Origin of the sequence: Bosea sp. ANAM02, from assembly GCF_011764485.1 — a bacterium.
In the GTDB taxonomy this organism is placed as follows: domain Bacteria; phylum Pseudomonadota; class Alphaproteobacteria; order Rhizobiales; family Beijerinckiaceae; genus Allobosea.
In genome coordinates this window covers 4,790,001-4,847,032 of the sequence record NZ_AP022848.1, presented here as the reverse complement: position 1 = coordinate 4,847,032, position 57,032 = coordinate 4,790,001, and the positions used below count along the sequence as shown (strand labels likewise).

Below are 57,032 nucleotides of genomic sequence, written 5' to 3'. Positions count from 1 at the left end.
CTTGGCGATGAAGTCGCGCAGAAGATTGGCGTATTCCGACGGATGCCGCGGCAGGAAGGGCGAGCCGAAGCAGGTCGAGAACTCGGGCTCGACCCCGGTGAGGCCACGCTCCGTGCCGGCGACCTTGGCGGTGTAGCCGGACAGGAAGTGGTACATCGCCTCGGCCGGGGTCAGCTTGGCGATCGGTGGCATCACGCCGAAGGCGTCGGCGGTCAGCATCACGATGTTCTTCGGGATGCCGGCGCGGCCGGTGCGCGAGGCGTTCGGGATGAAGTCGAGCGGATAGGCCGAGCGGGTGTTCTCGGTCTTGGTCTGATCGTCGAAATCGACCTCGCGGGTGATCGGGTCCATGACGATATTCTCGAGCACCGTGCCGAAGCGCAGCGAGGCCGCGTGGATCATCGGCTCGGCCTCGGCCGAGAGGCGGATCGTCTTGGCGTAGCAGCCGCCCTCGAAATTGAAGATGCCGTCCTTCGACCAGCCATGCTCGTCGTCGCCGATCAGCGTGCGCTCGGGATCGGCCGAGAGCGTGGTCTTGCCGGTGCCCGACAGCCCGAAGAAGATCGCGGAATCGTCCTTGGAGCCGACATTGGCCGAGCAGTGCATCGGCACCACGCCCTTGGTCGGCAGGACGTAGTTCAGATAGGTGAAGACCGATTTCTTCATCTCGCCGGCATAGGCCGAGCCGCCGATCAGCACGATCTTGCGGGTGAAGTCGATGGCGACGACGGTCTCGCTGCGGCAGCCATGGCGCTTCGGATCGGCCTTGAAGCTCGGCAGGTCGACGATCGTCATCTCCGGCACATAGGCGTTGATCTCGTCGCGGGGCGGGCGGATCAGCAGGTTGCGGATGAAGAGCGAGTGCCAGGCCATTTCGGTGAAGACGCGGGCCCTGACGCGATGGACGGGGTCGGCGCCGCCATAGAGGTCCTGCGCGAACAGTTCCTTGCCCTCGGCATGAGCCAGGAAATCGCCGAGCAGGGTCTCGAAATGCTCGGGGCTCATCGCCTGGTTGTTCTCCCACCAGACGGTGTTCTCGGTCAGCGCATCGCGCACCGTGAACTTGTCCTTGGGCGAGCGGCCGGTATGGGTGCCGGTATCGGCGCAGAGCGCGCCGCCCCGCGCGAGCCGGGACTCGCCCCGGTCCAGCGACTGTTCATAGAGCTGCGGCGCTTCCAGGTTCCAGTGCACGGCCTTCAGCTTGCGGAAGCCGAAGCCCTCGGCGCCTTGGGCGGCATTGAACTGACCGATATTGTCCACTGAATTCCTCCGGAGGCCGGCCATGCTGTCGGCGGCCCGTTGTCTTCACGAATGCGCCGGGGCCGGTGGCAGGGCCCTAGCGTCGAAGGCGAGGCCTGAAGGCTGCAGGGGCCGATCGTCCCCGGCAGCCTCTGGAGGCCACGAAGGTCTTTAAGGCGATGCGACCCTTCGCTCAAGTCATTGAAAAGCCCGGACGTACCGGCTCAGACTCCTAAATCGATTGAATTTCATCCTGTGGTAAATGGCCGCGCGCCCGGTTCACGGCTCTGTTCTCAAACGGTTGCGGGGTTGTCACGCCGCTTGCGCGCGAGCCTTGCTGGCAAGCTCCGCCAGGGCGCGTCGGAGGCCGCCGGGGCCGTCGACCGAGGCGGTGAAGGGCAGGCGCAGCGCCACGCTGCCGAGCGCCATGTCGAGCCCGTCCGGGTCGAGCCCGACGACGCGCCAGTCGCCCGGCTTCGCTCCGAGCAGCTGCGTTGCATAGAGGCCGATCGCGTCGGCATGGTCCTCGTTCATATGCGCGACGGCGCCGGCTTCCACCTCGGCGAGCGCGGCGGCATGGACGGGGTCGCTCAACAGGTCGTCCGACGTCGGCGCGAAGGCGCGGGCGAAGCCCCCATTGAGGCTCGCGCCTTCGATATCGAGGGCGAAGAAGGAGAAGTCCGGGAAATCGGCATAGAGCGCCGATTTCGGCTGGCGCGCGAGATAGCGCCGGCGGATGCGGATGCCGTCCTCGCTCTCGCGCTCGATCCGGCGGGCGCGGACCTTCAGGGTGATCCGCGCATGGGCGAGCGGATCACCCTTGCCGCCGGGCGAGATCAGGAGCGAGGCGCGCGGATCGCCCGCGATGTTCGCGGTATGGGCGGCGAGCGCCGAGATCAGGATGATCGGCGTGCCGTCAATGTCGGTGGCGAGGCCGACCAGGCTCGCCGAGGGGTGGCCGTCGGGGCCGAGGGTGGCGAGCGCGGCGGAGCGCGCCTCGCGCAGCAGGGCCTTCGCTTCCGCGCGGACCGCCTCGTCCATCGGCTGGATCACGTCCTTGGTGGCCTTCGCCATGGAACCTCACCCTGATTTCCGGCTTGTGCTACGGGGTCATAGGCAAATCGCCACGCCCCGGCTAGATTGCCGCCATGCTTTGGCCCCTCTCCCGCGGGAGGGGAACCCTGTATTGCAACGAGAACAAGAGACGAAAGCCTTATGCCAACGATTGCGCTGGTCGACGACGACCGCAACATCCTGACATCGGTTTCGATCGCCCTCGAGGCCGAGGGCTATCGCATCATGACCTATACGGACGGTGCCTCGGCCCTCGACGGCCTGAAGCAGAATCCGCCCGACCTCGCGATCTTCGACATCAAGATGCCGCGCATGGACGGCATGGAGCTGCTGCGCCGCCTGCGCCAGAAATCGGATTTGCCCGTGATCTTCCTCACCTCGAAGGACGAGGAGATCGACGAGCTCTTCGGCCTGAAGATGGGCGCCGACGACTTCATCCGGAAGCCGTTCTCGCAGCGCCTGCTGGTCGAGCGCGTCAAGGCGATCCTGCGCCGTGCCGGCGCCAAGGATGCGACCGCGGTCGCCCGCACCGAGGATGCCAAGGCGCTGGAGCGCGGCCTGCTGCGCATGGATCCGGAGCGTCATACCTGCACCTGGAAGGGCGAGCCGGTGACGCTCACCGTCACCGAGTTCCTGATCCTGCAGTCGCTGGCGCAGCGTCCGGGCGTGGTGAAGAGCCGCAACGCCCTGATGGACGCCGCCTATGACGACGAGGTCTATGTCGACGACCGCACCATCGACAGCCACATCAAGCGTCTGCGCAAGAAGTTCAATCAGGTCGATGCCGATTTCGACATGATCGAGACGCTCTACGGCGTGGGCTATCGCTTCAAGGAAACCTGAGGCAAGGAGGGCGGAGGCGCGCCGGATTCGCCGCCACCACCCTCCCCAGCGGAAGTAAGCCGCAGCCATGGCAACCATCGATAACGAGGCCAGAACGCCCGCGCCGCCCGCCGGCTGGCGGGTGGTGCTGCGCCGCCGCATCGGCATCGGCTGGAAGCGCATGGCGCGCGCGATTTCGCTGCGCGCCGCCTCCAGCCTGACCCGGCGCATCCTCGTCCTCAATCTCGGCGGGCTCGTCGCGCTGCTGATCGGCTTCCTCTACCTCAACCAGTTCCGCGAGGGGCTGATCGAGGCGCGCGTCCAGAGCCTTCTGACGCAGGGCGAGATCATCGCCGGTGCGATCGCCTCCTCGGCCACGGTCGAGATCGACACGATCACCATCGATCCCGACAAGCTGCTCCAGCTTCAGGCCGGCGAGAGCGCCGGCATCGCCGAGGACCCGCTCGATTTCTCGATCAATCCCGAGAAGGTGGCGCCGCTGCTGCGCCGCCTGGTGACGCCGACCAAGACCCGCGCACGGGTCTACGACAAGGACGGCATGCTCACCCTCGATTCGCGCAGCCTCTATTCGCGCGGCGACGTCTTGCGGCTCGATCTGCCGCGCGTCGGCGAGCCCGACGAGCCGCCGCTGCTGGAGCGCACCTGGAACATGCTGCGCAACCGCCTGGGCAAGGCGGATGTCCCGACCTATGACGATTTCGAGAATGCCAACGGCAAGTCCTATCCGGAGGTCGCCCGCGCCCTGAACGGTGCACCGGCGAGCGTCGTGCGCGTCAATACCCGCGGCCAGACCATCGTCTCGGTCGCCGTGCCGGTGCAGCGCTTCCGGACAGTCAAGGGCGCGCTGCTGCTCTCGACGCAGGGCGGCGACATCGATGCGGTGATCGCGGCCGAGCGCTTCGCGATCTTCCAGGTCTTCGCGGTCGCCGCCGGCGTCATGATCGTGCTCTCGATCCTGCTGGCCGGCACCATCGCCGAGCCGATCCGCAAGCTGGCGGACGCCGCCCAGCGCGTGCGGCGCGGTGTGAAATCGCGCGAGCAGATCCCGGATTTCAGCAGCCGCCATGACGAGATCGGCCATTTGTCCGGCACTTTGCGCGACATGACCAAGGCGCTCTACAGCCGCATCGAGGCGATCGAGAGCTTCGCGGCCGATGTCGCGCATGAACTGAAGAACCCGCTGACCTCGTTGCGCAGCGCCGTCGAGACCCTGCCGCGGGCCAGGACGGACGATGCCCGCGGCCGCCTGATGGCGGTGATCCAGCACGATGTCCGCCGGCTCGACCGGCTGATTTCGGATATCTCCGACGCCTCGCGCCTCGATGCCGAGCTCGCGCGCAACGATTCCGCCCCGGTGGACGTGGCGCAGGTGCTCGCTGCCGTCGTGACGATCCAGAACGAGACGCGGCGCGAGGGCCAGGCCAGGATCGAGTTGAGCAGCGACCGGCGCAGCGAGCGCCTTGGCGACGACGCCTTCCTCGTGCTCGGCCACGATTCCCGCATCGGCCAGGTGCTGGTCAACCTGATCGACAATGCCCGCTCCTTCTCGCCGGCCGACAAGCCGGTGAAGGTCATGCTCTCGCGTGTCGCCAACGACGTGCTCGTCACCGTCGAGGACGAAGGGCCGGGTATCGAGCCGCATGCGCTGGAACGCATCTTCGAGCGCTTCTATACCGACCGCCCGAACGAGGGCTTCGGCCAGAATTCCGGCCTCGGCCTCTCGATCTCGCGCCAGATCGTCGAGGCCCATCGCGGCTCGATCCGGGCCGAGAACCGCCTGGGGCCGATCGGTCCGGATGGCGAGGCGCAGCGTCTCGGCGCCCGCTTCATCGTCTGCCTGCCCGCGGCCTACTCCCATGCGGCCTGAGATCGGGGCGGCTGCGATGCCCGTGCGCGACCGAATCCGCATCCACGCGACCACCATTGCCATCGGCGAAGCCGGAATCCTGATCCGCGGCGCTTCCGGCAGCGGCAAGTCGACGCTCGCGCTCGCGCTGATCGCCCTGGCCGGGCAGGGCGGCCGCTTCGCCCGGCTCGTCGCCGACGACCGGGTGGAGCTCGCGGCGAGGGGCGGGCGACTGGTCGCGCGCCCGGTCGCGCCGCTGGAGGGCATTGTCGAGCGTCGCGGGCTCGGCCTCACGCCCGAGCCGCATACGGGTGCGGTCGTGGTCCGGCTCATCGTCGATCTGGCGGTCGAGGAGCCCGCGCGGATGCCCGAGCCGGAGGATCTCGTCGACAGCCTTGCCGGTATCGATCTCCCGCGCCTGCGCATGACGGGGCGCCCCGGTGACGAAAGACTTGCGTTGAACGCCTTGGACTTATTCACAGAGGCGGGGCGATAACCACGAATTCGACAAGTTTGGCGGCTGACGGCTTGCGCATATCGCGCTCCTGCCGCATAAACCGCGACCTTGTCCGGGCGCTTGTGGCGCTCTCCGGTGCTGGATTGAATGATCGGACTGGTCCTCGTGACGCATGGGCATCTGGCGACGGAGTTCCGCGCTGCGCTCGAACACGTCGTCGGCCCTCAGAAGAACCTCGCGACCATCGCCATCGCCCCCGATGACGATATGGAAAGCCGACGCCGCGACATCCTCGCCGCCGTCGAGCAGGTCGAGGCCGACCGCGGCGTCATCATCCTCACCGACATGTTCGGCGGCACGCCCTCGAACCTCGCGATCTCGGTGATGGAGCCGGGCCGCGTCGACGTCGTCGCCGGCGTCAACCTGCCGATGCTGATCAAGCTCGCCAGCGTGCGCGAGGAGAAGACCCTCGACGAAGCCGTCACCAGCGCGCAGGATGCGGGTCGCAAATACATCACGGTCGCCAGCCGCGTGCTGGCCGGCAAGTAACCGCGCCGCGAGAGGGGCAGGATGGACGAAGACTGCGACTGCCCCGATCTCGACATTCCCACCGGGGCTCTCTACGGCGAATTCCAGATCGTCAACAAGAAGGGTCTGCACGCCCGCGCCACCGCGAAATTCGTGCAATGCGCCGCCCGCTACGAGGCCGACATCACCGTGAGCCGCTGCGGCGAGACGGTCGGCGCCACCTCGATCATGGGCGTGCTGACGCTGGGGGCCGGCATCGGCTCGACCATCACCATCGTCGCCAAGGGCGCCGAGGCGAAACCGGCGCTCGATGCGCTCGCGGCCCTGATCGCCGACAAGTTCGGCGAGGGGGAATAGGGCTTTTAGCCGCTCCTTTCGCGAAAGATTTTCCAACACGCCGTCATCCCGGACAAGCGGCGAAGCCGCGCCGATCCGGGATCCATGCCTGAACCGCTCCGGCATGGATCCCGGGTCTTCGCTTCGCTGCGCCCGGGATGACGCCCGCGAGTCGAGAGTATGATATAAAGACATCTTTATATCTTTGATTGCCATTCGCTCCGCGCGCTGCTAGAGAGCGCGCCATCATTCAGGCTGAGCGATTGGAGCCACCCGTGTCGGATTACATCGTCAAGGACATCTCGCTTGCGGATTACGGCCGCAAGGAAATCAACATGGCCCAGGACGAGATGCCGGGCCTGATGGCGGTGCGCGCCGAGAACAAGGGCAAGGCCCCTCTCAAGGGCGCCCGCATCGCCGGCTGCCTGCACATGACCATCCAGACCGCCGTGCTGATCGAGACGCTGAAGGAACTCGGCGCCGACGTGCGCTGGTCGTCCTGCAACATTTTCTCGACCCAGGACCATGCCGCCGCCGCGATCGCAGCGTCCGGCACGCCCGTCTTCGCCATCAAGGGCGAGACGCTGGAGGAGTACTGGGAGTACGTGCTGAAGACCGCGACCTGGGGCGACGGCGGCACGCCGAACATGATCCTCGACGACGGCGGCGACCTGACCATGCTGATCATCCTCGGCGCCGAGGCCGAGGCCGGCAAGGCCGAGTTCCTCGACAAGCCGGGCAATGAGGAAGAGACGATCTTCTTCGCGCTGATCAAGCGCCAGCTCAAGGCCAATCCGGGCTGGTTCACCAAGACCCGCGCCGCGATCAAGGGCGTCTCCGAGGAGACCACCACCGGCGTGCACCGCCTCTACGAGCTGGCCAAGGCGAACCGCCTGCCGTTCCCGGCGATCAACGTCAACGACAGCGTCACCAAGTCGAAATTCGACAACCTCTATGGCTGCCGCGAGTCGCTGGTCGACGCCATCCGCCGCGGCACCGACGTCATGATGTCGGGCAAGGTCGCGGTCGTCGCCGGCTATGGCGACGTCGGCAAGGGCTCGGCCGCCTCGCTCCGCCAGGCCGGCTGCCGCGTGCTCGTCACCGAGATCGACCCGATCTGCGCCCTGCAGGCGGCGATGGAAGGCTATGAGGTCGTGACCATGGAAGACGCTGCCCCGCGCGGCGACATCTTCTGCACGGCGACCGGCAATCTCGACGTCATCACCGTCGACCACATGCGCGCGATGAAGCACCGCGCCATCGTCTGCAATATCGGCCATTTCGACTCGGAGATTCAGGTCGCCGGCCTGAAGAACTTCAAGTGGGACAACGTCAAGCCGCAGGTCGACGAGATCGAGTTCCCCGACGGCAAGCGCATCATCCTGCTCTCGGAAGGCCGCCTTGTGAACCTCGGCAACGCCACGGGCCATCCGTCCTTCGTGATGTCCTGCTCGTTCTCGAATCAGACGCTCGCCCAGATCGAGCTCTGGAACCACCACGCGAACTACCAGAACAACGTCTACACCCTGCCGAAGCATCTCGACGAGAAGGTCGCGGCGCTCCACCTCGCCAAGGTCGGCGCCAAGCTGACCAAGCTCAACGACGCCCAGGCCAAGTATATCGGCGTGCCGCAGGCCGGCCCGTTCAAGCCCGAGCACTACCGCTACTGACAGGGCGCCCAGTCGCCAGCGACCCCGAGGCCCGGCATCCGCCGGGCCTTTTTTCATGGCTGTGCCTTCCGGGAATCACCGTGGCGGCTACTACAAATTGTGCCCGCCAACTGTGCAGCATCTAGGGCTTGATATCTTTCTCTCGGCGATGCGCCCGTCCGGAAAAACGGACGATTTACCGGCCATTAAGCACTTCCTGACGGAGTCCAGCGATGATTAGAGTGGGGCTGATTCGGCCGCCGCGTTGCGCGGGCCGGAGCGCAGCTCTGATGTGATTGGCGTGGTGGCGAGCGTGGATCGGCCCCTCCGGAGATGGCAGCCCTGCCAGCTCCCCCGGCCGATTCCGACGGGCCCGATGGACAAGGCGGCTCCTGCCGCCGGAGAGACGACGGAAGCGGAATGGCACGGGCGAGGCGACAGGGGCGAGATGGCGGCTGGCATCCGCGCGCATTGCTGCCCGGGCTGGCGGCAGCCTCGGCCACCGTCCCGACCATGGCCCGCAGCGAATGGCTGGCGCCCGTTTCCTTCGACACGATGAGCTCCGGCGGGCTCTCGCTGATCCTTGCTGGCCTGACCGTCTTCGCCACGACGACATCGCTGATCTATGTGCGCGAGCGGACGCGCTGGCAGAAGCGCGAGGCCAAGCTCGCGGCCGATCTCGAAGCCGCGCGCAGCCATCAGGAGCGGCTCTCGATCCTGCTTGCGGCCGATCCGCAGGTGGTCGTGAGCTGGAAGGGGCGAGACGCCGCGCCCGTCTTCGAGGGCGATAGCGGCTTCCTCGGCGCGCCAGGCGCGACGCTGGCCCTCGCCTATGGCAGCTGGGCGCCGCCCGCCGACGCCAAGCGCCTGGAGCTTGCGACCGATGCGCTCAAGCAGCGCGGTGAGGCGTTCAATATCACGTTGCGCAGCAAGGCCGGCCCGTTCATCGATGTCGAAGGACGCCCCGTCGCCGGGCGCGCGGTCATCCGCTTCCGCGAGGTGACGGGCGAGCGGGCCGAGGTCATGACGCTCCGGGGCGAGCTCGAGCGCGTGACGGCGGGCCATGCGGCGCTCTCCAGTCTGCTTGCCGGGCTGCCGCATCCGGCCTGGATGCGCAACGCCGATGGCCGCCTGACCTGGGTCAACGCCGCCTATGGCCGCGCCGTCGAGGCGGCCGATCCGGCGACGGTCGTGAAAAGCGGGCTCGAACTGCTCGACCGGACCGAGCGCGATGCGGCCGCGCGGGCGCGGCGCGAAGGCGCGACCTTCGCCTTGCGGGCGCCGGCCGTGGTCTCCGGGCAGCGGCGCACGCTCGACATCATGGAACTGCCGACCGCGACCGGCTATGCCGGCTTCGCCATCGACATGAGCGAGCTCGAAGCGATCCGCGCCGATCTCCAGCGCCAGATGGATGCCCATGTCGGCACGCTCGACCGGCTCAAGACGGCGGTCGCGGTCTTCGACGGCGCCCAGCGGCTGGTCTATCGCAATTCCGGCTTCGAGGTGCTCTGGTCGCTGGAGGCGGGCTTCCTCGACGGCCAGCCCAGCGACGGCGAGATCCTCGACAGGCTGCGCGCCGAAAGGCGCCTGCCGGAACTCGGCGATTACCGGAGCTGGAAGGCGGCGGCGCAGGCCGCCTATACCGCCACCCGCGCCAGCGAGGACTGGTGGTATCTCCCGGACGGGCGCACGATCCATGTCGTCGCCAGCCCCAATCCGCAGGGCGGTGTCACCTATCTCTATGACGACGTCACCGAGCGCTTCACGCTGGAGTCGCGCTTCAATGCGCTCTCCCGCACCCAGCGCGAGACGCTGGATTCGCTGCGCGAGGGCGTCGCGGTGTTCGGCTCGGACGGGCGGCTCAAGCTCTCCAACCCGGCCTTCGCCCAGTCCTGGCGCATCCATGGCGGCGATCTAGCGGCCAGCGCCCCGCATATCGACGAGGTCATCCGGCTCTGCCGGCCGCTCTTCCCGCAGGACGAGGTCTGGAGCGAGTTGCACAGCGTCGTCACCGGCGTGCGCGATGCGCGCGAGGATTACAGCAGCCGCATGGAGCGGCGCGACGGCACGGTGCTCGACATGGCCGCCGCTCCCCTGCCGGACGGCGCGACGCTGATCTCCTTTGCCGACGTCACCGCCAGCGTGAATGTCGAGCGGGCGCTGACCGAGAAGAACGAGGCGCTGGAGACGATCTCGCGTCTGCGCGAGGATTTCGTCCATCACGTCTCCTACGAACTGCGCTCGCCGCTCACCAACATCATCGGCTTCGCGCAACTGCTGGGCACCGAAACGGTCGGCGCGCTCAACGAGAAGCAGCGCGACTACACCTCCCATATCGTCCGCTCGTCGGGCGCGCTGCTGGCCATCATCAACGACATCCTCGACCTCGCCACCATCGATAACGGCGCGCTGACGCTCGAGATCCAGGATGTCGACGTCGCCGATGCCATCACGCAGGCCGCGTCCGGGCTGCAGGACCGGCTGACCGACAGCAAGCTCGACCTCGATGTCGAGATCGACCCCCGCACCGGCCCGCTGCGGGCCGACGGCAAGCGCCTGCGGCAGGTGCTGTTCAACCTGCTCTCCAACGCCATCGGCTTCTCCTCACCCGGCCAGACCGTGACGGTGAACGCGACGCGCACGGGCGGGGACATCCGCATCACCGTCGCCGACCAGGGCCGCGGTATTCCAGCCGAGGTCGTGGAAAAGGTGTTCGAGCGCTTCGAGAGCCATTCGCTCGGCTCCAGCCATCGCGGCGTCGGTCTTGGCCTCTCCATCGTCCGCTCGATCGTCGAACTCCATGGCGGCCATGTCGAGCTCGATTCCGCGCCGGGGCGCGGCACGCGGGTGACGGCCGTCTTCCCGGCGCAGGGCGTGCCGCTCTCGGATGCCGCCGAATGACGGAAGAAGCCCGCAAGGCCGGCACGCACCGGCTTCTGCTGGCGGACGAGGCGGCGACGCTGCGCCTCGCCGCCGATATCGCAGCCATCCTCAAGCCCGGCGACATCGTCGCGCTCTCCGGCCATCTCGGCTCCGGCAAGTCGCTGCTGGCCCGCGCCATCCTGCGCGAGCTCGCCCGCGATCCCGCGCTGGAGGCGCCGAGCCCGACCTTCACGCTGGTCCAGAGCTACGAGACCGGTCAGGGCACGGTGCTGCATGCCGATCTCTACCGCGTGCGCTCGCCGGACGAACTCGACGATATCGGGCTGGTCGAGGATATCGACCGCCTGATCCTGCTGGTCGAATGGCCGGACCGGGCCGGCTCGCGCCTGCCCGCCGCCCGGCGCCTCGACATCGTGCTCGACGTCGATCCCGACAATCCCGAGACCGGCCGCATCGCCGATCTCTCGGGCGGCGTGCTCTGGAAGCAGCGCGTGGCCATCGCGGTGGCGTCGCGCCGGCTCGTCGACGCCGCCGGCTGGGGCGAGGCCCGCCGCGACTTCATGCTCGGCGACGCCTCGACGCGCGCCTATGAGCGCCTGACCCGGCCGACCGGCGAGACTGCGGTGCTGATGATCTCGCCGCCGCGCCCGGACGGCCCGCCGATCCGCCTCGGCAAGCCCTATAGCGCGCTCGCCCATCTCGCCGAGAATGTCGAGGCCTTCGTCGCGATGGACCGCGGCCTGCGCTCGCTCGGCTACTCGGCGCCGGAGATCCTCGCCGAGGACCTGAACACCGGTCTGCTCGTGATCGAGAATCTCGGCAACGAGGGCGTGATCGACGCCGAGCGCCGGCCGATCGCCGAGCGCTACGAGGCTGCGGCGAGGCTGCTGGCCGATCTCCATCGCCATACCTTGCCGGCGATCCTGCCGGTGGCCGAGGGGCGCGATCACGCCATCCCCGAATACGACCGCCAGGCCATGGCGATCGAGGCCGAGCTGATCCTGGAATGGTATGCGCCGCATATCGCCGGGGTGACGCTGCCGGCCGTGACGCAGGCCGAGTTCGCGCGGATCTGGAACAGGCTCTTCGACGAGATTCTCGCCCAACCGGCGACCTGGACCTTGCGGGACTACCATTCGCCGAACCTGATCTGGCTGGAAGGCCGCGAGGGCAACGCCAAGCTCGGCCTGATCGATTTCCAGGACGCGGTGCTCGGCCACCCCGCCTATGATCTCGCCTCGCTCGGCCAGGATGCGCGCGTCGACGTGCCGGCCTCGCTGGAGCTCAGGCTGCTCGCCGCCTATGGCGCCGCGCGTCGGGCCGATACTCCGGATTTCGATCTCGCCGATTTCGCCCGCGCCTACGCGATCCTCGGTGCCCAGCGCAACACCAAGATCGCCGGCATCTTCGCGAGGCTCGACAAGCGCGACGGCAAGCCGGACTACCTGAAGCATCTGCCGCGTATCGAGGGCTATCTGCGCCGCAATCTCGATCACCCCGCCCTCGAAGAGCTGAAGGCCTGGTACCAGGCGCATATGCCGAAGCTGTTCGAGACGCCGTGAAGACACTCCGTCATGCTCGCCCTTGCGGCGAGCATCCACGTCTTGAATATTACGCTCGTCCAGCGAAGACGTGGATGGTCGGGACAAGCCCGACCACGACGCGCTATGGAAGGCCATTCGCCTGTTTCGGGAGATTCGCGTGACCACAACCGCTTCGCCGCCGATCCGCCGGGCGATCGTGCTGGCGGCCGGTCTCGGGCAGCGCATGCGCCCGATCACCGACACGCTGCCCAAGCCGCTGGTCAAGATCGGCGGCAAGGCGATGCTTGACCATGCGCTCGATCGGTTGGCCGAGGCCGGCGTCGAGGAGGCCGTCGTCAACGTCCATCACCTCGCCGGGCAGGTCGAGGCGCATCTGGCGGACCGGACGCGCCCGCGCATCGTGATCTCGGACGAGCGCGGCGAATTGCTCGAAACTGGCGGCGGCGCCAAGAAAGCCTTGCCGCTGCTCGGCGACGGGCCGTTCTTCAGCGTCAATTCGGATTCGCTCTGGAGCGAGCGCGGCATCTCCAATTTCGGCGCGATGGCCGCCGCCTGGGACGGCGAGACCATGGACATGCTGTTGCTGCTGGCGGAGCGCGAGAGCAGCGTCGGCTTCAACGGCCCCGGCGATTTCTTCCGTGACGAGGCCGGCCGCCTGACGCGGCGCGGCCCGGCCGCGAGCGCCCCTTACGTCTATGCCGGGATCGGGATCGTGACGCCTGAGTTCTTCGCGGATACGCCGGCATCCTTCTCGTTCAACCTGCTTTTCGACCGGGCCATCGCGCGTGGGCGACTCTCCGGCCATGTCCTCGAAGGCCGCTGGCTGCATGTCGACCGGCCGGAGGCGATCGCGCCGGCCGAGGCCGCCTTCGCCGCCGACCAGCCGGTCGATGCCTGAGCTCAACCTGTTCAGCATCCCGGCCGGCGCGCCCTTCCTGGAGGTGCTGGCGCAGGCGATGCTGGATGGTCGGCTCGGCCCGGTCCATGACCCCGCCGATCCCGCCGCGATGGCGCGCGCCACGCTCTACCTGCCGACGCGCCGCGCCGCGCGTGCCTTCGCCGCGATCCTCGCCGGAAAGCTCGGCGGCAAGCCGCTGCTGCTGCCGCGCATCGTCCCGCTCGGCGATGTCGACGAGGTTGAGACGGCGCTGATCGGCGCCGGCGCCTGGGCCGAAGAACGCCTCGCCCCGATCGCGCCGCTCGAACGCCGCATGCTGCTGACGCGGCTGGTCGATGCCTGGGGCCGCACCGCCAATCGCAACCATCTCCGGCTCGATCCGGGCGAGCCCGCGCTTGTACCGGCGACGCTGGCCGAGGCCTATGGGCTCGCCGGCGATCTCGCCGCCCTGCTCGACCAGATGCAGACCGAAGGCGTCCCGGTCGAACGCCTGGCCTCGCTCGATGCCGCCCGCTTCGACCGGGTCTGGCAACTCAATGCCGGCTTCCTCGCCATTCTCGGCGAGGCCTGGCCGGAGATTCTGACCGAGCGCGCCGCCTGCGATCCCGCCGCTTTCCGCAATCGCATGCTGGCGGCCGAACGCGACCGGCTCATCGCCGGAGGAGTGACAGGCCCCATCATCGCCGCCGGTTCGACCGGTACTGTCCCGGCGACCGCGCGCCTGCTTGCCGCCATAGCCCGCCTGCCGAACGGCGCGGTGGTCCTGCCCGGCATCGATCTCGGGCTGGATGGGCGCGCCTGGGATGCTATCGCGAGGGAGCCCGCTCCCTCCCATCCGCAAGCGGCCCTGCATCACCTGATGGATACGCTCGAAGCCGTCCGCGACGACGTACGCGAGTTGTCGCAGGCCGACGGCGCGCGGGGGGCGCGGTCCGCTCTGCTGCGCGAGGCGATGTTGCCGGCCTCGGTCACCGAACTCTGGTCCGATGTCGCCACGCGCGTCTCGGACGCTATGGCGGCCGAGGGATTCGAGGGCCTGCGCGTCGTCGAAGCCGCCGACGAGCGCGAGGAGGCGCTGGTCGTCGCCATAGCGCTCCGCGAGACATTGGAACGTCCTGGCGCCCATGCGGCCCTTGTGACGCCGGATCGCGGCCTCGCCGAGCGCGTCGCCGTCGAGCTCAAGCGCTGGGGCGTCGAGGTCGACGATTCCGCCGGCCTGCCGCTCGGGCGTTGGCCGGCGGGCTCGTTGCTGCGTCTGATTCTCGAAGCGGTCTTGGTCGAGATGGCGCCGGTCGCGCTCGTGCCGCTGCTCGCTCATCCGCTCTGTCGGCTGGGACTCGGCCGGAATGCGCTGGCACAGGGCGCCGCTGCGCTCGATATCGGCACCTGGCGCGGCCAGACGGTCGGCCGTGGAATGCCGGGTCTGGAAGCCGCGCTCGGCGGCTGGGAGGCGATCCGCGAGAGCGGGCACGTTCCGCGGCCGCGCAAACGGCTGACCGCCGAGGATCAGGCGGCGGCCACCAAGGTGCTGCATGCGCTGGGCTCAGCCAGCGCCGCCTTGCGCGAGGCCTTCGCCGCCGAAGCGCCGACATTGGCCGCAGTGGTTACGGCGGCTCGCCTGGCCGTCACCGCCTTCAGCACGAGTGAGGCCGGCACGGCGCTCGCCTTCGTCGGGCCGGATGGCGAGGCTCTGGCCGGGCTCTTCGACGAATTGGCGGGCGCCGAGCCCGTCATGCCGCCGGGCGGCACGGCGCGGGATTTCGTCGCCATCCTCGACGGGCTGCTGACGGAGACCGTGGTCAAGCGCGCGGCGCCCGGCTATCCGCGCGTCGCGATCTGGGGCCTGCTCGAAGCGCGCCTGCTGGAGACGGACCATGTCGTGCTCGGGGGCCTGAACGAGACCGTCTGGCCGCCGCAGACCACGACCGATTCCTTCATCAACCGGCCGATGCGCGCCGAGCTCGGCCTCTCACCGCCCGAGCGTCGCGTCGGCCAGACCGCGCATGATTTCGTCATGGCGGCGCTCGCGCCGCAGGTGACCCTGACCCGCCCGCGCAAGGCCGGCGAGTCCGAAACCATCGCCTCGCGCTTCTGGCAGCGCCTGCAGGCGGTGACGCCGCAATCGGTCTGGACGAAGGCGGTGGACGAGGGCGCCAAGCTGCGGGCTCTGGCCGGTGTCCTTAGCGCGCCCGCCGACGTGAAACCGATCGGCCGTCCGGCGCCGCGCCCGCTGCGCGATCTCCAGCCGCTTTCGCTCAGCGTCACCGAGGTCGAGACGCTCTATCGCGACCCCTACCAGATCCATGCCCGCAAGATCCTGAAGCTCGACGCGCTCGACGATCTCGTGGCGGACCCGACCGCGCAGGATCGCGGCAAGCTGCTGCACGGCATTGTCGAGGAATTCAGCACGACCTATCCCGAAGGCTTGCCGGCCGATGCGCTCGGCCAACTCATCGCCATCGGCACCCGGCTCTTCAGCGCCTATGACGGCGTGCCGGAGGTCAAGGCCTTCTGGTGGCCGCGCTTCCTGCTGACGGCCGGCCATTTCATCCGCTGGGAGGAGAACCGGCGCGCCGATATCGGCCGCATCGGCGTCGAGCTCTTCACGGCCGCGAGCTTCCCGCTCGCCGATGGCAGCGAATTCCGCCTCAGCGGCAAGGCCGACCGGATCGAGCTGACGCGCACGCCCTCGCTGCGCATCGTCGATTTCAAGACGGGGGCGCCGCCCTCAAAGAAGCAGGTCGAGAAGGGCTTTGCCCCGCAACTCACGCTGGAAGCCGATCTGGCGGCGCGCGCCGGCTTCAAGGGGCTGTCCGGGCCGCTGCCGGTCGACGACGTGCTCTACGTCAAGCTCCACCACGATCCCAAGGGCTGGGGAGCGAGCGCGCCGCTCAAGTTCGGCGACGAATCCCTGGCCGATGTCGCTGCGCGCCATCTTGAGCGCCTGCTCGAATATCTCGATCGCTTGCGTTCCGGCCGCGAGCCCTTCGTCTCGCGCCGCGCCCCCGATTATATTCGCTATGCCAGCCCCTATGACCACCTCGCCCGCGTCAAGGAATGGTCGGCCGCGCCCGGCGGCGACGAGGGGGGCGAGGCATGAAGCCCGGGTGGATCGTCCCGCCGCTGACCGACCGGCGCCAGGCGCAGGCCGCCGATCCCGGCCTCTCCGCCTGGGTCTCGGCCAATGCCGGCTCAGGCAAGACCCATGTGCTGGTCAACCGTGTGCTCAGGCTGCTGCTCGACGATGTCGCGCCCGGCCGGATGCTCTGCATCACCTATACCAAGGCGGCTGCCGCCAACATGGCGAACCGCATCTTCAAGGCGCTGAGTGCCTGGGCGACGCTCTCCGACGAGGCGCTGGGCCGTGAATTGACGAAGCTCACCGGCCGCCCGCCGACGACGGCCGAGCGGGCCAAGGCGCGCCGCCTCTTCGCCGAGGCGCTGGAGACGCCGGGCGGCCTGCGCATCGAGACGATCCACGCCTTCTGTACCCGCGTGCTGCAGGCCGCGCCCTTCGAGGCCAATGTGCCGCCCCGCTTCGAAGTCGCCGACGATCTCGCGCAAGCCGAGATGCTGCGCGCCGCACGCCGCGAACTGCTCGCCCTCGTCGCGGCCGAGCCGAACGGTCCGGAAGCCCGCGCGCTCGACCTGCTCGCGAGGCTCGCGGCGCAGGACTCGTTCGAGACCATGTTCCAGGAGGCACTGCGCCAGCGTGCCCTGTTCAGCGACGGGACCGGGCGCGCCCGCGATGCTGGCGCGGTCAAGGCCGGCATCGCCGCCTTCCTCGGCATCGCGCCTGACCTCTCGGCCGATGCGGTCAGGGCGCGCTTCCGCGCCGATCTGGCGGCTCTGCCGGGCCTGCATGCCCTGATCGAGGCGCTTCAGGCCGGCAGCGCCACCCGGCAGAACTTCGCGGCGAACCTGCGCACGCTCCTCGCCGGGCAGGATGACGGCGATCCCGTCGGCTTCTGCCGGCGCGGCTTCATCACGGCCGAGGGCACGGTCAACGTCCATATCCGCGGCAAGGGCAAATCCGAATTCGACGGCGCCTTGCTGGCGACATTGGAGGATCTTGCCGCCTGCCTGCTCGCCGCCACCGAGCAACTGAACGCCGTCGCGATCCGCGATCGCAGCGCCGCGCTCGCCCTGCTGGTGACGCGCATGCTGGCTTCCTATCAGCGCCAGAAGAGCCTGCGCTCGCTGCTCGACTATGACGATCTGATCGCGCGCACCCGCTCGTTGCTGGAGCGGGTCGAGGCCGCCTGGGTGCTCTACAAGCTCGATGCCGGCATCGACCACATCCTGCTCGACGAGGCGCAGGACACCGGCGAGGCGCAATGGGCGATCCTGCGCAAGCTGGCCGAGGAATTCACCAGCGGCGGCGATCTTCGGGCGAAGCCGCGCACCATCTTCGTCGTCGGCGACGAGAAGCAGTCGATCTATGGCTTCCAGGGCGCGGCGCCCTCCGCCTTCGGCGAGGAGCGCCGCGCGCTGGGCCAACGCATCCGGGCGGCGGAGCGGGATTTCGAGGCGATCAGCCTCAACACCTCCTTTCGCTCGGCGCCGGATATCATGCAGGCGGTCGATGCCGTCTTCGCCCTGCCGGACCATGCGCGTGGTCTCGTCTTCGACGGCGCAGCCCGGCCGGAAATCCACGACACCGTGCGCCGCAACGCTCCCGGCACCGTCGATATCTGGCCGCTGGCCGCCAACGATACGGCTGAGCCGCCCGATGCCTGGACCACGCCGGTCGATGCGCCCGAGCGGCGCAGCGGCACGGTGAAGCTTGCCGAGCGCATCGCGCGGACCTTGCAGCGCTGGCATCGCGACCGCCGCGACGATCTCGGCCATCCCTTCGCGGCGGGCGACGTCATGATCCTGCTGCGCCAGCGCGGCGCGCTGTTCGAGGCCATCGTCAAGGCGCTGAAGGATGCCGGCGTGCCCGTCGCCGGCCGCGATCGCCTGACGCTGGCCGAGCATCCGGCGGTCGAGGACCTCGTCGTGCTCGGCCGCGCCCTGCTCCTGCCCGATGACGATCTGACGCTCGCGACCGCGCTCAAGACACCCCTGATCGATCTCGACGATGACGATCTCCTGCGCCTCGCGCCCGATCGGAAGGGCTCGCTGCGTGCCGCCTTGCAGGAGGCCGCCGCAACCGAGCCGCGCTATGCCGCCGCCGAGGCGAAGCTCGTCCGCTGGACGCAGCAGGCCGGGCGGCAGGGGCCGTTCCGCTTCTTTGCCGATCTGCTCGGCCCCGGCGGCGGGCGCAATCTCGCGCTCGCCCGGCTCGGCGCCGAAGCGGGCGACGCGCTCGACGCTTTCCTCAACGCAGCACTCGATCATGAGCGCCGCTACGGTCCCTCGCTCGCCGGCTTCCTCCAGCATGTCGCCGGCAGCGCCGCCGACGTGAAGCGCGATCTCTCGGCCAGCGCCGGCGAGGTCCGCGTCATGACCGTGCACGGCTCGAAAGGTCTGGAGGCGAAGATCGTCATCCTGGCCGATCTCGGCGTCCAGCCCGGCGCGCGGCGTCTGCCGAAAATCCTGGCCGTGCCGACGCCATCAGGCGAATTCGTGCCGCTCTGGCCGCCGGCTTCCGCAGAGGATGTATCGGCGACCGAGGCTGCCAAGGTCGTGGTGGTCGCGCAGATGGTCGAGGAGCACCACCGCCTGCTCTATGTCGCGATGACCCGCGCCGAGGACCGCCTGATCGTCTGTGGCGCGCAGCCCAAGGGCGAGGCGCCGCCCGGAAGCTGGTACGCGATGATCGAGCAGGGGCTGATGCAGTCGGAACCCGGCCTGAAGCGGCTCGGCGATGGCGACGACGCGGTGCTGCGCTTCATGGTCTCGGCGTCGGTGCCGCCCGAGGCTGATGGCAACCGCCCCGACGGGGAGGCCGCTTCGGTCTCCGTACCGCTTTGGTTGCGGGAGAAAGTGGTACGCGAGGCCGAGCCCTTGCCGCCGCTGAAGCCGTCGAGCGCGCTCACCGCCGCCGATGGCGAGGAGCGGCCGGGCGATGGCCCCTTCCTGGCCGAAGCGGCGGCGGCCGGCCGCTTGGCCCATCTCCTGCTGCAGATCTTGCCGGGCGTTCCCGAGGTGCGCCGCCCCGCGACGGCGGAAGCCCTGGCGGAAGCGCGTGGCGGAGCCCTGCGTCCCGAGCGGCGGGCGACCATCGTTGCCGACGCCTTGCAATTGCTGGCGGCGCCCGCCTTGGCTGGGCTGTTCGCCGTGGACGCTCTGGCGGAGGTTCCCGTCGCGGGCGCGATCCGCCTGGCGGATGGCGAGGCCCGCGCGGTATCCGGACGGATCGACCGCCTGGCCGTGACCTCCGACAGCGTCGTCGTCGCCGATTTCAAGACCACGGCCCGGCCTCCGCGGACGGTGGATGCGATATCCGTCACGACCATTGCCCAGCTCGCCGCCTATGCCGCGCTGATGCGGGAGATCTATCCCGGCCGGGCCGTGCGGGCTCTGGCGATCTACACGGCGAGCCTCACCTGCTTCGAGCTGGATGCCGCTCGGCTCGACGCGGCGCTTGCCACCGTGGCCAATGGCGAGGGTGTCGGCTCTGCCGAGGGAGCGTTCGCGCCATGAGATTCGTGCCGCATTCCCTGTCCCTGCGTCCGCGCTTGCTGATCGCCCTCGCCGCCGGTGCGGTGCTGACCCTGATGTTGCCCGGCGACTGGCGCTGGGCGACGCGCCTCCTGGTGGCCTGGGATGCTGGAGCTGCCCTCTATCTCGGCCTGCTGGCGACGACGATGTTCACCGAGACGGTCGACGAGATCCGGGCGCGTGCCGAGAAGCAGGACGAGGGCGCGGTCGCCATCCTCGTCATCTCCTGTCTCGCGGCGAGCGCGAGCCTTGCCGCCATCGTCGTCCAGCTCACCGGCATCGGCGCGCTGCCGGCGGATCAGCGCGGTATCCATCTCGCGCTCGGCGGCGTCACGATCCTGTGTTCCTGGACGCTGCTGCACGCCTTCTTCACGCTGCACTATGCCGGCATCTACTATCGCGGCGGCAGGGCCGAGCCCTGCCTCGACTTTCCCGGCAAGACCGAACCGGACTATGTCGATTTCCTGTATTTCTCCTACACGATCGGCTGCACCTCGCAGACCTCCGACATCGGCGTGACCACGCGCCACGCGCGCGGCATCGTGCTGGTACACTCGATCCTGACCTTCGTCTTCAACGCCTCGATCCTGGCGATGGCGATCAATGTCGGGGCGAGCCTGGTCTCGGGCGGCTCGTGACGCACCGGCTTCACCTCGGCCCCGCGATGCACGCGCCTTGACCCGGGGGGCCGGCGTTCATAGCTTCGCTGGCGAAGGGCGGCATTGCCTCCCATTGAAACCGAAAGGCGGCCAGTCATGGCAACGAGCAAGGTAACCGATCAGAGCTTTGAGGCCGACGTTTTGAAGTCGTCCGAGCCGGTCGTGGTGGATTTCTGGGCGGAATGGTGCGGTCCCTGCCGCATGATCGGCCCGGCGCTCGAGGAAATCGCGACCGAGCTCGACGGCAAGGTCAAGATCGTCAAGATGAATGTCGACGAGAATCAGCAGATCCCGGCCCAGTTCGGCATCCGCTCGATCCCGACGCTGATGCTGTTCAAGGACGGCAAGCTCGCCTCGCAGAAGGTCGGCGCCGCCCCCAAGAGCGATCTCTCGCGCTGGATCTCCGCCGCGGTCTGATTCGTCCACCTCGGATACGAAAAAGGCCCGCTTCCGATGAGGAGGCGGGCCTTTCCTGTTCCTGCAGTCGAGTATCAGGTCTTGCGGGATTCGATGGCGAAGGCGCCGGGGCCGGCGGTCGCGATGTAGAGGAAGATGAAGCAGAACAGCATCGCGGCCTCGCCGCCGTTCAGCAGCGGGTAGAAGCCCTTGGAGCCATGGGCCATCCAGTAGGCCACGGCCATCAGGCCCGACAGGACGAAGGCGGCCGGGCGGGTGAAAAAGCCGACGAGGACGAGCGCGCCGCCGACGATCTCCAGCACGCCAGCGGTCCAGGGCAGGCTCATCGCGGCGGGCATGCCCCAGGACGGAGCCGCCGGGAAGGCGAACAGCTTCTGCGTGCCGTGCGAGATGAAGCTCAGCGCGGCGAAGATGCGGAGCAGGCCCAGGGCATAGGGCTGGTAGCGCGACAGAAACTGCATGGATCGTCCTTGATTGCGGGTCGCTCGGAGGGTTTGGGTGTTAGAGCTTCGGGTTCTAGGCGAACCGCCCGATTTTGCGCAATATCCCAGTCGTTGACGTTTTCGTTTGCGTGTTTGCAAGTTCGATCAAGTTTACGCGATGGCTGTGATCGCCCTGCCGCATTGCACGCTTTACGAACCCTTAAAAGCGCCATGTTTGAATCCTGTGTGACCTGACCGCATTGCGAGGCGGCTTGGCGGCCGAAAACGGGGCAGGATGAACGACCGGATTGCACGAGGCGAGCGGCGCGAGCCCTCCTTTGGTTATGAGCGTGGCACCAGCCGCGCGGACGGTGACATGCGCCTTTCTCCAGATGATCGCCCCACCCGCTTCCGCAACGCCCCGGCACAGCCGGAGCCCAGCCGGCAGCTCCGCAATCCGCCGAAGCGCGACAAGCGTGGCGGCGGTGGAGGAGGCGGCAAGCGCCGTGGCCGGCGCGGCCGCCGCTCCTTCCTGGGCGGCCTGTTCTACTGGACCATGGTGCTCGGCCTCTGGTGCGCCATCGGCGTCGGCGGGCTCGTCGCCTATCACGCCTCGCAACTGCCGCCGATCGACCAGCTCACAGTGCCGAAGCGGCCGCCGAACATCGCGATCCTCGCCGCCGACGGCTCGCTCCTCGCCAATCGCGGCGAGACCGGCGGGCGCACCGTCACCATCGGCGAGATCCCGCCCTATCTGCCACGCGCCTTCGTCGCGATCGAGGATCGGCGCTTCTACGAGCATTTCGGCATCGATCCGATCGGCATCACGCGCGCGCTCGTCACCAACCTGCGCGGGCGCGGCGTGGCGCAGGGCGGCTCGACCCTGACCCAGCAGCTCGCCAAGAACCTCTTTCTGACGCAGGAGCGCACGGCGGCCCGCAAGATCCAGGAGGCGATCCTGGCGCTCTGGCTGGAGCGCACCTACACGAAGGACCAGATCCTCGAGCTCTATCTCAACCGCGTCTATTTCGGCTCCGGCGCCTATGGCGTCGAGGCGGCCGCGCAGCGCTATTTCAACAAGTCGGCACGCTCGGTGACGATCGCGGAGGCGGCGATGCTCGCCGGCCTCGTCCAGGCTCCGTCGCGCCTGGCGCCCAACCGCAATCCGGAAGCCGCCGAGAAGCGCGCCCAGCTCGTCATCGCCGCGATGGCCGATCAGGGCTTCATCTCGCAGGCGGCGGCCAAGACCGCGCTCACCGCGCCGGCCGAGGTGCCCGAGCGTGTCGGCGCCGGCTCGGTCAACTACGCTGCCGATTATGTCATGGACGTGCTCGACGACTTCATCGGCGCGGTCGATGGCGACGTCACGGTGCTCACCACGATCGATTCGAAGCTGCAGTCCTCGGCCGAGACGACGCTCGTCGATGCCCTCTCGACGCAGGGCGCCAAGCTCAACGTCTCGCAGGGCGCGGTAGTCTCGCTTGCGCCCGACGGAGCGATCCGGGCGCTGATCGGCGGACGTGACTACACCAAGAGCCAGTTCAACCGTGCCACGGCGGCGCGTCGCCAGCCGGGCTCTTCCTTCAAGCCCTTCGTCTACCTGACCGCGCTTGAGAAGGGCATGACGCCGGACACCATCCGCGACGACGCTCCCGTCTCGATCAAGGGCTGGGAGCCGGAAAACTATTCGCGCAACTATCGCGGCCCGGTGACGCTCGCGACCGCGATGCAGCATTCGCTCAATACGGTCGCCGCCCGCCTCATCCAGGAGGTGACCCCCCGTGAGGTCATCCGCACGGCGCAGCGCCTCGGCATCAACTCGGCCCTGCAACCGAACCTGTCGTTGGCGCTCGGCACCTCCGAGGTGACGCCGCTGGAGTTGACGGCCGCCTATGCGACTTTCGCCAATGGCGGCCAGTCGGTGTTGCCCTACGTCATCCGCGAGGTGCGCCAGACCAATGGCAAGGTCGTCTATGCCCGCAAGGCCGCGAACCTCGGCCCGGTCATCCAGCCGCAATATCTTGCCATGATCAACACCATGTTCAACGGCGTGATGAACGGCGGCACCGGCAGCAAGTTCAACATCCCGGGCTGGCAGGTCGGCGGCAAGTCCGGCACGACGCAGGATTACGGCGACGCCTGGTTCGTCGGCTTCACCGCCAAGCTCGTCACGGCCGTCTGGGTCGGCAATGACGACGCCTCGAAGATGAAGCGCGTCACCGGTGCCGGCCTGCCCGGCGAGATCTGGGGCAAGTACATGAAGGCGGCCCATGCCGGCGCCCAGCCGATCCCGCTGCCGGGCGGCCTCTGGCAGGGCGCCCCCAAGACGCTCGGCGACGGCGCGCCGGTGGCGGACGCGCGGATTCCGGCCGTGCCGGCCCAGCCTCAGGGCGACAGCGGCTGGGTCCGCCCGGCGCCGCAGGAGAAGAATTTCTTCGAGCGCCTCTTCGGCGGCTGATATCAAAGGCACTGCCGGCGATGGGTTAGGAGGGGCTTCGTACCGCCTTGTCATTCCGGGGCTTCGCGGAGCGAAGAACCCGGAACCCACGACCGGGCGAGCCACGCATGACCGAGCAATTGATGTCTCACCCGGTCGTGGGTTCCGGGTGCGCGCCTAAGGCCCGCCCCGGAATGACAAAAGGGTTGCTCTGGTCGGAAACGCGATCCAGCCCTCGTTTACATCGCCTGGCTCTTCGCCATCCGAATGCCGCGCGACGCGTGGAACAGGACGAGCGCGGCCACACCGAGCACCGACATCACCAATGGCAGGGGCAGCGCGGCATTCTTGAGCAGGTGACCGACGAGCAGCCCGACACAGGCCGAGAGCAGCATCTGGCAGAGTCCGTTGAAGGAGGAGGCCGCGCCGGCCCGGTCCGGGAAGGGCATCATCGCCGAGGCTTGGGCCTGAGGCATGGTCAGCCCGACGCCGCAGGCATAAAGCGCCATCGGCACGACGACGCCGGCGGCCCCGCCGAGGCCGGTGAGCACGCCGACGAGCATCGCGAGGCCGCCGCCGGCGAGGCAGGCGACGCCGATGGCGATGACCCCGTCCATCCCGCGCCGCCCCACCAGCCGCTGCGCGATGATCGTGCCGGTGATGTAGCCGAGCACGGCGAAACCGAAGGAGAAGCCGTAGGCGATCGGCGAAAGCCCGTAGACGCCGATCAGGACGAAGGACGAGCCCGAGATGAAGGCGAAGAGCCCGGCATAGGCGAGAGCCGTCAGCCCGACATAGACGCGGAAGGCACGGTTGTGCAGCAGCGTCCCGAAGCCCCGGAAGATGCTGACGAGCGAGAGCGGCTGCGGCGAGCGCACCCGCAGCGTCTCCGGCATCACCGTGACGATGACGACGGCGAGCGCCAGTCCGAAGGTCAGGGAGGCGAGGAAGGTCGAGCGCCAGCCGAAGGCGACCTGAAGCATGCCGCCGATGACCGGCGCAACCGCCGGCACCAGCCCCATGATCATGCCCATCCGGGCGAGCTCGCGCCCGGCGCGCGGCCCATCATAGAGATCGCGCACCATGGCGCGGCCGAGCACGATCGGCCCGGACGCCCCGAGTGCCTGTAAGGCGCGTGCCAGCGTCAGCGCCTCGATCGACGGCGCAAGCGCGCAGGCCAAAGTCGCGAATCCGAACAGGCCGAGCCCCGCCAGCAGAACCGGCCGGCGCCCCAGTCGGTCCGAGAGCGGGCCCCACAGGATCTGCCCGGCGGCGAAGCCGAACAGGAAGGAGGAGAGCGTCGCCTGTGCGCCGGCGACGTCCGTCTGCATCACCCGCGCGATCTCGGGCAGGGAGGGCAGGTAGAAATCGGTCGAAAGCGGCCCGAGCGCCGTCAGCATGGCGAGCACGGCGGTCATCGCCAGCGTATCGGGACGAAGCTTCATGCACGATCTCCGGCGCGGCCGGAACCGGGCTGCGCTGCGGGTCCTGCTACGACGTCACCCGGTCATCCGGCAAGGGCCTGGGCAGCCGGGCAGTCCTGCGTTTCGCCGTGATAGGCGGTTGCCCGCATCGAGGCGCGCTCCGCGAACGCCTTGTACCAGCGCGTCAGGCGCGGCCGGCCAGAGCGGAAATCCGGCAAGCTGCGGAATTCCAGCCAGGCCAGCGCCGTGGCCAGCCCGATATGGCCGACATGTACGGGCTCGTCGAGGCTTTCGCTGTGCTCCAGCACGTCGAAGGATTCGATGAGCTTGGCCGTCTGGCCTTCCTGGAGAGGCGGGTAACGCAGATGCTCCGGCCGCCGCAGCGTCTCCCAGCGCAGGGCGATGCCGGCATCGCAGAGCCCCTGCGCGATCGCATGCAGGCGCAGCGCCTGCCAGCGTGCCTTGCCCTCGATCGGGATCAATCGACGGCCGGGATGCAGCCCGTCGAGATAGTCGCAGATCACCAGCGAGTCGAAGATCGCGCCGGCCTCCGGCGTGATCAACACCGGCACCTTGCCGAGCGGATTGACGGCGAAGATTTCGGGGTTGCGGTTGGTCGGGCTCGTCTCCTGGTCCATGATCGCGAGCCGGTCGGCGATGCCCGCCTCATGGGCGAAGACGATGGTCTTGCGCGCATAGGGCGAATGGCTCTGCGCATGCAGCGTCAGCCGCTCGCCGGATTGTGTGCTCACGCGACCTCCTCCGGCTTGAGGCCGACGAGTTCGGCATAGCGGGCCGGGTCGGTCGCACCCTCGGTATTGACCAGGAAGACGCGCGCTTGACCGTCGAGCTTCAGCGCCGCACGCACCTCCGGGTCGCGCAGCGCCGCGAGCAGGCCGGCGAGCCCGGCGCCGCCGCTTTCGCCGGCGACGATGGCGGGGTCGCCCGCGATCGGCCGGGCCAGGCGGTTCATCGCCTCGACAGCATCGGAATCCTCGGCCGTCATGAAGGCGTCGGCGGCGCGGTAGAGCACGCGCAGCGCCAAGGGCGAGGGATCGTAGCATTCGAGCATCGCCATCACGGTCGGCGCGCCATGCGGAATCTTGCCCGGCTTGCCGCGCTTCGCGGCCTCGAAGATGCAGGCGGCGCGCGACGGTTCGACCACCGTGAAGAACGGCCGTTCATCGCCGAAGCTGGTCTGCATCTGTGCGGCGAGCGCGGCGGCGATGCCGCCGACGCCGGCCTGCACGAAGACATGGGTCGGCGGTTCCGGCATCTGGGCCAGCCCTTCGCGGGCGATGGCCGTATAGCCCTGCATCACCAGACCGGGGATGCGTTCATAGCCGTCCCACGAGGTGTCGGAGACGATGGTCCAGCCGCGCTCGGTCGCCACGCGCGCCGCCTCGACCACGGAATCGTCATAGGTTCCGTCGACGCGCACCATCTGCGCGCCGAAGCGGGCGATCGCCGCGACGCGCTCGTCGCTGACGCCGCCATGGACGAAGATCACGGCTTTGGCGCCGAGCAGTTGCGCGCCTTGTGCCACCGAGCGGCCATGGTTGCCGTCCGTCGCGCAGGCGAAGGTCATGCCGGCGGCAGCCTCGCGGACGGCGGGATCGTTCATGTCGGTATCGCCGAGCTGTCGTCCGAGTTTTTCGGAAGCCGCTTCCAGCGCGAGCCGGATCACCGCATAGGCCCCGCCGAGCGCCTTGAAGCTACCGAGCCCGAGGCGCTGGCCCTCGTCCTTGATGAAGAGCGAGCCGATGCCGAGCGCGGCGGCGAGCCCCGGCAGGTTGTGCAGCGGCGTCGGCACATGGTTGGGCCGCTCAGCCAGATGCGCCATGATCGCATCGGCCCCGGCGGGCCCGAGCGTCGCGACATCCTCCGGATGCAGGGCGGAGCGGTAATCCGGGTGATGGTTGAGCAGGAACATGGCGTCCTCGTCTGGCTGGATGCTCGAATGGATATTGCATCGCGGGCGAAAAAGGCGCTGGATTTGGCCTTTCGCATTGCAAGTTTCTTTCACGGGATGAGGCATGGCCGAGCCGACCGCTCATGATCTCGATGCTTTCGACCGTGCGATCCTCGCCATCCTCCAGCAGGACAACACCACGCCGCAGCGGGTGATCGGCGAGCGCGTCAATCTCTCCGCCCCGGCCGTGCAGCGCCGCATCCGCCGGATGGAGGCGAGCGGCGTCATCCGCGCCAATGTCGCGGTGGTCGATCCCGCTGCGCTCGGCCATCCGATCACGCTTTTCGTCGAGATCGAGCTGGTCAGCGAGACCGCGCCCGATATCGACGCGGCCAAGAGCGCCTTCCTCGCCGCGCCGGAAGTGCAGCAATGCTACTACGTCACCGGCGAGGTCGATTTCATGCTGGTGGTGCTGGTGCCGAGCATGGCGGCCTATGAGGCGCTGACGCGGCGCCTGTTCTTCGCCAACCCCAATATCCGCAAGTTCCGCTCCTTCGTCGCCATGGACAGGGTCAAGACCGGGCTTGGCGTGCCGGTCTCGTAGCCGCCCTGCGGCAGGGTCGTGACGGCAATCGCTGGGCCGTCTTGTTCCTGCCGCTTCGATATGCGACCGCGGGCCGACGTGACGAAGGAGCCGGGCGGGCCTTGCCGTGATCACCGTGAAAGCCACCGAGACGCCGGCCGCGACAGGCGACGCTCCGCAAGGCTGGCGCGCGCTCTTCCGCTCCAGTGAGATCGGTATCGTGGTGCTGGCCTGTTTGGTCGGGGTGCTCGCAGGGCTCGTCGTCCTGGCGATGTCCCTGACGACCCAGCTTTTGCATGAGCTGATTTTCGGCCTGGCCGATGGCCAGCGGCTTTCGATCACCACGACGATCCCGACCTGGCGGGCCATTGCAGGTCCAGTCATCGGCGGCCTCGCCATCGGCTGCGCCTCCTGGCTGTTCTTCCGCCGCCGCAAGCAGCCGATCGACCCGATCGAGGCCAATGCCCTGCATGGCGGGCGCATGTCCTTCCGCGACAGCGCCTTCGTCGCATTCCAGACCATGGGTTCGAGCGGCGCCGGCGCCTCGGTCGGGCTCGAAGCTGGCTACACGCAGGCGGCGAGCGGGCTTGCCTCGCATATCGGTCGGCGCCTGCGTCTGCGCCGCGCGGATATGCGCCTCATGGTCGGCTGTGCCGCTGGCGGCGCCATCGGTGCCGCCTTCGACGCGCCGTTGACCGGCGCCTTCTACGCTTTCGAACTGATTCTCGGCAGTTACTCGATCGCCGCCTTCGTGCCGGTCATGGCCGCGACCTTCATGGCGACCGTGACCCATGGCGTGCTCGCGCCGGCCCTGCTCGCCGTCGAGGTCCCGCCGATCGGCCTGATCACGATGGCGAACCTGCCTCTGGTCGTGCTGCTCGGCGCCACCTGCGGGCTCGTCGGCATCGTCGTGATGCGCGCCGCCGCCTTCGTCGAGGCGGGTTTCCGCCGCTCGCGGATTCCGACCTGGCTCCGGCCGGCTTTCGGAGGTCTTCTGGTCGGGGCGCTCGCGATCTGGAATCCCTCCGTTCTCTCCGCCGGCCATGGCGCGATCAATCTCTATCTCGGGATCGAGGCGAGCCTCGGATTGTTCGCGCTGGTGCTGGTCGCCAAAGCATTGGCCTCCTCGGTCTCGATCGGCTCCGGCTTCCGCGGCGGCCTGTTCTTCGCTTCGCTGCTGCTCGGCGTGCTGACGGGCCGCCTCTTCATCGGCGTCCTGACGCTGGCCTTCCCCAACCTCGCCGGGCACGAGACGCTGTTCGCGCTGGTCGGCATGAGCTCGCTTGCGGTCTCGATCGTCGGCGGGCCGATGACCATGACACTGCTGGCGCTCGAGATGACCGGCGACCTCAAGTTGACGCTCGCGGTCGTCGGCGCGGCTGGTGCCGCCTCGCTGGTGACGCGCCGCCTCTTCGGCTTCTCCTTCGCGACCTGGCGCTTCCATCTGCGCGGCGAGAGCATCCGCGGCGCCCATGACGTCGGCTGGATGCGCGATCTCACCGCCGGCAACATGATGCGCATCGAGGTGCCGACGATCGCGGCTGACGCCACCATCGCCGAGGCGCGGCTGAAATACCCGCCGGGCTCGACCAGCTATCTCGTCGCCATCGGCCCGGGCGATGCCTATGCCGGCATGGTGCCACCCGGCGCGCTCTACGAGCCGGACCCGGCGCTGGACGAGGAGGCGGCGGCCGAGCCCGCGCCGCGCACCGTGCGCCATCTCCTGCACAATCCGGACCGCATGCTGCTCGCCGACATGACGGTGCGCGACACGCTGAAGCTGTTCGAGGAGGCCGAGAGCGAGGCTTTGCCTGTGGTTGCCGATCGTGACAGCCGCCGGATCGTCGGCATCCTCAGCGAGGCGCATGCGATCAAGCGCTACAGCGACGAGGTCAGCCGCCGCAATCGCGAGCTGACCGGCGAGTAGCTGGACGGTTCAGGCCGAACGCAGCGCGACGCTCGTAACGACACGCCAGTCGGTGATCGGCACGTCCTGGCCGGAGGTCACGATGCCGATCCGGGCGAAGCGGATGGCGCGGCCGGCGAGGCGGGCGTTGATTTCGGCTATGGCCGCGGCCTTGGCGGAGGCCTCGACTGGCCCGTAGAGCAGCGAGACATGCGGCATGAAACTGGCGAAGCCCTCGGGATCGAGCGCCTGCTTCAGCGTCGCCAGGGCCGACGAGACGGCGAAGCGGGCATAGAACGAGCGGAAATAGGCATCGCTTCCCTCGACGAGCGAGACCGGCTCCGCGAAGGCCCCGACCGCTGCGGCAGCCGCGGTGATCGTCTGCTCCAGCAACTCGGGCGTCGTCTCGGTGTCGCCCTGCAATGTCAGATGCGGGGCGAAGAGCGGGGTGTCGAAACGGCCCGACAACTCGCCGACGATGCCGGCCAGCAGCGCTTCGTCGGACGGCGCCGGCATCAGCCAGAGAGAATGAATCCGTGCTGTCATCCGCGTTTCACAAAGCTCTTGCATAGACTGCGCCCCGTGCGTAACGTTTATTTCAACTGAGCCGATTGTGGAAGAAATATTCCATTGTCAGGCGATAAGAGCAGAACCGGGGGAGTAGGCGCCTTGCAGCCGGAAACGCAAGCCAGAGCGGGGAGCGGCGCAGCCATCGGCGTGCGCGGTCTCAAGGTCGCCTATGGCGGCACGCGCGTGCTGCATGGCATCGATCTGGACTTCACCCCCGGCAGCTTCACCGCGCTTCTCGGCTCCTCCGGCTGCGGCAAGACCACGCTGCTGCGCTCGCTTTCCGGTTTCGTTCCGGTCGAGGACGGCTCGATCGTCGTCGGCGGGCGGGACGTTGCCGGCCTGCCGCCGGAAAAGCGCGGCATGGCGATGGTCTTCCAATCCTATGCGCTCTGGCCGCATATGACCGTGCTCCAGAATATCGGCTACGGCCTGAAGCTGCGTGGCAAGTCCAAGGACGAGATCGCGGCCAAGGTCGGCGAGATGCTGAATTTCCTCGGACTGGCCGGTTATGAGGACCGCAAGGTCACGGCGCTCTCCGGCGGGCAGCGCCAGCGCGTCGCGCTCGGCCGGGCGCTCGCTATCGATCCCGGCATCCTGCTGCTCGACGAGCCGCTCTCCAATCTCGACGCCAAGATCCGCATGGTGATGCGCCACGAGATCCGTGCCATCCAGCAGCGGCTCGGCCTCACCGCCGTCCATGTCACCCATGACCGCGAGGAAGCCATGACGATGGCCGACCGGCTGGTGATCATGCAGGCTGGCCGGATCGCGCAGGTGGGCACGCCCGAGGAGGTCTATGACCGCCCGGCCAGCGCTTTCGTCGCCAATTTCATGGGGGCAGAGAACGTGCTGCCGCTCAGCATCGCCAAGGCCGAGGGGCAGGCCCTTGTCGTGGCCGGCGCGGCCCGCACGACGCTCGCCGGCGAAGCCGCTGCGACGCTGCCGGTCGGCGAGGCACTCGCTTATTTCCGCGACGACGTCGCGAGCCTCGATGCGCATGACGCGGCGACTGGCGACGGCGATCTCGTCGTCCCCGGCACCATCGCCGCCCGCGCCTATCCCGGTGGCATCTACCGCTACAAGGTCGAAGCCGCCGGCCGCCAGATCACGGTCGACGATGTCGCCCGTCACGAACTCGGAACGAAGGTCGGGCTGCGCATTCCGCTGCAGCGCCTTCACATCTTCCCGGCGACCGAGGCCGGGATCGCCGCCTGACCAACGCCTGTCCAACTAAGGAGTCAGACACATGCGCATCATCACGCTTGCCTGCTCGCTCGCCGCGCTGATCGTGGCATCGCCGCTATCCGCGCAGACCCTCAACGTCGCCTCCGCCGGCGACCAGAACATGGTCGACTACGTCAAGGACTATCTCGGCCCGATGTTCGAGAAGGCCCATCCCGGCGTGAAGGTCGTCTCGGTCGGCACCGGTCCGGGCGATTCCGGCTCGCAGAAGATCTACGAGAAGCTCGACGCCCAGAAGAGCTCCGCCTCGACCGATTTCGATGTCGTGGTCATCCACCAGAAGGCCGCCGGCCAGATGGTCAAGGAGGGCCTGCTCAACAAGTACACGGGCAATGTCGAGACGGCGAAGCTCGCCACCGGCGATTCCGCCAGGAACTCGCTCGGCACGAACGTGAGCGGCTTCGTCATCCCGATGTTCCAGTCGCAGACCGCGCTCGCCTACAATGCCGACATGGTCAAGACGCCGCCGGCGACCTTCGCCGAGCTCGCCGACTGGGCCAGGAAGAACCCCAAGCAGTTCGGCTATAACGGCATCAAGGGCGGCATGTCCGGCGTCTCCTTCGTCGCCGGCTGGGTCTATGCCTTCGGCGGCGACGCCGAGAAGCTGATGAAGGGGCCTTATGACGCGGCCGAGAAGGGCAAGTGGGACAAGGCCTTCGCCGATCTCAAGGAGTTCAACAAGAACGCCGTGATCACCCCCGGCAATGCCGGCACGCTCGACATGCTGAACCGCGGCGAGATCGCGATCGGCCCGGTCTGGGTCGACATGTTCTATTCCTGGCAGGCCGACGGCAAGCTGCCGCCGAACATGAAGCTGAAGCTCGTCTCGCCCGGCATGCCCGGCCAGCCGATGTATTACGCCGTGCCGGAGAAATCGGCCCAGAAGAAGCTGGCCGAGGCCTTCATCGCGCTCGCGACCTCGCCGCAGGTGCAGGCCGACGGCATCGTCAAGAAGTTCAACTGGTATCCGGGCATCGATGCCAAGAACCTCGAAGGCAAGCTCGACAAGGCTGCCTGGGACAAGCTCTTCACCGATGTCACACCGGCCGAGCTCGCCAAGAACGGCAAGCCCTTCCCGATCGCGCCCTATTTCAACGACATCCTCGAGGGCTACGAGAAGAAGGTCACGAACTGATCCATTCGCGTCCGGGATGACGCGGGGAAACACCGCGTCATCCCGGGCGCAGCGAAGCGAAGACCCGGGATCCATGCCGGAGCGGTTCAGGCATGGATCCCGGATCGGCGCGGCTTCGCCGCTTGTCCGGGATGACCTCGCGGTTCCGGATGCTCCACCACTCATCCGTCGCGGAGAGCGCCGCTCATCATGAGCCTGTCCCAACGCCAGCTCGCCTTGCTGCTGATCGCGCCCGGTCTCGCGCTCGTCGCGGCGCTGTTCCTCTATCCGCTCTGCTTCTCGCTGATCTCGGCCTTCACGGGGCCGGAAGGAGGCTTCTCGCTGCAGGCCTTCGGCAAGGCCTGGGAGCTCTATTCCGGCGATGTCGTCTTCACCGTCGTCATCGTGCTCGCCTCCTGCTTTTTCACCGGGCTTTCCGCCATCATCATCGCCGGCACGCTGACGCTCGGCGAGAACCGCTGGATCGTCGGCACGCTGAAGGCGCTCTATCGCTGGCCGCTCTTCATCCCCTTCATCGTCGCGGCGCAGTGCATGCGCACCTTCCTCGCCAAGAACGGGCTGATGAACAACACCTTCGTCTCCATGGGCCTGATGGAGCCCTTGCAGGCGGTGAGCTTCCTCGACTGGCGCGGCATCATCGCGACCTTCGTCTGGAAGCAGACGCCCTTCGTCGCGCTGCTGCTCGCCGGCGCGCTCGCCGCGCTCGATCGCGCCACGCTGGAGGCCGGCCGCAATCTCGGGGCCTCGCGCATGCGCGTCCTCGTCGAGCTGGCCCTTCCGCAGGTCATGCCGCAGCTCCTCGTCGCGCTCGTCCTCTCCTTCGTGACGATGCTCTCGGTACTCTCGGTGCCGATGATGGTGGCGGGCTCGCAGCCGACCATGCTGACCGTCGACATGGCCTTCCGCATCAACGCCTATGGCGACTACGCCACGGCCAATGCGCTCGGCGTCATCACCTATCTGATCTCGGCTGGCGCGGCGATCATCTATCTCAAGCGCGGCATGGCCAGGGAGGGCACGCCATGACCCGTGCCGTCTCCGGCCTGCGCATGGTCCTGGCGGCCTTCGCGCTCGCAGCTTTCGCCTTCTTCCTGATCGGGCCGCTGGTCAACCTCGCGCTCTGGTCCGTCGCCGAGCGCTGGTACACGCCCTACAAGCTGCCGGTCGTCTACGGCACGCGCTACTGGGAACAGGTCTTCCGCCCGACCGGCGATGCCATGGCCTCGCTCGCGACCTCGGTCTGGATCGCGGTGCTGACGGTGCTCGTCGCGCTCGCGCTTTCGATCCCCGCCGGTTACGCGCTTGCTCGGTTGAAGCTGCCGGCGCGCGCCGTCTTCATGGTGCTCTTCCTGCTGCCGCAGGCCTTCCCCTCCGTCGCAATCTACATCAACGTCGCCCGCGTCTTCTATTCCCTCGGGATCAACGGCACGGTCTTCGCGGTCGTGCTCGTCCATGCCGCGCACGGTCTGGTCTATTCCGTCTGGATCGCGGCCGCGGCCTTCGCTGCCGTCGACAAGGACCTCGAACTCGCCGCGCGCAATATCGGGGCCTCGCCGCTCAAGACCTTCTTCTCGGTGACGCTGCCCCTGGCGGCGCCCGGGATCATCGCCAGCGGCATCTTCGTCTTCCTGGAATCGCTCGACGAGTTCACCGGCACCTTCTTCGTCGGCGTGCCGCAGGTCACGACTTTGCCGCTCTTGCTCTACAGCGCGGCGATGGGCGGCAACTATCAGGTCGCCTCGATCACGGCGCTGATCCTGCTCGTGCCCTCGGTGCTGTTCATGCTGTTCATCGAGCGCTTCCTGCGCGCCGACGTGCTCGCCAAGGTCGGGGCCTGAGGCGAGGGCGGGCTTGCACGCCCTCAGGCGATCCGCAACTCTGCCGCTCCCTCCTGCCTTGCGGATCCGCGATGACGAACGCTGCCGAACTCCCCCGATCCGGGACGAAACCGGGTCCCGTTCCGCGTGGCCGTCCCTTCGCGGGCCTCGCCCCCAGCCTGATCGGCTTCGGCGGCGCGCCGCTCGGCGATCTCTATAGACATCTCGACGAGGTCACGGCGCAGGATACGGTTCGCGCCGCGCTGGCGGCTGGCATCAATCTCGTCGACACCTCGCCGCTCTACGGCCACGGCCTCTCCGAGCATCGCATCGGCGCGGCGCTCCGCAGCGTGCCGCGCGAGAGCGTCATCATCTCCACCAAGGTCGGCCGCTGGATGCAGGCCGGCGCGCCGAAGCGCGACGGTTCGGGCTATGCCGGCGGCCTGCCGCACCCGGCGGTGATCGATTATTCCTATGACGGCGCGATGCGCTCCTTCGAGCAGTCGCTGCTCCGGCTTGGCACCGATCATATCGACATCCTGTTGATCCACGACGTCGATGTCTGGACCCATGGCGACCGGATGGAGCAGCGCTTTGCCGAGGCCATGGACGGGGCCTATCGTGCGCTGGAGACGCTGCGCGCGTCCGGCACGGTCAAGGCGATCGGCGTCGGCGTCAACGAAGCCGAGATGTGCGTGCGCTTCGCCCGCGCTGGCGATTTCGACGTGATGATGCTGGCCGGCCGCTATTCGCTGCTGGAGCAGGGGGCGCTAACGGAATTCCTGCCGCTGGCGCTGGAGAAGAAGATCGCGGTCATGCTGGCCGGCGTCTTCAATTCCGGCATCCTGGCGACCGGGGCGAGGCCCGGCGCCTTCTACAATTACAAGCCGGCGCCACCCGAAGTGCTGGCCCGCGTCGCCCGGATCGAGGCGGTCTGCGCCTGCCATGGCGTCGCCCTGCCACAGGCCGCGCTCGCCTTCTGCGCCGCTCATCCGGCGGTGGCGACGATCGTGCTCGGCGCCGTGACGCCGCAGGAGGTCGCGCGCAATCTCGCCCTCGTCGCGCGGCCCGTTCCCGCCGCGCTCTGGCGTGATCTGAAGGCCGAGGGACTGCTCGCCGAAGCGGCGCCGGTCCCGGAGGCTTGAACGCTGCCGAAGTGGCTTAGGCGCGCCCTATGAGCGCCGTCATTCCGGGCTTGCCCCGGGTCCATCGTAGAGAGCAGAGCCCTCCGATGGATCGCTGATCGGCGCTGCTGCGCAGCTTGTCCGGGATGGCGGCATGGTTCCGTGAACGACGAAACAAGTCCCAACAAGCAGGCTCTGCCCGTCAGAGCCTGACGCCCAGCCCGCGCAATTCGGCGCGCAGGTCGATGGGCTCGACGAAATGGACGGCCCGCATGCCGGCGGCGCGGGCCCCCACCACGTTCTTCTCGCTGTCATCGACGAAGATGCAATCGTCGGCCTTCAGGCCATATCGATCGAGCAGCACCTCGTAGATCGCGCGCTCCGGCTTCAGCATCCGCTCATGGGCGGAGACGACGACGCCGTCGAAGCTCTGCAGGAACGGGAAGCGGATCAGGCATTCAGCCCATTTCTCGCGCGAGAAATTGGTGATGGCATAGACCTTCTCGCCCCGGCCCTTCAGCTCCTCCAGCACCGCGACACTGTCGGCGATGGTATGGGGCACGCTATCATGCCAGCTCTCGTCGAAGGCGCGGATCTCGCGCTCCCATTCCGGATGCTGCTTGACCAGAAGGGCCACGCCCTCCTCCCAGGAGCGGCCGCGATCCTGCTCCAGATTCCAGTCGCCGGTGCAGATGTTCTGCATGAACCAGTCGAGTCGCTCGGGCTCGGGGATCAGCGAGCGGTAGATCAGCCGCGCATCCCAACGCAGCAGGACGTTGCCGACATCGAAAACGACGGTGGGAGAGCTGGAAGCCATGACCGGACCCGGTTGAAAGGACCGGCAGGACAGCCCATTCACGCGCTTGTGTCCAGATGTGCGGGACAGGGTGGACCCCATCGTCTATGCCGGTGTCATGAGCGCCCGCACCACGAATGCAGCTTTACGAACCTGGCTGCCCTGGACCGACCGGCAGGGCCGGTTCTCCGCCTTGCGGGCGGTTGCCTTCGCGTTGCTCCTCGTGCCGGCGCTGATGCTGCTCCACGCCGCCTGGATGCAGCAGCTCGGCTCGAAGCCCTGGACGCAGGCGATCCACCAGACCGGGACCTGGACGGTGCGTATCCTCATCGCCACGTTGGCGGTTTCACCGTTCCGGCGCCTGTTCGACTGGGGCAAGCTGATCGGCATCCGCCGCATGCTCGGCCTCGGCGTGATGGCCTATGCGCTGGGCCATCTCGCGCTCTACTGCATCGACATGGCCTTCGACTGGGGACTGATCGTCTCGGAGATCGTCAAGCGCTTCTACCTGACCATCGGCTTCGTCGCGCTGATCGGCCTCGTCGCGCAGGGCGTGACCTCGACCGACGGCATGATCCGCCGGCTCGGCAAGAACTGGCAGCGCCTGCACAACCTCGTCTACCCGATCGCCATCCTGGCGCTGCTGCATTTCGCGCTGCAATCGAAGATCGACGTCACCGAACCGGTGCTGATGAGCGGACTGTTCCTGCTGCTGATGCTCTATCGCGGCCTGTATCGCTGGAAGCTGCCGGTGTCCTTAGCCGTGCTTGCGGGCGTGGCGCTTCTCGGAGGCCTGCTCACGGCCTGCCTCGAAGCCGGCTGGTATGCGGCAACCTCGGGCGTTTCCGCCTGGCTGGTCTTCCAGGCCAATGCCGACATCCTGACCTATCAGGACTATGCCTCGATCCGGCCGGCGCATTGGGTGGCGCTCGCCGGGTTGGCGGTGGCATTCGGTCATGGCCTGCGCGCCCGCAAGGCTCGCCCGCCGCGGCAGGCGCGCGAGCCGGCGACGGCACGAACTGCGTGACTCCAGCCCTCATCCTCAGGAGTCGCGGAACGCGACGCTCCTCAGGATGAGGGCCAAGCGAACGTCGAAACAGGTCAGGAGAAAACTTTCCAAGTTTCGACATCTTCCAGATGGAAAGGGTTTCCCCCTCCAGCGCTCATGCTCTAACCCTATGACATGCCTGACGACCCGCACGCCCAGCCCACGGCCGATGTCGTAGAAGCCGAGCTCGCCTCGGAGGGCATCAAGCCGACGCAGGCGCGGGTTTCGCCCTTCGTTCCGCTGCAGCAGCCGATCTTCCGCGCCGTCTGGTTCGCCAGCCTGGTCTCGAATTTCGGCGGCCTCGTCCAGGCGGTCGGCGCCTCCTGGATGATGGCCTCGATCTCGCCCTCGGCCGAGATGGTGGCGCTGGTCCAGGCCTCGACGACCCTGCCGGTGATGCTGTTCTCGCTGGCGGCCGGCGCCATCGCCGACAATTACGACCGGCGCAAAATCCTGCTGATCGCACAGGGCTTCATGCTCGCTGTCTCGATCGGGCTCGCGGTCTTCGCCTGGTTCGGCCTGATCACGCCCTGGCTGCTCCTGGCCTTCACCTTCCTGATCGGCTGCGGCACGGCGCTGAACAACCCGGCCTGGCAATCCTCGGTCGGCGACATGGTTCCGCGCCGGGACGTGCCGGCGGCGGTGACGCTGAACAGCGTCGCCTTCAACATCGCCCGCAGCGTCGGGCCGGCGATCGGCGGCGCGATCGTCGCGGCGGCAGGCGCGGTCGCCGCTTTCATCATCAACGCCTTCAGCTACATCCCGCTGCTCGTCGTGCTGGCGCGCTGGCGGCCGCCCAAGGTCGAGCGGCTCCTGCCGCGCGAGACGCTGTTCATCGCGATGAGCGCCGGCATCCGCTATGTCGCGATGTCCCCGAATATCCGCACCGTCACGCTGCGCGCCTTCGTCTACGGCTTCGGCGCGATCGTCGGCCTGGCGCTCTTGCCGCTGATCGCACGCGACCTCGTGCGCGGCGGGCCGCTGACCTATGGCGTGCTGCTCGGCGCCTTCGGGGCGGGCGCGGTGGCGGGCGCCTTCATGAGCGCGCGCCTGCGCCGGGCGATGAGCACCGAGGCGCTCGTGCGCTCGACCTTCGTCGCCTATGCCTGCGGCGTCACGCTGATCGCCTTCAGCAAGACGATCTGGCTGGCCATGGCGGGCCTGTGCGTCTGCGGCGCCTGCTGGGTCCTGGCGCTCTCGACCTTCAACGCCACGGTGCAGCTCTCGGCGCCGCGCTGGGTCGTGGGTCGGGCGCTGGCGATGTATCAGATGGCGACTTTCGGCGGCATGGCGATGGGAAGCTGGGCCTGGGGCCGCTCGGCCCTGCATTTCGGCGTCGAGAAGGCGCTGCTGATGTCGGCCGTGGTCCTGGTCGCCGGGGCCGTGATGGGGCTGCGCTACCGGCTGCCGCCGCTGGAGGCGCTCAATCTCGACCCGCTCAGCCGCTGGCGCGAACCCAAGGTCGCGGTCGATATCGAGCCACGCTCCGGCCCGGTCATCGTCACCATCGAATACATCATCAAGCCGGAGGACGTCGTCGCCTTCCTGACCGTGATGGCGGAGCGCCGGCGCATCCGCCGCCGCGACGGCGCAAGGCACTGGACGCTGCTGCGCGATCTGACCGATCCGACGCTGTGGATCGAGCGCTATGACAGCCCGACCTGGGTCGAATATGTCCGCCAGAACCAGCGCGTCACGCAGGCCGATGCCGAGATCGGCGAGCAGGTCCGCGCGCTGCATAGCGGCCCGAACCCGCCGGTGGTCCACCGCATGATCGAGCGGCAGACCGCCTCGCTGCCGCAACTGAGCCCGAGCCGGACGCCGACGCTCGCCGACTCGCTCAACGACCCGGCGCGGCCGGCCTGAGGCAGTCCGTCATGGTCGGCTTGTCCCGGCCATCCACGTCTCCGTGAATGAAGCGCAGTGTTCAAGACGTGGATGCTCGCCACAAGGGCGAGCATGACGGGGGCGGGATCGCGGCGCGCATCTCTGCCTTGTCTGGCTAGGCATCAGCCGACGATCCAGAGGCCGGCGAGGCCGACCATGCCGACGATGATCCGCCACCAGGCGAAGGGCGCGAAGCCGCGCTTCGAGACGAAATCGAGGAAGCTGCGCACCACGACGAGCGCGGAGATAAAGGCCGCGACGAAGCCGACGCCGATCAGCACGCCGTCGTCGAAGGTCAGGAACTTGTAGCTCTTCAGCAGGTCATAGGCGAAGGCGCCGGCCATGGTCGGCATCGCCAGGAAGAAGGAGAACTCGGCCGCCGCGCGCTTGCTGGCGCCGAGCAGCATGGCGCCCACGATGGTCGAGCCCGAGCGCGAGACGCCGGGGATCATCGCCAGACACTGGATCAGGCCGATCTTGAAATACATCGGCAGCGGGAAGGTGGTGGCATCGGTGTGCTTCTCCTGCAGTTCCAGTTCGTCGACGACGAGCAGGATCAGCCCGCCGGCGATCAGCGTGCAGCAGACGATGAAGGGGTTGAACAACACGCCCTTGATGAAGCCGTGCAGGAGCGCGCCGATCACCGCCGCCGGCAGGAAGGCGATGAGCACGCCGATGACGAAGCGGCGGGCCGAGGGGTCGCTGGGGATGCGGAGCGCGATATCGAGCAGGCGGCGGAAGTAGACCAGCGTGATCGCCAGGATCGCGCCGAGCTGGACCAGCACCTCGAAGGTCTTGCCGTTGGATTCGAAGCCGAGGAAATGGCCGAGCAGGAGCAGATGCCCGGTCGAGGAGACCGGCAGGAACTCGGTCAGTCCCTCGACGATGCCGAGGATGAAGGCTTCGATCAGGTTGTGCATGGAAGGCTGTCCTCGCGCGAATCAGCCGGCCCGGTCGTCCGCCCGCGTCAGCCTGCTGCCGGCTTACGCCCAGCTCTTTGCAAATTGGTTACCACTTCGCGAAGCAGCCTCCGCAAATTGCGGAGATCGCCGTCATCGCGGGTTGTGGCGTTTTTCCGGCATGATTATAGCAGGCCGCCGTCGCCTATCGGATCGCTGCAAGCCCGGCGGCCCTGCTTCCGTCGCATTTTGCCTGCTTCACAGTCCTCATGAGTGCCATGGCGACCCTTTATCATTACCCGCTATGCCCGCATTCGCGTTTCATCCGCCTCGTGCTCAGCGAGTTCGGCATGGAGGCCGAGCTGGTCGAGGAACGCGTCTGGGAGCGCCGGCGGGAATTCATAGAGCTCAACACTGCGGGAACGACGCCGGTCTTCCAGGAGCAGAACGGGCTCGCAGTCCCTGGCGCCGGGCCGATCGCGGAATATCTCGACGAGACGCGGGGCCTGGCGCTCGGCGATCGCCGCCTGCTGCCGGAAGGGCCGGGCGAGCGCGTCGAGGTCCGCCGCCTGCTCGACTGGTTCAACATCAAGTTCCATGACGAGATCACCAGCCCGCTCGTGCTGGAAAAGGTGATGAAGCGCTTCATGAGCCGCGACGAGGGCGGCGGCCCGCCGGAAATGAGCGCGATCCGCGCGGCGCGCGCCAATGTACGCTATCATCTGCGCTATATCTCCTGGCTGCTGGCCAAGCGGAACTGGCTGGCGGGGGCGCAGATGAGCTATGCCGATCTCGCGGCGGCGGCGCATCTGTCCTGCGTCGACTATCTCGGCGACGTGCCCTGGGAAGAGGATGAGGCGGCTCGCGCATGGTATGCGAGGATCAAATCGAGACCGAGCTTCCGGCCGCTGCTGAGCGACCGCGTGCCGGGCATGGCTCCGAGCGCCCATTACGACAATCTGGATTTTTGAAGGCCGAGAAGCTCAAGCGCGCCGTCGCCGAGCGCGCGCTCGCCGAGGGCTTCGCGGTGATGCGCGTCGCCGGGGCCGATGCGATCCCGCAGGCGCCGGAGCGTCTCGAAGCCTGGCTCGCCAACGGCTATCAGGGCGAGATGGGCTGGATGCAGGATCGTCGCGCTGAGCGCGCCGATCCGCGCCAGCTCTGGGGCGAGGTCCGCTCCGTCGTCATGCTCGGCATGAACTATGCCGGCGAGGGCGACCCGCTCGCCATGCTCGCCCAGCCTGAAAAGGCGGCGATCTCGCTCTATGCGAGACGGCGCGACTATCACGACGTCATCAAGGGCAAGCTGAAGAGCGTCGCGGGCCTGCTCGCCGCGCGCGGCGGCGCCGACGTCAAGGTCTTCGTCGATACCGCTCCCGTCATGGAGAAGCCGCTGGCGCAGGCGGCCGGGCTCGGCTGGCAAGGCAAGCACACGGTTCTGGTCTCGCGCGAGCACGGCTCCTGGCTCCTGCTCGGGGCGATCTACACCACCGCGGAGCTACCTGTTGATGCGGCCGAGCGCGACCATTGCGGCTCCTGCCGGCGCTGCCTCGATATCTGCCCGACCGATGCCTTCCCCGCGCCCTATGAGCTCGATGCGCGCCGCTGCATCGCCTATCTCACCATCGAGCATGCCGGCCATATCGATGCCGCCTTGCGGCCCGGCATCGGCAACCGCGTCTTCGGCTGTGACGATTGCCTCGCCGTCTGCCCCTGGAACAAGTTCGCCGCGGCGGCGCAGGAAACGCGGCTGGCGCTCAAGGACGAGCTCGACGGGCTGGACCTCGCCGCGCTCGCCAAGCTCGACGATCCCGCCTTCCGCACGCTCTTCGCGGGCACGCCGGTGAAGCGCACCGGGCGCGACCGCTTCCTGCGCAATGTGCTGATCGCCATCGGCAATAGCGGCCGGTCCGAACTGATCGACAGCGCTCTGCCCCATCTCGCCGATTCCTCGCCGCTGGTCCGCGCCATGGCGATCTGGGCGCTGGGACGGCTCGATGCCGAACAGGCCGGCCAGCTCGCCCTTGAGCGCCTGGCCGATGAACCCGACCCGCAGGTGCGCGCCGAATGGCACGCACTCACGTCGGGAACCCACTGATTTTCATGGATACGCGGGTCATCCCGGACGGAGCGAAGCGGAGATCCGGGATCCATTCCGGAGCCTGTCCGATCAGCGTTCCGGAATGGATCCCGGGTCTCCCTGCGGTCGCCCGGGATGACCCGCGTATCCATGACATGGTGATCTGGTCTCACATGGGCGTCCTCGCATGAATATCCTGATCCTCGGCCTCGGCTATTCGGCCGGGTTTTTCGCGCGTGCCGCGCTGGCGCGGGGCTGGGAGGTGACCGGCACCGTCCGCTCGGCCGAGAAGGCGGCCGAACTCAACCGCGAGGGCATCCGGACGCTGGTCTTCGGCGGCTTCGCGGTCTCGTCCGCGCTCGCCAAGGCGGTGGCGGAAGCCGATGCCGTGCTGGTCTCGGTGCAGCCGGCCGAGGATGGCGATCCGGCGCTCGGCCCCTTGCGCGCGGCACTGATGGCGGCGTCGAACCTGCGCTGGATCGGCTATCTCTCGACGATCGGCGTCTATGGCGACCAGGGCGGCGCCTGGATCGACGAGGCGACGCCACCGGCGCCGACCAATGCCCGCACCCGCCAGCGCGTCGAGATCGAGGAGGCCTGGCTTCAACTCGGCCGCGACAGCGGCAAGCCCGTGCAGATCTTTCGCCTCTCGGGCATCTACGGCCCCGGCCGCAACGCCATCACCAAGCTGCGCAGCGGCACGGCCAACCGCCTGATCAAGCCGGGACAGGTGTTCAACCGCATCCATGTCGACGACATTGCCGGAGTGCTGATGGCCTCGCTGGCGCAGCCGCGCCAGGGCGCGGTCTACAACGTCACCGATGACGAGCCCGGCCCGCCGCAGGACGTGATCACCTTCGCGGCAGAGTTGACCGGTCTCGAGCCGCCGTTGGAAATCCCGTTCGAGCAGGCAAAGCTCTCGCCGATGGCGGCGAGCTTCTATGGCGAAAGCAAGCGCGTCTCCAACGCGCTGGTGAAGCGGGAATTCGGCTATGCCTTCCGCTATCCGACCTATCGCGAGGCGCTGCGTGCCCTGGCCGCTGCCGGCGAGTAGCCGGCTCAGGCGGCGTGGCGCGGGCCCTCGCCGCCGTAATAGTCGGCATAGCGCTTGTCGATCGCCGAGACCGGCAGCACGACCAGCACGTCGGTGGTGCCGAACTGACGGTCGATGACGGCACCGGTGCCGAAGCGGGCGCCGATGCGCAGATAGCCCTTGATCAAGGGCGGCAATTGCTTGAGCGCGAGCTTGGCGTCGACCATCTCTGGCGGCAGACGGTCCATGCCGACGAAATGCTCGGCATGCGCCGCCGCGGCCCATGCGCCTTCCGAGCGGGCATGGTGATGCAGGAAGCTCAGCGGCAGCGCCAGCGCGTCGGGGTCGATGCCGTCGAAGGAGGCGCAGCCGAACATCGCATCGATACGATGATGCTGGAGATAGGCCCAGATACCGGACCAGAGCAGTTCGACCGTCCGCTTGGTGCGATAGGGCTTCAGCACGCAGGAGCGGCCGAGTTCGAGGAAGCGGCTGCCGGGATGGAGCGCCAGCATTGGGCCGAGATCGAATTCGCTCTCGGTGTAGAAGCCGCCGAGCCGCTCCGCAGCGCTCTGGCGCATCAGGCGATAGGTGCCGACGACCTTGGGCTTGATGCCGCCGAAGCGGCCGCGCGCGGCATGGTCGATGACGAGGAGATGGTCGCAGGCCTTGTCGAAGCGATCGGCATCGCGGCGGAACATCCGCGAGATCACATCGGGCTTGGCCGACATTTCCTGATAGAAGACGCGATAGCGCAGCCGCTGCGCCCGCCAGATTTCGCGCGGGCCGCGCGCCAGCCGGACTTCGAGCGAGCCGATCCGGCCCAGCGTGCCCGACAATGGCGGCGTTTCATCGATCTCGGCGCCCGACCGGCGCATGGCTCCACCCTTCATCAATATCAACGGGGCGAAGCGCGAGAACGGATTGCCGGCTGAAAATCGGCTGGGCAGCGCGTTCTTGCTTCCAGAAACGTGCAATGCCATCGCTTGTCTCATCTCCTGCCGCTACCGGCATGAGGTAGGCTTGCTCCGCTGATCTTACAACTTCGCGACGAAACTGCGTCGGAGCGATGACAGCCGTCAAGCCGTCAAGCTGCCGGCGGAGCCTTGCGACAGGCGCTCCAGCCAGCGCAGCAGGGCCTGGCGCTCCAGCGGCTTCGCTAGGCAGTCATCCATCCCGGCCGCGAAGGCAGCGGCGCGATCGGTCGCCGAGACATTGGCGCTGACCGCCACCAGCGGCAGCGTGGCAGCCCGGCCGAGCCGCCTTTCCAGCGCACGCACCGCACGGGCGCACTCGAGTCCCGTCATCACGGGCATGCGGACATCGAGCAAGGCGAGGGCCAGCGGCGGCGCGACGCCGGCAAAACTGGCTTCGACCCGCTTCAGGGCCTCGCGTCCGTCGCGCGCCCAGATCGCCGTGCAACCGAAGCGCTCCAGCGTGCGCGTCGCGAGCAGGGCGTTGATCTCATTGTCCTCCGCGACCAGCACCGTCAGGCCGGCGCCAGGCTGGCGCAGCAGCGTCGCGGCAAGCTCGGCAGGGCCGCCCACGGCCGATGGTCCCGGCTGCAGGCCGTTGCCCAGACGCTCGTAGAGCGAGCGCGTCCGCACCGGCTTGATCAGGAAGCCGGAGAAGCCGGCCTCCTGCGGTGCTCCGAACGACCGGCGCGCCTGGGGCGAGAGCAGGATCAGGCAATCGCGGATGCCGATCGCTGCCGCCGCCGCCGCCAGTTCCTTTGCCGGCACATCTCCCAGTGCATGATCGATCAGGACCGCAGTGACCGGGACGCCCGCGACAAGCTTCGCGCGTGCGGCCTCGGCCGTGCCGGCGATGGATACGGAAGCGCCCGTGGCGCGGATCGTCTCCGCCAGGAAGCGCGCCGCGAACGGCGCTGGCGAGACGAGCAGGACATGATGCTGCGGCCAATGCGGAATCCGCGCCGCCGGCACATCGCGCGCCGCCACGAGCGGCAGGGTGACGCGGAATGTCGCGCCCTCGCCGAGCCGGCTTTCGGCGCGCACCTCCCCCCCCATCAGGCCCGCAAGACGACGCACGATCGCCAGCCCCAGTCCGGTGCCCGCCTGACCCGCTACGGCGCCATGATCGAGTTGCTCGAACTCCCCGAAAATGGTGTCGAGCCGGTCGGCCGGGATACCCGGGCCGGTATCGGCGACGGTGATCTCAAGGCGGCCTTCCGCCTGGGCAAGGCTGAGGCCGACGCCGCCGGCTTCCGTGAATTTCACCGCATTGCCGACAAGGTTCAACAGGATCTGACGCAGGCGGTCGCGGTCGCCGACGAGCCGCGCCGGCAGGTCCGGCGCAATATGGGCCGCGAGCTCGATGCCTTTGGCCTGGGCACGCGGCGCCATCAGTTCCGCGACGGTCTCGACGAGCTGGACCGGATCGAAAGGCTCCTCGGCCAGTTCCAGCTTGCCCGCCTCGACCTTGGCGAAATCAAGGATGTCGTCGACCAGCGCCAGCAGGGCCTCGCCGGAAGTGCGCAGGGCCGCGACATAGGTCGCCTGCTCGGCATCGGGGCCGGTATCGGTCAGGAGGTCGGCCATGCCGAGAATGCCGTTGAGCGGGGTCCGGAATTCGTGGCTGACGGTCGCGAGGAAGCGGGACTTGGCCTCGTTCGCGGCCTCCGCTCGCGCCCGCGCCTCGACCAGCGCATCCTCGCTCGCGATACGCGCCGAGATGTCGCGGCCGACGCGCTGGATCAGGCTGCGCCCGCCGGGGCCGGGCACGGCGGTCTCGACCCAGGAAATCCAGCGCTCGCCCTCATAGGTCGCGAGGCATTCGTCGAAGCTGCGCGCGCCGCCTTCCAAAAGTACCGGCGGCCGGCTGGCGAGCTGCGGCAGCAGCATTTCGCTGCCGATAAGATCCTGCTCGCCCGTGCCGAACAGGGCCGCATAGGCCTTGTTGGCATAGACGATCCGCGCCCCGTCGCGCCGGACGATCAGATCCCCCTGCGCCTCGATCAGGCTGCGATAGCGTTCCTCGCTATCGGCGAGACTCCAGAGCCGGTCATTCAGCGCCTCGCCATCATGGACAAGCCCCGCGACCTGCTCGCGCAAGGCCGCGCGCTGGCGCAGCAGCCACAGGACGGCGCCTCCCACGGGGAGGAGCAATGCCGCAGGGACAAGAGCGAGCCATGACCAGATCGAAGACGCCATGCCCTTCGATCTACGCAGATCGCCTTGAAAAACCGGGCTGGGAAAACCGCGAATTCGACCGACCGGATGAGAGGTTCGGTTAACCCTGCAAGCAGCTCGATGACTGCATGGGCCCTCATCCCCAGGAGCCATCCCCGTGGGAATGGCTCCTCGGGATGAGGACTCGAATGTCCGGCCAGATACTCAGGCGGCCTGGACGAGCTCCTCCCCCCGCGCCCGATAGGATAGCGCTTCCGCGAGATGGCGCCGGCCGACCTTCGCCTCCCCTTCGAGATCGGCGAGCGTGCGGGCGACCTTGAGGACGCGATGATAGGCGCGCGCCGTCAAGCGCAGCGCCTCGGCGGCGTCGCGCAGCAGCGCGAGCCCGGCATTGTCCGGCCGCGCGACCTCCTCGATCACCGGCACCGGGCAGGCGGCATTGGTCATGACGTGACCGAGGCCGAGCTCCTCGAAGCGCGATGCCTGGATGCGCCGGGCCGCCGCGACGCGCGCCGCGACCGTCGCCGAGCTTTCGCCCGCGGCCGGACGGATCAGGTCCGCCGCCGTTACCGCAGGTACGTCGATCGCAATGTCGACCCGGTCGAGCAGCGGGCCGGAGACGCGCGCCTGATACTGCGCCATGCAGCGATCATTCGGCTGGCGGCGGCAAGCGTAGCCCGGTTCGGTTGCGCGACCGCAGCGGCAGGGATTCATCGCGGCGACGAGCTGGAAGCGCGCGGGATAGACGACGCGGTGATTGGCGCGCGAAATCAGCACGTCGCCGGTCTCCATCGGCTGGCGCAAGGCATCGAGCGCCTGCGGCTGGAACTCCGGCAATTCGTCAAGGAAGAGCACGCCGTGATGCGCGAGCGAGACCTCGCCCGGCCGCGCCTGCAGGCCGCCGCCGACCAGCGCCGCCATCGAGGCCGAATGATGCGGCGCCCGGAAAGGCCGCCGGTCGGTCAGGGCGCCGTCGGCGAGCTTTCCGGCGACGGAAAGCACCATCGAGACTTCCAGGAGCTCGCGCGGCGAAAGCGGCGGCAGGATCGAGGGCAGGCGGCTCGCCAGCATCGATTTGCCGGCGCCGGGCGGCCCGTTCATCAGCAGATTGTGGCCACCGGCTGCAGCGATCTCCAGCACGCGCCGCGCGCTTTCCTGGCCCTTGACGTCGGCGAGATCGGGCAGGGGACCGCTCTGGCGCGCCACAGCCGGCTCCGGACGGGCCATGACCTGCGTGCCCTTGAAATGATTGGCGAGCTGGATCAGCGAACGCGGCGCGAGGATATCGATATCGGCCGCCGCCCAGGCCGCTTCCGGGCCAGAAGCCGCCGGGCAGATCAGCCCCTGCCCCCTGGCATAGGCCGCGATCGCGGCCGGCAGGACGCCGGCCACCGGCGCGATCGAGCCGTCGAGCGCGAGTTCGCCGAGGACCGCATAGCCGGAGAGGGCATCGGCTGGAATCGCCCCGATCGCCGCCATGACGGCGAGCGCGATCGGCAGGTCGTAATGGCTGCCTTCCTTGGGCAGGTCGGCCGGCGCCAGGTTCACGGTGACGCGCTTGGCCGGCAGGGCGAGGCCCGAGGCCAGCAGCGCGGCGCGGACCCGCTCGCGGCTTTCGGCGACGGCCTTGTCGGGAAGGCCGACCAGCACGAAGGCGACGCCGCCTGGCGCGATCTGCACCTGACCGTCGACGGCGCGCGCCTCGATGCCCTCGAACGCCACCGTCGCGACCCGCGCCACCATCTCGGCCCCGCTCCCCCTGTCCCTTGGGAAAGCTAGCGAAGCTTCAGCGGCAGCGCAAGAACATATCAGGAACTCGACAGGCCAAAAAAGAAGGGGAGGCCGCGCCTCCCCTTCTGACCTCAGGCTTCGACGCCGAGGCCGATCTGGCAGGCGACGCCGGTGCCGCCCAGGCCACAATAGCCGCCCGGGTTCTTGGCGAGGTATTGCTGGTGGTAGTCTTCGGCGAAATAGAGCGTCGGCGCCTCGCGGATTTCGGTCGTGATGGGGCCGTACCCGCCCGCCGCCAGCGCCTTGCCGTACTCGACGCGCGAACGTTCGGCCGCCTCCTGCTGAGCGGCATCGCAGGTGTAGATCGCCGAACGGTATTGCGTGCCGATATCGCCGCCCTGCCGCATGCCCTGGGTCGGGTCATGGCTTTCCCAGAAGATCCGCAGCAGGTCCTCATAGGCGATCTTTGCGGGATCGAAGACGACGAGGACGATTTCGGTATGCCCGGTCAGGCCGCTGCAGACCTCCTCATAGGTCGGGTTTGGCGTCGCGCCGCCGGCATAGCCCACGGCGGTCACCCAGACGCCCTCGCTGCTCTGCCAGAACTTGCGCTCGGCGCCCCAGAAGCAGCCCAGGCCGAAGACGGCCATGCTGAGACCTTCGGGATAGGGCCCGGCCAGCGGGCGGCCGTTGGCGAAATGGGTTTCGGCGGTGGGGATCGCCGCGGCACGGCCGGGCAGCGCCTCGGCGGCAGTCGGAATCTCGGTCTTCTTGCGCAGGGAGAACATCATTGGCTCCGTTTCGTTCGAGCTCGACGCTTATGTAGGCGCCCGCGGGCCGTTCGGACAGGGGTGTGACAGCCTGCGCGCCATCACCGACGCGTGACGATACCGATGACCTCGTCCGGGCGCCGCCCCAGCCAGAGCAGCGCGAAGCCGAGCAGAAGCGCGGCCGCGGCCACTGGCGCGCGCAACACCGTCAGCAGAACCGGATCCCAGAGCCAGGCATGGAGATTGCGCTCGATCGCCGGCTGGATCTGCTGGTAGCGCTCCTGGATGAGGGCGATCACCAGCTCGCCGACCGGCGTGAAGCGCAATCCGGCATTGGCGATCGAACGCGCGCCGTCGATCACGAGCGCGACGAAGCCCGCTGCGACGAAGATATACCCGATCAAACGGAGTAGAAACCGCACCATCAGCTCCCGCCGCAAGCCACCGGGTTGCACGGCTCCCGCCGACACTGCCCTTCCGGCAACCAGATGTGGCCTTACCGGCCGCGGATCGCAACCGGTTGCGCGCGATTTGCCGGGATTGTGCAAAACACTGCATCTCGGCCCTTGAAAGATGACGGGCCGGCAGTCATAAGCAGCGCGCCGGACAGGTGGCCGAGTGGTTGAAGGCGCACGCCTGGAAAGTGTGTATACGGGAAACCGTATCGCGGGTTCGAATCCCGCCCTGTCCGCCATTTCCCGACATCGATATCGTCCTTTTCAAAAAGCGGCGTCGGCGCGAGCCACGCAGGGCATCTGTTCGCCAGCGAGCGCTTCTCAAGCCGGAAGCTTACACCTACGGTCGCCGCAGCACACCGACGCGAACCGGCTCAGGAAGGCTTTCATGGCGCGCCATCACTTTGTTCCCACGCAATATTCGAACGTGCTCGCCACTTTGCCGCCGGTACTGGAGATCGCCGCCGGCGACAGCGTCGTCACCACCACGCTCGATGCGGCCGGCTTCGGCGGCGACGGCACGCAGCACGCCCCGCGCGGCAATCCGATGACCGGGCCGTTCTTCGTCACCGGCGCGGAGCCCGGCGACGCCCTGCTCGTCACCATCGAGCGGATGACGCCGAACCGGAAGACCGGCTGGACCTATTCGCCCCTGGCGCCCGGCGTGCTCGATCCTTCGGTTCTGGCCGATCTTCCGAAGCGCGAGCGCCATGAATGGGCGATCGATGCGCAGGCCGGCACAGTGAAACTGCTGGAGCCCTCCGCTCGCATCAAGGACTGGAGCTTCCCGCTTGCGCCGATGATGGGCTGCTTCGGCGTCGCGCCCGAGCGCGGCCAGGCGATCTCGACCGCGACCAGCGGCGCCAATGGCGGCAACATGGACTACCGGCTGTTCGGACCCGGCGCGACGATCGCCTTCCCGGTCTTCGTCGACGGCGCCCTGTTCTTCCTCGGCGACGGCCATGCCTGCCAGGGCGATGGCGAGATCGCCGGCACCGGCGTCGAAACCTCGTTCGAGGTCGAATTCTCGGTGAAGCTGGTCAAGAAGCAGGGCCTGCGCTGGCCGCGCTGCGAGACCGAGACCGACCTGCTGGTGATCGCCAGCGGGCGCCCGCTCGACCAGCCCCTGCAATTCGCCACGACGGAACTGCTGCGCTGGGTCGGCGAGGACCTGGGCGTCGACCCGGTCGAGGCGAGCCATCTGCTCGGGCAGGCGGTGCGCTACGACATCGCCAATGTCTTCAATCCCGCCTATTGCGTCGCCGCCCGGCTGGAGAAGACCGAGTTGACGCGCGCCATGTCGTTCCGCGATCGCGGCTGAACGCTCCATCCTTTCGAATCGCCGAGCCAGAAGACCGACCATGCCCACCGACAAAGCCGCCCTGAAAGCCGAGCTGCTTCAGGCGATCGATCAGCGCCGCGACGAGATCGTCGCATTGCTGAGGCGCTTCCTGCGCATCAGGAGCGTCAACCCGCCGGGCGATACGCGTGAGGCTGCTGCCTTCGTGCGCGAATTGCTCGATACCGCCGGCGTGCCGCATCGCACCGAAGCTTTCGTGCCGGAAATGCCGAACATCATCAGCCGCTGGGAGGCCGGCCAACCCGGCCGCCATCTCATGCTCAACGGCCATATGGATATCTTCCCGGTCACCAACGAGAAGCTCTGGGAGGCCGAGATCGTCGACGGCAAGATCATGGGCCGCGGCGCTTCCGACATGAAGACGGGGACATTGGCCTCGATCCTGGCCTACTGCCAACTCTATCCCCATCGCGAAAAACTCCATGGCGCACTGTCGCTGACCGTGGTCTCGGACGAGCAGTCGGGCGGGCGCTACGGCACCAAATTCCTGTTCGACACCTTCGGCGACGAGATGGAGGCCGATTGCTGCCTGAACGGCGAGCCGAGCGGTCTCGCCAATCTGCGCTTCACCGAGAAGGGCACCTTGCGCTTCTCGCTTTCGGCGAGGAGCATCGGCGGCCATGGCGGCTACGCTCACCGCGCACGCAACCCGGTTGCGGATGTAAGCCGGCTCGTGACCGCAATCTATGACCGCTACCATCTCAGACTTGCGGCGCTGCCGCCGGAGATCGACGCGGTTCTGACCTCGGCCGAGACGATCGCGGCGGCCGATCTCAACCTCGGCAAGGGCGCCGGCGATGTCGCGAGGCGCATCACCGTCAATGTCGGCATCCTGCAGGGCGGGCAAAAGGCGACGCAGATCCCGACGCATTGCATCGCCCATCTCGACATGCGCATCCCGATCGGCTCCGACCGCGACGCGATCCGCGCCGATCTCGAAAAGCTCGCCCGCGAAGCCGATTGCGAGATGGTCGTCAACGAGGACCACAGCTATCCGGCGAGCCTGACCGATCCGTTCAGCGAGATGGCCAATATCCTGCGCGGTAATATCCGCGAGCTGCTCGGCCATGACGCGCCGCCGGTGTCGAGCCTCGGCGGCACCGATACCCGCTACTGGCGCTGGCGCGGCGTTCCCGCGCTGATCTGCGGACCGTCACCGATCAGCATGGGCACCGACGAGGAGCATGTCACCATCGACGAGGCGATCGCGGTGATGAAGCTGCATGTCGCCTGCGCTGTCGATTATCTTGGCGCGCCCGGCCCGGTCAACTAAACACGCGTCATCCCTGGTCAAGCCCGGGATGACGCGTGGTTCGCGTTGATTCTACCCCAGAATGTTCAAGCCGCACTCTTGACCGCGACGGTCGGCACGAGGCCGGCGGCATCGACGCCGCGGGCTTCGCCGACCAGCCGGGTGCCGGCCTTGGTCGCGAGGAAATCGGCGAGAACGGCGTCTTCCTGGCGCACGAAGCCCTTGGCGGGCAGCTTGCCGGCGAGGAACAGCTCGACCATGGCGACGCAGCCGGCGGCGGTGGTGAGCTGGATCGCGCCGAGCGCGTCATTGCCGTCATAGCGCAGCACGACGCTCTCCTCCTCCAGGCGGCCGTTCCGCTCGCCGACGCCGGTCACGAAGATCACGACCACGTCCTTGCGGGTGAAGGGCGCGGAATGCGTCAGGATGCGGCGCAGCGTCTCGCGGTCGTCGGCGAGGTCGAGATCGCGGAGCAGGAGCTTCATGATCTCGGCATGGCCGGGATAGCGCAGCGTCTTGTAGCTCATGTTGCGGACCTTGCCGGCGAGCGTCTCGGTCAGGGTGCCGAGGCCGCCCGAGGTATTGAAGGCCTCGTAGGCGACGCCGTCGATCATCACGCTCTCGATGCCTTCCAGCGCCGGCACCAGGGTCGGCTGGCCGTCGAAGACGATCTCGCAGGGGTTGCAGTATTCGTTGATCAGGCCGTCGACCGACCATGTCACGTTGTAGCGCAGCGCATTCGTCGGATAGAGCGGCAGCGCGCCGACGCGCATCTTGATGGCGCGGACGTTCTCGAAGCGGGCGGCCATGTCGGCGCCGAGGATGCAGATGAAGCCGGGCGCCAGGCCGCATTGCGGGACGAGCGCGACATCGGAGGTCTCGCCGAGCTCCTTGATATAGGCGGTGGTGGCGACGTCCTCGGTCAGGTCGAAATAGTGGGTCCTGGTCTCGGCCGCGACCTTCGCGATGCCCTTGTTGAGGAAATAGGGGCAGGCGCTGACGACGATGTCGCGATCCCCAAGGAACACGCGCAGCGCGTCGAGATTCGAGGCATCGACGGCCTCTGTGGCGAAACGGCCGCCAGCGGCGTGCTTGAGCTGGGCGGCGGAGGCGTCGGCCAGCGTCACCTGATGGCCCTGCTCGGCCAGCATGCCGGCGATGATGACGCCGATCTGGCCGGCGCCGAGCACGGCAATGCGCTTCTGGATGGTCATATGCGATCTCCTGGTGGGGTCTCGGGCAGGCCAGGAGCCTCCCCCTCGATGCGGAGCATTGCCGCAAGCCGCGCGGGCTTTAACGGGCGGATCGCCGGGGGAGGGCGCTATGATCAATCAATTCGATGGGATATGATCAAGAACGATGGGAAACGCCCGACAGTGCCGGTGCGCGAGCATCAGCGCTCGAACTTGCGGGCCAGAATCACCGAGGATGTCGTCCGGCGCACGCCTTCCATCTCGGCGATCCAGTCGATGATGGTGTCGAGATCGCTGGAGGTCTCGCATTCGATCTTGACGCTCAGGTCGAAATGGCCGCTCAGCGTGTGGCATTGTACGATTTCGGGCCGTTTCTTCAGCGCCGCGACGACACCGCCTTGCTGTTTCATCTCCAGCTCGATCAGGATCAGCGCCGCGACCGTGGTTGCCGGCCGGCTCGCCTTGCCGAGGATCGTGGTGTAGCCGGCGATGACGCCGTCGCGTTCGAGCCGGCTCAATCGCCCCTGTGCGGTGGCCCGTGAGACGCCGAGCTGCTTGGCGATCTCCGACAGCGGCAGGCGGGCATTCTCGGTGAGGATGCGGATGAGCTCGCGGTCCTTGGCGGCGTCTGACGGCCGTGCCATGTCGTCTCCAGTGGTTCGGCGGGCCGTCATATAGCAGGGAAACGACGCTGCCTCGCAAGGCTTCGCTTCATCCCGTTATCCGCGCGCCGTTCGGAGGCTATGGGCCGGGAACTCGCCCGAAAAGGAACATCTTGTGGTCCGAAGCATTTCCCGGCACGCCGGAAGGGACTTGCTTCGGGGTGCAAATCGGAGTGGCATGCCGTCCGGCGGCAGCACGCTTTGCCATGGAGAACGCCATGTTCAGGACTTTCATTCTCGCATCCGCATCGGCCTTCGCGCTCGCCTCCTTCTCCGTGGCGCCCGCCTCGGCGCTGACGATGAAGGAGTGCAGCGCCAAGTATCAGGACGCCAAGAAGGCCAATACGCTGAAGGGCCAGAAGTGGAACGATTTCCGCAAGGCCCAGTGCGGCGATGACGACGCCAACGAGGCCGATGCCGCAGCCGCGGTGCAGGATACCGCGGCCCCGGCTGCTCCCGCGGCCAAGCCGGCTGGCAAGGCCAAGGCCGCCGTCTTCCCGAAGGCCGTCTCGCAGAAATATTCGAACGAGAGCGCCGGCAAGGCCCGCCTCAAGACCTGCGCCGACCAGTACAACGCCAACAAGGCCGCCAATGCCAATGGTGATCTCAAGTGGATCGAGAAGGGCGGCGGCTACTGGAGCCAGTGCAACACCAAGCTCAAGAGCTGATCGTCAGCTTCAAGCATGTTTTGGAACGCCGCGCCGGAAGGCGCGGCGTTTCGCATTTCTGGAGTCTGTTTCAGTTCCGCTGAGCGCCCATTGTCATTCCGGACAAGCCGCGCAAGCGGCGCCGATCCGGAACCCACGACTGGGTGAGACACCAGATGCCTGATCGTCGATGGCTCACCCAGCCGTGGGTTCCGGGTTCTTCGCTGTGCGAAGCCCCGGAATGACAAGGTGGGGTCCGAAGCTGCTGCGATCCGGTCAACGCCGGCTAAAGCGACTGCGATGGGCGCGCACCCGGCTCGGCGGGTCGGGCAGGTGCCGTCTGCTGGCGACCCTTGCCGATCATCTCGCCGCGGGTCCGGATGATATGGGCGGTCACCACCTCCTGAACGCGCTTCTCGGCGGCGTCGCGCACGGCGCTGCGGTTGGCCGGCCGGCCGGCTTCGTTCTCGATGATCTCGATCGTGGCATTGGTCAGGGCGTCGACATCGCCCTTGCAGAACAGCATGGCGGCCCTGGCGACGACTTCGGCCTTTTCATCGGTCAGCAGCATCGATGCGCCTTCGCGCCCGATGCAGGCGAGCATCTTGGTGCGGATCAGGTCGCGGGTCTTCTCCAGAAGCGCCTTCTTTTCGGCCCGTGCCGCGCGTTCCTGTTCCGTCGGCGGAGGCGTCTGGGCCTGGGCGGGCGCGCCGGGCCTGATCGGTCCGCGCACATTGGCGCTCTGCTTCACGCATTCGACCAGCGCGGGCAGCATCTCGCCGGTCGAGGTCAGCGCGAAAGTATAGCGGGCGTCATTGGCGACGAGCTCGAGATAGCGCCCCTGCCGGAATGCACTGATCAGCGCCGACTGCGCCGGCATGGCGATCGTCAGCAGTGTCGGCGACTTGATATTGGCGGTCACGTCGATGGTCGAGCGGCGGTCGAAGACGAGCCTCAGCTTCAGCGTCTCGCCGGTCCGGAGCTTCCACTCGGGCTTCGAGAAGCCGAGCAGCCAGGAGAATTGCGATGTCACCGAGGTCAGCATCGTGACGCCGCTCTTGTAGCGGGCGCTGACGGCGCAATGCGAGAAGGCGCCGGTCTGATCGTTGGTGAAGGTCCCGCCCGACCAGTTGCCGACGACGATCTTGCCGAAGGGCCCGGCTGCGGCCGCCGGCAAGCACAGAAGACAACTTAGGGCGACGATCGCGGCCCGCATTCGATTTCCTCCGATACCATCCTGCGCCAAGGCTAGAGCAGGATGGCTGCCGGGGGAAACCGCTTTTCGTCAGATGGCCATGCCGCGGCGGGGCTGCATGCGGAAGGCGCTCGCTTTCACTTGAAGCCGCCCGATCGCCGGGATCGGGCGGCTGGCAGCGATCAATCGACGACGCGCACCGCGCCCTTGGCCGCGCTCGTCGTCGTGGCGGCATAGGCCTTCAGCGCCGTCGAGACCTTGCGCTTGCGCGGCGCGACCGGCTTCCAGGCATCCTTGCCCTTCGCCTCCATCGCCGCGCGGCGACGCGCCAGCTCTTCGTCGGAGACCTCCAGCGTGATGCTGCGATTGGGGATGTCGATCGCGATGACGTCGCCGCTCTCGACCAGGCCGATGGCGCCGCCTTCCGCCGCTTCCGGCGAGACATGGCCGATCGACAGGCCCGACGAGCCGCCCGAGAAGCGTCCATCGGTAATCAGCGCGCAGGCCTTTCCGAGACCCTTCGATTTCAGATAGCTCGTCGGATAGAGCATCTCCTGCATGCCCGGCCCGCCGCGCGGCCCCTCATAGCGGATCAGCACGATATCGCCCGCCTTGACCTTGCGGTTGAGGATGCCGTCGACCGCGGCGTCCTGGCTCTCGAAGATCACGGCCGGACCGGAGAATTTCAGGATGGAGGCATCGACGCCCGCCGTCTTCACGATGCAGCCGTCGAGCGCGATATTGCCGAACAGCACGGCAAGCCCGCCATCCTTGGAATAGGCGTGCTCGGCGCTGCGGATCACGCCCTTTTCGCGGTCGGCATCGAGCTCGGCGAAGCGGCGATCCTGGCTGAAGGCTGTCTGGGTCGGCACGCCGCCGGGCGCGGCGCTATAGAAGGAGCGCACCGCCTCGCTCTGGGTCTGCGTGATGTCCCAGCGCGCCAGCGCATCCGCCATCGTCGCGCTGTGCACGGTCGGCAATGAGGTTTCGATCAGCCCGGCGCGGTCGAGCTCGCCGAGGATCGCCATGATGCCGCCGGCGCGGTGGACGTCTTCCATATGCACGTCGGCAACGGCGGGCGCGACCTTGCAGAGCACGGGCACGCGCCGCGACAGCCGGTCGATGTCGGCCATGGTGAAGTCGATCTCGGCCTCATGCGCCGCGGCCAGCAGGTGCAGTACCGTATTGGTCGAGCCGCCCATGGCGATGTCGAGCGTCATCGCGTTCTCGAAGGCCTTGAACGAGCCGACCTGGCGCGGCAGCACGCTCTCGTCGTCCTGTTCGTAATAGCGGCGGGCGAGATCGACGATCAGGTGGC

Annotated in this window: 47 protein-coding genes and 1 tRNA gene (2 of these 48 cut by a window edge); 30 read left to right on the top strand and 18 right to left on the bottom strand. The window is 67.9% G+C overall.

Translation table 11 applies throughout. The features are described from left to right. Both OCUBac02_RS23090 and OCUBac02_RS23085 read right to left on the bottom strand, forming a co-directional pair. Positions 1 to 1,284, bottom strand: the 5' portion of a protein-coding gene (locus OCUBac02_RS23090) for a phosphoenolpyruvate carboxykinase (RefSeq protein ID WP_465247743.1). 351 nt of this gene lie to the left of the window's left edge; 1,284 of the gene's 1,635 nt are visible here — the first part of the coding sequence; the start codon lies at positions 1,282 to 1,284; its stop codon lies beyond the left edge, outside the window. A 267-nt stretch (positions 1,285 to 1,551) separates the two neighbouring features. Continuing rightward, entirely contained in the window at positions 1,552 to 2,313 is a 762-nt protein-coding gene (locus OCUBac02_RS23085; protein ID WP_173049028.1) for a HugZ family pyridoxamine 5'-phosphate oxidase, read from the bottom strand. Positions 2,314 to 2,454: 141 nt separating this feature from the next. Here OCUBac02_RS23085 and OCUBac02_RS23080 point away from each other — a divergent pair, with 141 nt between their 5' ends. The 13 genes from OCUBac02_RS23080 (at position 2,455) to trxA (ending at position 20,982) form a co-directional block, all read left to right on the top strand. Next, the gene (locus tag OCUBac02_RS23080; RefSeq protein ID WP_047581870.1) at positions 2,455 to 3,156 is read left to right on the top strand and encodes a response regulator transcription factor; all 702 of its coding nucleotides are present in this window, start codon (positions 2,455 to 2,457) and stop codon (positions 3,154 to 3,156) included. Between the two features lie 67 nt (positions 3,157 to 3,223). Further along, positions 3,224 to 5,023: a sensor histidine kinase gene (locus tag OCUBac02_RS23075; RefSeq protein ID WP_173049025.1), complete on the top strand. Its 1,800-nt coding sequence runs from the start codon at positions 3,224 to 3,226 to the stop codon at positions 5,021 to 5,023. A gap of 16 nt (positions 5,024 to 5,039) precedes the next feature. Beyond that, positions 5,040 to 5,498: an HPr kinase/phosphorylase gene (locus tag OCUBac02_RS23070; protein ID WP_173049023.1), complete on the top strand. Its 459-nt coding sequence runs from the start codon at positions 5,040 to 5,042 to the stop codon at positions 5,496 to 5,498. Positions 5,499 to 5,606: 108 nt separating this feature from the next. After that, on the top strand, positions 5,607 to 6,008 hold the full coding sequence (locus OCUBac02_RS23065) for a PTS sugar transporter subunit IIA (protein WP_047577950.1): 402 nt from the start codon (positions 5,607 to 5,609) through the stop codon (positions 6,006 to 6,008). A gap of 21 nt (positions 6,009 to 6,029) precedes the next feature. Further along, on the top strand, positions 6,030 to 6,344 hold the full coding sequence (locus tag OCUBac02_RS23060; protein ID WP_047577951.1) for an HPr family phosphocarrier protein: 315 nt from the start codon (positions 6,030 to 6,032) through the stop codon (positions 6,342 to 6,344). A 242-nt stretch (positions 6,345 to 6,586) separates the two neighbouring features. Then, on the top strand, positions 6,587 to 7,993 hold the full coding sequence (gene ahcY, locus OCUBac02_RS23055) for an adenosylhomocysteinase (RefSeq protein WP_465247742.1): 1,407 nt from the start codon (positions 6,587 to 6,589) through the stop codon (positions 7,991 to 7,993). Positions 7,994 to 8,392: 399 nt separating this feature from the next. Further along, entirely contained in the window at positions 8,393 to 10,873 is a 2,481-nt protein-coding gene (locus tag OCUBac02_RS23050) for a sensor histidine kinase (protein ID WP_173049019.1), read from the top strand. Then, the gene (tsaE, locus tag OCUBac02_RS23045) at positions 10,870 to 12,417 is read left to right on the top strand and encodes a tRNA (adenosine(37)-N6)-threonylcarbamoyltransferase complex ATPase subunit type 1 TsaE (protein WP_173049017.1); all 1,548 of its coding nucleotides are present in this window, start codon (positions 10,870 to 10,872) and stop codon (positions 12,415 to 12,417) included. The genes OCUBac02_RS23050 and tsaE overlap by 4 nt, the downstream gene beginning before the upstream one ends. 139 nt (positions 12,418 to 12,556) lie before the next feature. Beyond that, positions 12,557 to 13,297 (top strand): nucleotidyltransferase family protein, encoded by a 741-nt coding sequence (locus tag OCUBac02_RS23040; RefSeq protein WP_173049015.1) that lies wholly within the window; start codon positions 12,557 to 12,559, stop codon positions 13,295 to 13,297. After that, positions 13,290 to 16,397 (top strand): double-strand break repair protein AddB, encoded by a 3,108-nt coding sequence (addB, locus tag OCUBac02_RS23035; protein WP_173049013.1) that lies wholly within the window; start codon positions 13,290 to 13,292, stop codon positions 16,395 to 16,397. Before OCUBac02_RS23040 ends, addB begins: the two co-directional genes overlap by 8 nt. Further along, positions 16,394 to 19,888 (top strand): double-strand break repair helicase AddA, encoded by a 3,495-nt coding sequence (gene addA, locus OCUBac02_RS23030; protein ID WP_173049011.1) that lies wholly within the window; start codon positions 16,394 to 16,396, stop codon positions 19,886 to 19,888. Before addB ends, addA begins: the two co-directional genes overlap by 4 nt. Then, positions 19,885 to 20,544, top strand: coding sequence for a DUF1345 domain-containing protein (locus OCUBac02_RS23025; RefSeq protein ID WP_173049009.1), 660 nt, complete (start codon positions 19,885 to 19,887; stop codon positions 20,542 to 20,544). Before addA ends, OCUBac02_RS23025 begins: the two co-directional genes overlap by 4 nt. Before the next feature lie 117 nt (positions 20,545 to 20,661). Next, on the top strand, positions 20,662 to 20,982 hold the full coding sequence (trxA, locus tag OCUBac02_RS23020; protein ID WP_047579067.1) for a thioredoxin: 321 nt from the start codon (positions 20,662 to 20,664) through the stop codon (positions 20,980 to 20,982). A gap of 74 nt (positions 20,983 to 21,056) precedes the next feature. Here trxA and OCUBac02_RS23015 read toward each other — a convergent pair whose 3' ends face one another. Beyond that, positions 21,057 to 21,443 carry a DoxX family protein gene (locus OCUBac02_RS23015; RefSeq protein WP_173049007.1) on the bottom strand — a complete coding sequence of 129 codons (387 nt, stop codon included), beginning with the start codon at positions 21,441 to 21,443 and terminating at the stop codon, positions 21,057 to 21,059. 256 nt (positions 21,444 to 21,699) lie between these two features. On the opposite strand from OCUBac02_RS23015, the gene OCUBac02_RS23010 reads away from it, so the two are divergent. Then, positions 21,700 to 23,862 carry a transglycosylase domain-containing protein gene (locus OCUBac02_RS23010; RefSeq protein WP_465247741.1) on the top strand — a complete coding sequence of 721 codons (2,163 nt, stop codon included), beginning with the start codon at positions 21,700 to 21,702 and terminating at the stop codon, positions 23,860 to 23,862. 218 nt (positions 23,863 to 24,080) lie between these two features. Here the strand turns inward: OCUBac02_RS23010 and OCUBac02_RS23005 are convergent, their stop codons facing one another. The 3 genes from OCUBac02_RS23005 to OCUBac02_RS22995 form a co-directional block, all read right to left on the bottom strand. Continuing rightward, positions 24,081 to 25,286 (bottom strand): multidrug effflux MFS transporter, encoded by a 1,206-nt coding sequence (locus OCUBac02_RS23005; protein WP_173049003.1) that lies wholly within the window; start codon positions 25,284 to 25,286, stop codon positions 24,081 to 24,083. Positions 25,287 to 25,348: 62 nt separating this feature from the next. Then, the gene (locus OCUBac02_RS23000; RefSeq protein WP_173049818.1) at positions 25,349 to 25,993 is read right to left on the bottom strand and encodes a glutathione S-transferase family protein; all 645 of its coding nucleotides are present in this window, start codon (positions 25,991 to 25,993) and stop codon (positions 25,349 to 25,351) included. 20 nt (positions 25,994 to 26,013) lie between these two features. After that, complete coding sequence (locus OCUBac02_RS22995; protein ID WP_173049002.1) at positions 26,014 to 27,198, bottom strand: diaminopropionate ammonia-lyase; 1,185 nt, start codon at positions 27,196 to 27,198, stop codon at positions 26,014 to 26,016. Between the two features lie 103 nt (positions 27,199 to 27,301). Here OCUBac02_RS22995 and OCUBac02_RS22990 point away from each other — a divergent pair, with 103 nt between their 5' ends. Then, complete coding sequence (locus tag OCUBac02_RS22990) at positions 27,302 to 27,781, top strand: Lrp/AsnC family transcriptional regulator (RefSeq protein ID WP_047582221.1); 480 nt, start codon at positions 27,302 to 27,304, stop codon at positions 27,779 to 27,781. A 106-nt stretch (positions 27,782 to 27,887) separates the two neighbouring features. Beyond that, positions 27,888 to 29,687 carry a chloride channel protein gene (locus OCUBac02_RS22985; protein ID WP_173049000.1) on the top strand — a complete coding sequence of 600 codons (1,800 nt, stop codon included), beginning with the start codon at positions 27,888 to 27,890 and terminating at the stop codon, positions 29,685 to 29,687. Positions 29,688 to 29,696: 9 nt separating this feature from the next. On the opposite strand, the gene OCUBac02_RS22980 is transcribed toward OCUBac02_RS22985, so the two are convergent. Further along, positions 29,697 to 30,212, bottom strand: a complete 516-nt coding sequence (locus tag OCUBac02_RS22980; protein WP_173048998.1) for a haloacid dehalogenase — start codon at positions 30,210 to 30,212, stop codon at positions 29,697 to 29,699. Positions 30,213 to 30,383: 171 nt separating this feature from the next. Here OCUBac02_RS22980 and OCUBac02_RS22975 point away from each other — a divergent pair, with 171 nt between their 5' ends. The 5 genes from OCUBac02_RS22975 (at position 30,384) to OCUBac02_RS22955 (ending at position 35,575) form a co-directional block, all read left to right on the top strand. Then, positions 30,384 to 31,451: an ABC transporter ATP-binding protein gene (locus tag OCUBac02_RS22975; protein WP_244639030.1), complete on the top strand. Its 1,068-nt coding sequence runs from the start codon at positions 30,384 to 30,386 to the stop codon at positions 31,449 to 31,451. A 31-nt stretch (positions 31,452 to 31,482) separates the two neighbouring features. Next, positions 31,483 to 32,613: an ABC transporter substrate-binding protein gene (locus OCUBac02_RS22970; RefSeq protein WP_173048995.1), complete on the top strand. Its 1,131-nt coding sequence runs from the start codon at positions 31,483 to 31,485 to the stop codon at positions 32,611 to 32,613. 189 nt (positions 32,614 to 32,802) lie between these two features. Beyond that, complete coding sequence (locus tag OCUBac02_RS22965) at positions 32,803 to 33,639, top strand: ABC transporter permease (RefSeq protein WP_047581330.1); 837 nt, start codon at positions 32,803 to 32,805, stop codon at positions 33,637 to 33,639. Then, positions 33,636 to 34,451 carry an ABC transporter permease gene (locus OCUBac02_RS22960; protein WP_173048993.1) on the top strand — a complete coding sequence of 272 codons (816 nt, stop codon included), beginning with the start codon at positions 33,636 to 33,638 and terminating at the stop codon, positions 34,449 to 34,451. The genes OCUBac02_RS22965 and OCUBac02_RS22960 overlap by 4 nt, the downstream gene beginning before the upstream one ends. 71 nt (positions 34,452 to 34,522) lie before the next feature. After that, positions 34,523 to 35,575, top strand: coding sequence for an aldo/keto reductase (locus OCUBac02_RS22955; RefSeq protein WP_173048991.1), 1,053 nt, complete (start codon positions 34,523 to 34,525; stop codon positions 35,573 to 35,575). Between the two features lie 181 nt (positions 35,576 to 35,756). Here OCUBac02_RS22955 and OCUBac02_RS22950 read toward each other — a convergent pair whose 3' ends face one another. Next, positions 35,757 to 36,371: an HAD family hydrolase gene (locus tag OCUBac02_RS22950; protein WP_173048988.1), complete on the bottom strand. Its 615-nt coding sequence runs from the start codon at positions 36,369 to 36,371 to the stop codon at positions 35,757 to 35,759. Between the two features lie 70 nt (positions 36,372 to 36,441). Here OCUBac02_RS22950 and OCUBac02_RS22945 point away from each other — a divergent pair, with 70 nt between their 5' ends. Together OCUBac02_RS22945 and OCUBac02_RS22940 are read left to right on the top strand one after the other, a co-directional pair. Then, on the top strand, positions 36,442 to 37,377 hold the full coding sequence (locus OCUBac02_RS22945; RefSeq protein WP_244639029.1) for a protein-methionine-sulfoxide reductase heme-binding subunit MsrQ: 936 nt from the start codon (positions 36,442 to 36,444) through the stop codon (positions 37,375 to 37,377). A gap of 156 nt (positions 37,378 to 37,533) precedes the next feature. Further along, positions 37,534 to 39,264, top strand: a complete 1,731-nt coding sequence (locus tag OCUBac02_RS22940; protein ID WP_173048986.1) for an MFS transporter — start codon at positions 37,534 to 37,536, stop codon at positions 39,262 to 39,264. Between the two features lie 143 nt (positions 39,265 to 39,407). Here the strand turns inward: OCUBac02_RS22940 and OCUBac02_RS22935 are convergent, their stop codons facing one another. Then, positions 39,408 to 40,205, bottom strand: coding sequence for an undecaprenyl-diphosphate phosphatase (locus OCUBac02_RS22935; RefSeq protein ID WP_173048984.1), 798 nt, complete (start codon positions 40,203 to 40,205; stop codon positions 39,408 to 39,410). Between the two features lie 257 nt (positions 40,206 to 40,462). Here OCUBac02_RS22935 and OCUBac02_RS22930 point away from each other — a divergent pair, with 257 nt between their 5' ends. The 3 genes from OCUBac02_RS22930 (at position 40,463) to OCUBac02_RS22920 (ending at position 43,318) form a co-directional block, all read left to right on the top strand. Beyond that, the gene (locus OCUBac02_RS22930; protein ID WP_047572819.1) at positions 40,463 to 41,155 is read left to right on the top strand and encodes a glutathione S-transferase family protein; all 693 of its coding nucleotides are present in this window, start codon (positions 40,463 to 40,465) and stop codon (positions 41,153 to 41,155) included. After that, entirely contained in the window at positions 41,152 to 42,282 is a 1,131-nt protein-coding gene (gene queG, locus OCUBac02_RS22925; protein ID WP_244639028.1) for a tRNA epoxyqueuosine(34) reductase QueG, read from the top strand. Before OCUBac02_RS22930 ends, queG begins: the two co-directional genes overlap by 4 nt. Before the next feature lie 169 nt (positions 42,283 to 42,451). Next, on the top strand, positions 42,452 to 43,318 hold the full coding sequence (locus OCUBac02_RS22920; protein ID WP_173048980.1) for an SDR family oxidoreductase: 867 nt from the start codon (positions 42,452 to 42,454) through the stop codon (positions 43,316 to 43,318). Positions 43,319 to 43,323: 5 nt separating this feature from the next. Here the strand turns inward: OCUBac02_RS22920 and olsB are convergent, their stop codons facing one another. The 5 genes from olsB to OCUBac02_RS22895 form a co-directional block, all read right to left on the bottom strand. Continuing rightward, a complete protein-coding gene (olsB, locus tag OCUBac02_RS22915) occupies positions 43,324 to 44,190 on the bottom strand; it encodes a l-ornithine N(alpha)-acyltransferase (RefSeq protein ID WP_465247788.1) in 867 nt (288 codons plus the stop codon). A 186-nt stretch (positions 44,191 to 44,376) separates the two neighbouring features. Then, positions 44,377 to 46,470 carry an ATP-binding protein gene (locus tag OCUBac02_RS22910; protein ID WP_173048976.1) on the bottom strand — a complete coding sequence of 698 codons (2,094 nt, stop codon included), beginning with the start codon at positions 46,468 to 46,470 and terminating at the stop codon, positions 44,377 to 44,379. A gap of 183 nt (positions 46,471 to 46,653) precedes the next feature. Then, positions 46,654 to 48,192: a YifB family Mg chelatase-like AAA ATPase gene (locus tag OCUBac02_RS22905; protein ID WP_173048974.1), complete on the bottom strand. Its 1,539-nt coding sequence runs from the start codon at positions 48,190 to 48,192 to the stop codon at positions 46,654 to 46,656. A gap of 119 nt (positions 48,193 to 48,311) precedes the next feature. Beyond that, positions 48,312 to 48,968 carry a peptide-methionine (S)-S-oxide reductase MsrA gene (gene msrA / locus OCUBac02_RS22900; protein WP_173049813.1) on the bottom strand — a complete coding sequence of 219 codons (657 nt, stop codon included), beginning with the start codon at positions 48,966 to 48,968 and terminating at the stop codon, positions 48,312 to 48,314. 83 nt (positions 48,969 to 49,051) lie between these two features. After that, the gene (locus OCUBac02_RS22895; protein ID WP_465247740.1) at positions 49,052 to 49,372 is read right to left on the bottom strand and encodes a hypothetical protein; all 321 of its coding nucleotides are present in this window, start codon (positions 49,370 to 49,372) and stop codon (positions 49,052 to 49,054) included. Positions 49,373 to 49,554: 182 nt separating this feature from the next. Between OCUBac02_RS22895 and OCUBac02_RS22890 the strand changes: the two genes are divergently transcribed. The 3 genes from OCUBac02_RS22890 (at position 49,555) to OCUBac02_RS22880 (ending at position 52,038) form a co-directional block, all read left to right on the top strand. Then, positions 49,555 to 49,644, top strand: a tRNA-Ser gene (locus OCUBac02_RS22890). A gap of 149 nt (positions 49,645 to 49,793) precedes the next feature. Then, positions 49,794 to 50,726: an acetamidase/formamidase family protein gene (locus OCUBac02_RS22885; RefSeq protein ID WP_173048970.1), complete on the top strand. Its 933-nt coding sequence runs from the start codon at positions 49,794 to 49,796 to the stop codon at positions 50,724 to 50,726. A gap of 40 nt (positions 50,727 to 50,766) precedes the next feature. Continuing rightward, entirely contained in the window at positions 50,767 to 52,038 is a 1,272-nt protein-coding gene (locus tag OCUBac02_RS22880) for a M20/M25/M40 family metallo-hydrolase (protein WP_173048968.1), read from the top strand. Positions 52,039 to 52,103: 65 nt separating this feature from the next. Here OCUBac02_RS22880 and OCUBac02_RS22875 read toward each other — a convergent pair whose 3' ends face one another. Then, the gene (locus OCUBac02_RS22875; protein ID WP_173048966.1) at positions 52,104 to 53,231 is read right to left on the bottom strand and encodes a saccharopine dehydrogenase family protein; all 1,128 of its coding nucleotides are present in this window, start codon (positions 53,229 to 53,231) and stop codon (positions 52,104 to 52,106) included. Positions 53,232 to 53,410: 179 nt separating this feature from the next. Then, entirely contained in the window at positions 53,411 to 53,854 is a 444-nt protein-coding gene (locus tag OCUBac02_RS22870; protein ID WP_047573169.1) for an Lrp/AsnC family transcriptional regulator, read from the bottom strand. Between the two features lie 236 nt (positions 53,855 to 54,090). Here OCUBac02_RS22870 and OCUBac02_RS22865 point away from each other — a divergent pair, with 236 nt between their 5' ends. After that, positions 54,091 to 54,540: a hypothetical protein gene (locus tag OCUBac02_RS22865; RefSeq protein ID WP_047573167.1), complete on the top strand. Its 450-nt coding sequence runs from the start codon at positions 54,091 to 54,093 to the stop codon at positions 54,538 to 54,540. A gap of 265 nt (positions 54,541 to 54,805) precedes the next feature. On the opposite strand, the gene OCUBac02_RS22860 is transcribed toward OCUBac02_RS22865, so the two are convergent. Beyond that, complete coding sequence (locus OCUBac02_RS22860) at positions 54,806 to 55,735, bottom strand: hypothetical protein (RefSeq protein WP_173048964.1); 930 nt, start codon at positions 55,733 to 55,735, stop codon at positions 54,806 to 54,808. Between the two features lie 161 nt (positions 55,736 to 55,896). Continuing rightward, on the bottom strand, positions 55,897 to 57,032 hold the 3' portion of the coding sequence (gene ilvD, locus OCUBac02_RS22855; RefSeq protein ID WP_173048962.1) for a dihydroxy-acid dehydratase. The gene runs 706 nt beyond the window's last position; only the last 1,136 of its 1,842 coding nucleotides appear in the window; its start codon lies off the right edge, out of view; the stop codon is at positions 55,897 to 55,899.

What these genes read in the sequence shown, in the direction of transcription:
- OCUBac02_RS23085 (WP_173049028.1), bottom strand. Translation starts at nt 2,313, where the DNA reads ATGGCGAAGGCCACCAAGGACGTGATCCAGCCGATGGACGAGGCGGTC.
- OCUBac02_RS23080 (WP_047581870.1), top strand. Translation starts at nt 2,455, where the DNA reads ATGCCAACGATTGCGCTGGTCGACGACGACCGCAACATCCTGACATCG.
- OCUBac02_RS23075 (WP_173049025.1), top strand. Translation starts at nt 3,224, where the DNA reads ATGGCAACCATCGATAACGAGGCCAGAACGCCCGCGCCGCCCGCCGGC.
- OCUBac02_RS23070 (WP_173049023.1), top strand. Translation starts at nt 5,040, where the DNA reads ATGCCCGTGCGCGACCGAATCCGCATCCACGCGACCACCATTGCCATC.
- OCUBac02_RS23065 (WP_047577950.1), top strand. Translation starts at nt 5,607, where the DNA reads ATGATCGGACTGGTCCTCGTGACGCATGGGCATCTGGCGACGGAGTTC.
- OCUBac02_RS23060 (WP_047577951.1), top strand. Translation starts at nt 6,030, where the DNA reads ATGGACGAAGACTGCGACTGCCCCGATCTCGACATTCCCACCGGGGCT.
- OCUBac02_RS23050 (WP_173049019.1), top strand. Translation starts at nt 8,393, where the DNA reads ATGGCACGGGCGAGGCGACAGGGGCGAGATGGCGGCTGGCATCCGCGC.
- tsaE (WP_173049017.1), top strand. Translation starts at nt 10,870, where the DNA reads ATGACGGAAGAAGCCCGCAAGGCCGGCACGCACCGGCTTCTGCTGGCG.
- addB (WP_173049013.1), top strand. Translation starts at nt 13,290, where the DNA reads ATGCCTGAGCTCAACCTGTTCAGCATCCCGGCCGGCGCGCCCTTCCTG.
- addA (WP_173049011.1), top strand. Translation starts at nt 16,394, where the DNA reads ATGAAGCCCGGGTGGATCGTCCCGCCGCTGACCGACCGGCGCCAGGCG.
- OCUBac02_RS23025 (WP_173049009.1), top strand. Translation starts at nt 19,885, where the DNA reads ATGAGATTCGTGCCGCATTCCCTGTCCCTGCGTCCGCGCTTGCTGATC.
- trxA (WP_047579067.1), top strand. Translation starts at nt 20,662, where the DNA reads ATGGCAACGAGCAAGGTAACCGATCAGAGCTTTGAGGCCGACGTTTTG.
- OCUBac02_RS23015 (WP_173049007.1), bottom strand. Translation starts at nt 21,443, where the DNA reads ATGCAGTTTCTGTCGCGCTACCAGCCCTATGCCCTGGGCCTGCTCCGC.
- OCUBac02_RS23010 (WP_465247741.1), top strand. Translation starts at nt 21,700, where the DNA reads ATGAACGACCGGATTGCACGAGGCGAGCGGCGCGAGCCCTCCTTTGGT.
- OCUBac02_RS23005 (WP_173049003.1), bottom strand. Translation starts at nt 25,286, where the DNA reads ATGAAGCTTCGTCCCGATACGCTGGCGATGACCGCCGTGCTCGCCATG.
- OCUBac02_RS22995 (WP_173049002.1), bottom strand. Translation starts at nt 27,198, where the DNA reads ATGTTCCTGCTCAACCATCACCCGGATTACCGCTCCGCCCTGCATCCG.
- OCUBac02_RS22990 (WP_047582221.1), top strand. Translation starts at nt 27,302, where the DNA reads ATGGCCGAGCCGACCGCTCATGATCTCGATGCTTTCGACCGTGCGATC.
- OCUBac02_RS22980 (WP_173048998.1), bottom strand. Translation starts at nt 30,212, where the DNA reads ATGACAGCACGGATTCATTCTCTCTGGCTGATGCCGGCGCCGTCCGAC.
- OCUBac02_RS22970 (WP_173048995.1), top strand. Translation starts at nt 31,483, where the DNA reads ATGCGCATCATCACGCTTGCCTGCTCGCTCGCCGCGCTGATCGTGGCA.
- OCUBac02_RS22965 (WP_047581330.1), top strand. Translation starts at nt 32,803, where the DNA reads ATGAGCCTGTCCCAACGCCAGCTCGCCTTGCTGCTGATCGCGCCCGGT.
- OCUBac02_RS22960 (WP_173048993.1), top strand. Translation starts at nt 33,636, where the DNA reads ATGACCCGTGCCGTCTCCGGCCTGCGCATGGTCCTGGCGGCCTTCGCG.
- OCUBac02_RS22955 (WP_173048991.1), top strand. Translation starts at nt 34,523, where the DNA reads ATGACGAACGCTGCCGAACTCCCCCGATCCGGGACGAAACCGGGTCCC.
- OCUBac02_RS22950 (WP_173048988.1), bottom strand. Translation starts at nt 36,371, where the DNA reads ATGGCTTCCAGCTCTCCCACCGTCGTTTTCGATGTCGGCAACGTCCTG.
- OCUBac02_RS22940 (WP_173048986.1), top strand. Translation starts at nt 37,534, where the DNA reads ATGCCTGACGACCCGCACGCCCAGCCCACGGCCGATGTCGTAGAAGCC.
- OCUBac02_RS22935 (WP_173048984.1), bottom strand. Translation starts at nt 40,205, where the DNA reads ATGCACAACCTGATCGAAGCCTTCATCCTCGGCATCGTCGAGGGACTG.
- OCUBac02_RS22930 (WP_047572819.1), top strand. Translation starts at nt 40,463, where the DNA reads ATGGCGACCCTTTATCATTACCCGCTATGCCCGCATTCGCGTTTCATC.
- OCUBac02_RS22920 (WP_173048980.1), top strand. Translation starts at nt 42,452, where the DNA reads ATGAATATCCTGATCCTCGGCCTCGGCTATTCGGCCGGGTTTTTCGCG.
- olsB (WP_465247788.1), bottom strand. Translation starts at nt 44,190, where the DNA reads ATGAAGGGTGGAGCCATGCGCCGGTCGGGCGCCGAGATCGATGAAACG.
- OCUBac02_RS22910 (WP_173048976.1), bottom strand. Translation starts at nt 46,470, where the DNA reads ATGGCGTCTTCGATCTGGTCATGGCTCGCTCTTGTCCCTGCGGCATTG.
- OCUBac02_RS22905 (WP_173048974.1), bottom strand. Translation starts at nt 48,192, where the DNA reads ATGGTGGCGCGGGTCGCGACGGTGGCGTTCGAGGGCATCGAGGCGCGC.
- msrA (WP_173049813.1), bottom strand. Translation starts at nt 48,968, where the DNA reads ATGTTCTCCCTGCGCAAGAAGACCGAGATTCCGACTGCCGCCGAGGCG.
- OCUBac02_RS22885 (WP_173048970.1), top strand. Translation starts at nt 49,794, where the DNA reads ATGGCGCGCCATCACTTTGTTCCCACGCAATATTCGAACGTGCTCGCC.
- OCUBac02_RS22880 (WP_173048968.1), top strand. Translation starts at nt 50,767, where the DNA reads ATGCCCACCGACAAAGCCGCCCTGAAAGCCGAGCTGCTTCAGGCGATC.
- OCUBac02_RS22875 (WP_173048966.1), bottom strand. Translation starts at nt 53,231, where the DNA reads ATGACCATCCAGAAGCGCATTGCCGTGCTCGGCGCCGGCCAGATCGGC.
- OCUBac02_RS22870 (WP_047573169.1), bottom strand. Translation starts at nt 53,854, where the DNA reads ATGGCACGGCCGTCAGACGCCGCCAAGGACCGCGAGCTCATCCGCATC.
- OCUBac02_RS22865 (WP_047573167.1), top strand. Translation starts at nt 54,091, where the DNA reads ATGTTCAGGACTTTCATTCTCGCATCCGCATCGGCCTTCGCGCTCGCC.
- OCUBac02_RS22860 (WP_173048964.1), bottom strand. Translation starts at nt 55,735, where the DNA reads ATGCGGGCCGCGATCGTCGCCCTAAGTTGTCTTCTGTGCTTGCCGGCG.